Annotated in this window: 62 protein-coding genes and 1 pseudogene (2 of these 63 only partly in view); 12 read left to right on the plus strand and 51 right to left on the minus strand. The window is 36.6% G+C overall.

Translation table 11 applies throughout. The features are described from left to right. The 14 genes from Ami3637_RS04305 to Ami3637_RS04370 form a co-directional block, all read right to left on the minus strand. Positions 1 to 24: the beginning of a PocR ligand-binding domain-containing protein gene (locus Ami3637_RS04305; protein WP_162361478.1), read on the minus strand. 2103 nt of this gene lie to the left of the window's left edge; 24 of the gene's 2127 nt are visible here — the first part of the coding sequence; its start codon is at positions 22 to 24; its stop codon lies off the left edge, out of view. Between the two features lie 229 nt (positions 25 to 253). Further along, complete coding sequence (locus Ami3637_RS04310) at positions 254 to 1732, minus strand: Lsa family ABC-F type ribosomal protection protein (protein ID WP_162361479.1); 1479 nt, start codon at positions 1730 to 1732, stop codon at positions 254 to 256. Positions 1733 to 2182: 450 nt separating this feature from the next. After that, entirely contained in the window at positions 2183 to 2335 is a 153-nt protein-coding gene (locus tag Ami3637_RS19065; protein WP_162363661.1) for a DUF4345 family protein, read from the minus strand. A gap of 98 nt (positions 2336 to 2433) precedes the next feature. Further along, the gene (locus tag Ami3637_RS04320) at positions 2434 to 2997 is read right to left on the minus strand and encodes a flavodoxin family protein (protein WP_162361480.1); all 564 of its coding nucleotides are present in this window, start codon (positions 2995 to 2997) and stop codon (positions 2434 to 2436) included. Continuing rightward, on the minus strand, positions 2994 to 3524 hold the full coding sequence (locus tag Ami3637_RS04325; RefSeq protein WP_162361481.1) for a PadR family transcriptional regulator: 531 nt from the start codon (positions 3522 to 3524) through the stop codon (positions 2994 to 2996). The genes Ami3637_RS04320 and Ami3637_RS04325 overlap by 4 nt, the downstream gene beginning before the upstream one ends. Positions 3525 to 3611: 87 nt before the next feature. Next, on the minus strand, positions 3612 to 4823 hold the full coding sequence (locus Ami3637_RS04330; RefSeq protein WP_162361482.1) for an ABC transporter permease: 1212 nt from the start codon (positions 4821 to 4823) through the stop codon (positions 3612 to 3614). Further along, positions 4820 to 5698 carry an ABC transporter ATP-binding protein gene (locus tag Ami3637_RS04335; RefSeq protein WP_162361483.1) on the minus strand — a complete coding sequence of 293 codons (879 nt, stop codon included), beginning with the start codon at positions 5696 to 5698 and terminating at the stop codon, positions 4820 to 4822. Before Ami3637_RS04335 ends, Ami3637_RS04330 begins: the two co-directional genes overlap by 4 nt. Beyond that, positions 5679 to 6443, minus strand: a complete 765-nt coding sequence (locus Ami3637_RS04340; protein ID WP_162361484.1) for a hypothetical protein — start codon at positions 6441 to 6443, stop codon at positions 5679 to 5681. The genes Ami3637_RS04335 and Ami3637_RS04340 overlap by 20 nt, the downstream gene beginning before the upstream one ends. Further along, positions 6412 to 6972, minus strand: a complete 561-nt coding sequence (locus Ami3637_RS04345) for an RNA polymerase sigma factor (protein ID WP_162361485.1) — start codon at positions 6970 to 6972, stop codon at positions 6412 to 6414. Before Ami3637_RS04345 ends, Ami3637_RS04340 begins: the two co-directional genes overlap by 32 nt. A 53-nt stretch (positions 6973 to 7025) precedes the next feature. Next, positions 7026 to 7199 (minus strand): hypothetical protein, encoded by a 174-nt coding sequence (locus Ami3637_RS04350; protein WP_162361486.1) that lies wholly within the window; start codon positions 7197 to 7199, stop codon positions 7026 to 7028. Between the two features lie 69 nt (positions 7200 to 7268). After that, positions 7269 to 7865, minus strand: a complete 597-nt coding sequence (locus Ami3637_RS04355) for a hypothetical protein (RefSeq protein WP_162361487.1) — start codon at positions 7863 to 7865, stop codon at positions 7269 to 7271. Positions 7866 to 8002: 137 nt separating this feature from the next. Continuing rightward, a complete protein-coding gene (locus tag Ami3637_RS04360) occupies positions 8003 to 8857 on the minus strand; it encodes an arylamine N-acetyltransferase family protein (protein WP_162361488.1) in 855 nt (284 codons plus the stop codon). 88 nt (positions 8858 to 8945) lie between these two features. Continuing rightward, a complete protein-coding gene (locus Ami3637_RS04365; RefSeq protein ID WP_162361489.1) occupies positions 8946 to 10331 on the minus strand; it encodes a HAMP domain-containing sensor histidine kinase in 1386 nt (461 codons plus the stop codon). Beyond that, the gene (locus tag Ami3637_RS04370) at positions 10321 to 11034 is read right to left on the minus strand and encodes a response regulator transcription factor (protein WP_162361490.1); all 714 of its coding nucleotides are present in this window, start codon (positions 11032 to 11034) and stop codon (positions 10321 to 10323) included. The genes Ami3637_RS04365 and Ami3637_RS04370 overlap by 11 nt, the downstream gene beginning before the upstream one ends. Positions 11035 to 11202: 168 nt before the next feature. Between Ami3637_RS04370 and Ami3637_RS04375 the strand changes: the two genes are divergently transcribed. The 5 genes from Ami3637_RS04375 to Ami3637_RS04395 all read left to right on the plus strand — a co-directional run bounded on the left by Ami3637_RS04375 (position 11203) and on the right by Ami3637_RS04395 (position 19719). Beyond that, positions 11203 to 14535 carry a glycosyltransferase gene (locus tag Ami3637_RS04375; protein WP_162361491.1) on the plus strand — a complete coding sequence of 1111 codons (3333 nt, stop codon included), beginning with the start codon at positions 11203 to 11205 and terminating at the stop codon, positions 14533 to 14535. A gap of 171 nt (positions 14536 to 14706) precedes the next feature. Then, positions 14707 to 15393 (plus strand): response regulator transcription factor, encoded by a 687-nt coding sequence (locus Ami3637_RS04380; protein ID WP_162361492.1) that lies wholly within the window; start codon positions 14707 to 14709, stop codon positions 15391 to 15393. After that, on the plus strand, positions 15380 to 16369 hold the full coding sequence (locus tag Ami3637_RS04385) for a sensor histidine kinase (protein ID WP_162361493.1): 990 nt from the start codon (positions 15380 to 15382) through the stop codon (positions 16367 to 16369). Before Ami3637_RS04380 ends, Ami3637_RS04385 begins: the two co-directional genes overlap by 14 nt. A gap of 81 nt (positions 16370 to 16450) precedes the next feature. Beyond that, positions 16451 to 17134, plus strand: coding sequence for an ABC transporter ATP-binding protein (locus Ami3637_RS04390; protein ID WP_162361494.1), 684 nt, complete (start codon positions 16451 to 16453; stop codon positions 17132 to 17134). Next, positions 17131 to 19719 (plus strand): FtsX-like permease family protein, encoded by a 2589-nt coding sequence (locus tag Ami3637_RS04395; RefSeq protein ID WP_162361495.1) that lies wholly within the window; start codon positions 17131 to 17133, stop codon positions 19717 to 19719. The genes Ami3637_RS04390 and Ami3637_RS04395 overlap by 4 nt, the downstream gene beginning before the upstream one ends. Positions 19720 to 19870: 151 nt before the next feature. Here the strand turns inward: Ami3637_RS04395 and Ami3637_RS04400 are convergent, their stop codons facing one another. Further along, positions 19871 to 21250: an aminotransferase-like domain-containing protein gene (locus Ami3637_RS04400; RefSeq protein WP_162361496.1), complete on the minus strand. Its 1380-nt coding sequence runs from the start codon at positions 21248 to 21250 to the stop codon at positions 19871 to 19873. 188 nt (positions 21251 to 21438) lie between these two features. Between Ami3637_RS04400 and Ami3637_RS04405 the strand changes: the two genes are divergently transcribed. Then, entirely contained in the window at positions 21439 to 22125 is a 687-nt protein-coding gene (locus Ami3637_RS04405; protein WP_162361497.1) for a YczE/YyaS/YitT family protein, read from the plus strand. A 35-nt stretch (positions 22126 to 22160) separates the two neighbouring features. Here the strand turns inward: Ami3637_RS04405 and Ami3637_RS04410 are convergent, their stop codons facing one another. From Ami3637_RS04410 to Ami3637_RS04455, 10 genes and pseudogenes are all read right to left on the minus strand, one after another. Continuing rightward, positions 22161 to 22511: a DUF2200 domain-containing protein gene (locus tag Ami3637_RS04410; RefSeq protein ID WP_162361498.1), complete on the minus strand. Its 351-nt coding sequence runs from the start codon at positions 22509 to 22511 to the stop codon at positions 22161 to 22163. A gap of 5 nt (positions 22512 to 22516) precedes the next feature. Continuing rightward, the gene (locus tag Ami3637_RS04415) at positions 22517 to 22924 is read right to left on the minus strand and encodes an iron chaperone (protein WP_162361499.1); all 408 of its coding nucleotides are present in this window, start codon (positions 22922 to 22924) and stop codon (positions 22517 to 22519) included. A 27-nt stretch (positions 22925 to 22951) separates the two neighbouring features. Then, positions 22952 to 23704: an N-acetyltransferase gene (locus Ami3637_RS04420; protein WP_162361500.1), complete on the minus strand. Its 753-nt coding sequence runs from the start codon at positions 23702 to 23704 to the stop codon at positions 22952 to 22954. A 25-nt stretch (positions 23705 to 23729) separates the two neighbouring features. Then, positions 23730 to 24392 (minus strand): hypothetical protein, encoded by a 663-nt coding sequence (locus Ami3637_RS04425; protein ID WP_162361501.1) that lies wholly within the window; start codon positions 24390 to 24392, stop codon positions 23730 to 23732. Between the two features lie 39 nt (positions 24393 to 24431). Further along, the gene (locus Ami3637_RS04430; protein WP_162361502.1) at positions 24432 to 25076 is read right to left on the minus strand and encodes a GNAT family N-acetyltransferase; all 645 of its coding nucleotides are present in this window, start codon (positions 25074 to 25076) and stop codon (positions 24432 to 24434) included. Positions 25077 to 25164: 88 nt separating this feature from the next. After that, positions 25165 to 27882 carry an S-layer homology domain-containing protein gene (locus Ami3637_RS04435; protein ID WP_162361503.1) on the minus strand — a complete coding sequence of 906 codons (2718 nt, stop codon included), beginning with the start codon at positions 27880 to 27882 and terminating at the stop codon, positions 25165 to 25167. A 451-nt stretch (positions 27883 to 28333) separates the two neighbouring features. Next, positions 28334 to 28600 (minus strand): recombinase family protein, encoded by a 267-nt coding sequence (locus Ami3637_RS04440; protein WP_330586821.1) that lies wholly within the window; start codon positions 28598 to 28600, stop codon positions 28334 to 28336. Positions 28601 to 28718: 118 nt separating this feature from the next. Then, a pseudogene (locus Ami3637_RS19070) lies at positions 28719 to 29392 on the minus strand (CatB-related O-acetyltransferase). Between the two features lie 181 nt (positions 29393 to 29573). Further along, positions 29574 to 31064 carry a 23S rRNA (uracil(1939)-C(5))-methyltransferase RlmD gene (rlmD, locus tag Ami3637_RS04450; RefSeq protein WP_162361504.1) on the minus strand — a complete coding sequence of 497 codons (1491 nt, stop codon included), beginning with the start codon at positions 31062 to 31064 and terminating at the stop codon, positions 29574 to 29576. A gap of 158 nt (positions 31065 to 31222) precedes the next feature. After that, positions 31223 to 31636 carry an acyl-CoA thioesterase gene (locus Ami3637_RS04455; protein ID WP_162361505.1) on the minus strand — a complete coding sequence of 138 codons (414 nt, stop codon included), beginning with the start codon at positions 31634 to 31636 and terminating at the stop codon, positions 31223 to 31225. Positions 31637 to 31975: 339 nt separating this feature from the next. Here Ami3637_RS04455 and Ami3637_RS04460 point away from each other — a divergent pair, with 339 nt between their 5' ends. Next, positions 31976 to 33136 carry a hypothetical protein gene (locus Ami3637_RS04460; protein WP_162361506.1) on the plus strand — a complete coding sequence of 387 codons (1161 nt, stop codon included), beginning with the start codon at positions 31976 to 31978 and terminating at the stop codon, positions 33134 to 33136. Positions 33137 to 33356: 220 nt separating this feature from the next. Here Ami3637_RS04460 and Ami3637_RS04465 read toward each other — a convergent pair whose 3' ends face one another. The 15 genes from Ami3637_RS04465 to Ami3637_RS04535 all read right to left on the minus strand — a co-directional run bounded on the left by Ami3637_RS04465 (position 33357) and on the right by Ami3637_RS04535 (position 45750). Then, entirely contained in the window at positions 33357 to 33947 is a 591-nt protein-coding gene (locus Ami3637_RS04465; protein ID WP_162361507.1) for a GDSL-type esterase/lipase family protein, read from the minus strand. A 13-nt stretch (positions 33948 to 33960) separates the two neighbouring features. Next, on the minus strand, positions 33961 to 35571 hold the full coding sequence (locus Ami3637_RS04470) for a DUF4153 domain-containing protein (RefSeq protein ID WP_162361508.1): 1611 nt from the start codon (positions 35569 to 35571) through the stop codon (positions 33961 to 33963). 63 nt (positions 35572 to 35634) lie between these two features. Then, positions 35635 to 35841 (minus strand): helix-turn-helix domain-containing protein, encoded by a 207-nt coding sequence (locus Ami3637_RS04475; RefSeq protein WP_162361509.1) that lies wholly within the window; start codon positions 35839 to 35841, stop codon positions 35635 to 35637. Between the two features lie 12 nt (positions 35842 to 35853). Further along, positions 35854 to 36306: a DUF2975 domain-containing protein gene (locus tag Ami3637_RS04480; protein WP_162361510.1), complete on the minus strand. Its 453-nt coding sequence runs from the start codon at positions 36304 to 36306 to the stop codon at positions 35854 to 35856. Positions 36307 to 36572: 266 nt separating this feature from the next. Beyond that, positions 36573 to 37034, minus strand: coding sequence for a hypothetical protein (locus Ami3637_RS04485; protein WP_162361511.1), 462 nt, complete (start codon positions 37032 to 37034; stop codon positions 36573 to 36575). A gap of 91 nt (positions 37035 to 37125) precedes the next feature. Then, entirely contained in the window at positions 37126 to 37587 is a 462-nt protein-coding gene (locus tag Ami3637_RS04490; RefSeq protein WP_162361512.1) for a hypothetical protein, read from the minus strand. A 90-nt stretch (positions 37588 to 37677) separates the two neighbouring features. Continuing rightward, positions 37678 to 38139 (minus strand): hypothetical protein, encoded by a 462-nt coding sequence (locus Ami3637_RS04495; protein ID WP_162361513.1) that lies wholly within the window; start codon positions 38137 to 38139, stop codon positions 37678 to 37680. Positions 38140 to 38154: 15 nt separating this feature from the next. Then, entirely contained in the window at positions 38155 to 39348 is a 1194-nt protein-coding gene (locus Ami3637_RS04500; RefSeq protein WP_162361514.1) for a papain-like cysteine protease family protein, read from the minus strand. Between the two features lie 274 nt (positions 39349 to 39622). Then, on the minus strand, positions 39623 to 40036 hold the full coding sequence (locus tag Ami3637_RS04505) for a hypothetical protein (RefSeq protein ID WP_162361515.1): 414 nt from the start codon (positions 40034 to 40036) through the stop codon (positions 39623 to 39625). Between the two features lie 75 nt (positions 40037 to 40111). Beyond that, complete coding sequence (locus Ami3637_RS04510; RefSeq protein WP_162361516.1) at positions 40112 to 41173, minus strand: phospholipase D family protein; 1062 nt, start codon at positions 41171 to 41173, stop codon at positions 40112 to 40114. A gap of 209 nt (positions 41174 to 41382) precedes the next feature. Then, positions 41383 to 41721, minus strand: coding sequence for a helix-turn-helix domain-containing protein (locus Ami3637_RS04515; RefSeq protein WP_162361517.1), 339 nt, complete (start codon positions 41719 to 41721; stop codon positions 41383 to 41385). Positions 41722 to 42011: 290 nt separating this feature from the next. Next, positions 42012 to 43160 carry a 1-propanol dehydrogenase PduQ gene (locus Ami3637_RS04520; RefSeq protein ID WP_162361518.1) on the minus strand — a complete coding sequence of 383 codons (1149 nt, stop codon included), beginning with the start codon at positions 43158 to 43160 and terminating at the stop codon, positions 42012 to 42014. Positions 43161 to 43316: 156 nt separating this feature from the next. Further along, positions 43317 to 44072 carry an exodeoxyribonuclease III gene (locus Ami3637_RS04525; protein ID WP_162361519.1) on the minus strand — a complete coding sequence of 252 codons (756 nt, stop codon included), beginning with the start codon at positions 44070 to 44072 and terminating at the stop codon, positions 43317 to 43319. A gap of 15 nt (positions 44073 to 44087) precedes the next feature. After that, complete coding sequence (locus Ami3637_RS04530; protein ID WP_162361520.1) at positions 44088 to 44924, minus strand: putative ABC transporter permease; 837 nt, start codon at positions 44922 to 44924, stop codon at positions 44088 to 44090. A gap of 307 nt (positions 44925 to 45231) precedes the next feature. Beyond that, positions 45232 to 45750: a PadR family transcriptional regulator gene (locus Ami3637_RS04535; RefSeq protein WP_162361521.1), complete on the minus strand. Its 519-nt coding sequence runs from the start codon at positions 45748 to 45750 to the stop codon at positions 45232 to 45234. Between the two features lie 123 nt (positions 45751 to 45873). Here Ami3637_RS04535 and Ami3637_RS18330 point away from each other — a divergent pair, with 123 nt between their 5' ends. Together Ami3637_RS18330 and Ami3637_RS18335 are read left to right on the plus strand one after the other, a co-directional pair. Beyond that, positions 45874 to 46740 carry an MATE family efflux transporter gene (locus Ami3637_RS18330; protein WP_330586824.1) on the plus strand — a complete coding sequence of 289 codons (867 nt, stop codon included), beginning with the start codon at positions 45874 to 45876 and terminating at the stop codon, positions 46738 to 46740. Positions 46741 to 46772: 32 nt separating this feature from the next. After that, a complete protein-coding gene (locus Ami3637_RS18335; RefSeq protein ID WP_330586915.1) occupies positions 46773 to 47252 on the plus strand; it encodes an MATE family efflux transporter in 480 nt (159 codons plus the stop codon). 287 nt (positions 47253 to 47539) lie between these two features. On the opposite strand, the gene Ami3637_RS04545 is transcribed toward Ami3637_RS18335, so the two are convergent. The 5 genes from Ami3637_RS04545 to Ami3637_RS04570 form a co-directional block, all read right to left on the minus strand. After that, positions 47540 to 47848: a TIGR04104 family putative zinc finger protein gene (locus Ami3637_RS04545; RefSeq protein WP_162361522.1), complete on the minus strand. Its 309-nt coding sequence runs from the start codon at positions 47846 to 47848 to the stop codon at positions 47540 to 47542. Between the two features lie 71 nt (positions 47849 to 47919). Beyond that, positions 47920 to 48603, minus strand: coding sequence for a hypothetical protein (locus Ami3637_RS04550; RefSeq protein ID WP_162361523.1), 684 nt, complete (start codon positions 48601 to 48603; stop codon positions 47920 to 47922). Between the two features lie 122 nt (positions 48604 to 48725). Beyond that, the gene (locus Ami3637_RS04555; RefSeq protein ID WP_162361524.1) at positions 48726 to 49865 is read right to left on the minus strand and encodes a GGDEF domain-containing protein; all 1140 of its coding nucleotides are present in this window, start codon (positions 49863 to 49865) and stop codon (positions 48726 to 48728) included. Positions 49866 to 50016: 151 nt separating this feature from the next. After that, positions 50017 to 50421 (minus strand): hypothetical protein, encoded by a 405-nt coding sequence (locus tag Ami3637_RS04560; RefSeq protein ID WP_162361525.1) that lies wholly within the window; start codon positions 50419 to 50421, stop codon positions 50017 to 50019. A 376-nt stretch (positions 50422 to 50797) separates the two neighbouring features. Next, positions 50798 to 51694 carry a LysR family transcriptional regulator gene (locus Ami3637_RS04570; RefSeq protein ID WP_162361526.1) on the minus strand — a complete coding sequence of 299 codons (897 nt, stop codon included), beginning with the start codon at positions 51692 to 51694 and terminating at the stop codon, positions 50798 to 50800. A 251-nt stretch (positions 51695 to 51945) separates the two neighbouring features. Here Ami3637_RS04570 and Ami3637_RS04575 point away from each other — a divergent pair, with 251 nt between their 5' ends. Both Ami3637_RS04575 and Ami3637_RS04580 read left to right on the plus strand, forming a co-directional pair. After that, positions 51946 to 52848 (plus strand): DMT family transporter, encoded by a 903-nt coding sequence (locus tag Ami3637_RS04575; RefSeq protein WP_162361527.1) that lies wholly within the window; start codon positions 51946 to 51948, stop codon positions 52846 to 52848. Between the two features lie 125 nt (positions 52849 to 52973). After that, on the plus strand, positions 52974 to 53504 hold the full coding sequence (locus Ami3637_RS04580) for a hypothetical protein (RefSeq protein WP_162361528.1): 531 nt from the start codon (positions 52974 to 52976) through the stop codon (positions 53502 to 53504). Between the two features lie 5 nt (positions 53505 to 53509). Here Ami3637_RS04580 and Ami3637_RS04585 read toward each other — a convergent pair whose 3' ends face one another. After that, positions 53510 to 54148, minus strand: coding sequence for a hypothetical protein (locus Ami3637_RS04585; protein ID WP_162361529.1), 639 nt, complete (start codon positions 54146 to 54148; stop codon positions 53510 to 53512). Between the two features lie 266 nt (positions 54149 to 54414). On the opposite strand from Ami3637_RS04585, the gene Ami3637_RS04590 reads away from it, so the two are divergent. Further along, on the plus strand, positions 54415 to 54612 hold the full coding sequence (locus Ami3637_RS04590) for a hypothetical protein (protein WP_162361530.1): 198 nt from the start codon (positions 54415 to 54417) through the stop codon (positions 54610 to 54612). A 63-nt stretch (positions 54613 to 54675) separates the two neighbouring features. On the opposite strand, the gene Ami3637_RS04595 is transcribed toward Ami3637_RS04590, so the two are convergent. The 5 genes from Ami3637_RS04595 to Ami3637_RS04615 form a co-directional block, all read right to left on the minus strand. Then, positions 54676 to 55110, minus strand: coding sequence for a 4Fe-4S double cluster binding domain-containing protein (locus Ami3637_RS04595; RefSeq protein ID WP_162361531.1), 435 nt, complete (start codon positions 55108 to 55110; stop codon positions 54676 to 54678). A gap of 95 nt (positions 55111 to 55205) precedes the next feature. Next, on the minus strand, positions 55206 to 55553 hold the full coding sequence (locus tag Ami3637_RS04600; protein WP_162361532.1) for a hypothetical protein: 348 nt from the start codon (positions 55551 to 55553) through the stop codon (positions 55206 to 55208). Between the two features lie 290 nt (positions 55554 to 55843). Further along, complete coding sequence (locus tag Ami3637_RS04605; RefSeq protein WP_162361533.1) at positions 55844 to 56248, minus strand: DUF4760 domain-containing protein; 405 nt, start codon at positions 56246 to 56248, stop codon at positions 55844 to 55846. A gap of 530 nt (positions 56249 to 56778) precedes the next feature. Further along, the gene (locus Ami3637_RS04610; protein ID WP_162361534.1) at positions 56779 to 57015 is read right to left on the minus strand and encodes a hypothetical protein; all 237 of its coding nucleotides are present in this window, start codon (positions 57013 to 57015) and stop codon (positions 56779 to 56781) included. Between the two features lie 192 nt (positions 57016 to 57207). Next, positions 57208 to 57671 carry the 3' portion of a hypothetical protein gene (locus Ami3637_RS04615; RefSeq protein ID WP_162361535.1) on the minus strand. 127 nt of this gene lie beyond the right edge of the window, so 464 of the gene's 591 nt are visible here — the last part of the coding sequence; the start codon falls outside the window, past its right edge; its stop codon occupies positions 57208 to 57210.

Genomic DNA, 57671 nt, shown 5'->3' on the forward strand with positions numbered 1-57671 from the left:
TAAGTTATCAACTTGTTTATACATACTTTTATAACCCTATAACGCTATTTTATCTTTTCCACTACTAAAACTAATCCTATTTTACATTGTAAATCAAAACGAGGTTATTTTCCATAAATTCCTACAAAACTTTATAATAAATTTTTAACAACCGACTTAAATTTAGCTTAAAGGTTATCTTTACAAATATTTTTGGAAAAATAAAATGGAGTGCTACGATTTTTTGAAACACTCCATTAAAGATATTATTTTATTATAATTTTATTGTTTTAGTTGCAATATTCTCACAAAAAGTACTATCGTGTTCGACAAACAAAATTGTAGGCTCATATTCAATCAACAATTCCTCAATCTGCATACGAGAAATAACATCAATAAAATTTAATGGCTCATCCCAAATATACAAATGTGCCTGCTCACACAAACTTTTGGCGAGCAATACTTTTTTCTTCTGCCCCCCACTAAAATCCTCTATATTCCTTTGAAACTGTTCTCTTGAGAAATCCAGTTTTCTAAGTATGGATTTAAATAAACTCTCATCAATACAGTGTTTATCTGCATATTCAGACAAGTTACCATATAAATCAGAAGTATCTTGCGAAACATAGGAAATAATTAACTTACTATTCTTTCTTACCATTCCACTGTGGGGGATGTTTTCTCCATAAATTAATTTTAATATACTTGATTTTCCGCTGCCATTCTTTCCTTGAATAGCAATTTTTTCGCCTTGTTCTATAACAAAACTGACTCCTTCGCAGACAGTTCTGTCATTATATCCAATTGCAACATCTATAAGTTCTACAAGCTTTTTGTCCTGAAAAGTAAGGGGCGCTATTTTTAACCTTTCATTGGATTCAATATTTTTAAGAAGCTTTGATTTTTCCTCAATCATATTTTGTTGTCTGGCTTCTATATTTTTAGCGCGCTTCATCATTTTTGCAGCTTTATGTCCTACGTATCCTTTATCTAATTTACTCCCAGAGTTTCTAGTTCCATACTTGCTGCTCTCAACACTATCAGACCAGTTGGATGTACGTTTTGCCGAGCTGGAAAGCCTGCTAATATCTCTTTTCAACTTTTCGTTTTCTGCTAACTCAAACCCATCTTTTAACTCTTTATTTGTCCACCATGAAGAGAAATTTCCTTTTTGTATTTCAATATTCGTTTTATTAATAGACAAGATATGGTCAACACAGTTATCCAAAAAAGACCTGTCGTGTGAAATCAGTATAAACCCTTTCTTTTTATTCAAGTAATTACTTAGTTTTCTCCTGGCTTCAGCATCCAGATGATTGGTAGGCTCATCAATAAGCAGGAAGGAGTTCTCCTTCAAAAACATGGCGGCCAGCAATGCTTTGGTCTGTTCGCCTTTAGATAGTGTATAAAACTGTCTATATAAAGTATCATAGTCCATATCCAACAAAGATAATTCTTTTACTATTTCCCAATCCATAGAATTTGGACTAATCTCTCTGATTGTGTCTATAGTGAAATTGCATGGCTCCTGCACCTCATAAGGGAAATATTCAAAAGTTACATCAGATGAAATGGTTCCGCTATATTCATGTTTCCCCATCAAAAGATTTAGGAAGGTAGTCTTACCCCTTCCATTTCTTCCAGTAAAACCAAGTTTCCAATCAGTATCGATTTGAAAGTTAACATTTTCAAAAATATTTTCATAGCTGCCCTCATAAGCAAAGGTCAGATTAGTAACATTTATTAAAGACATATTTTTATCCTCCTCTGTATTTAAAATATAAATAACAAAATCGGAACAATAGGCGACCTTGTTATTACTCCATATAATTGTCGCCTGCAGCATCCGACTCTATATGGAGATTATCATGTGTCAGTAAAGTGTCTATCATCATACTCTTTATCCTCCTTACTTCAATTTTTATAAAAAAATAAGAGCTGCAAGAATTAATTATTCTTACAGCTCATAGATATAACGTAGTTAAGCTAATCAAAGCATAACACAAGTGTATATATTAAGAGAAAAAAAGAATAACTTTCTTGCATAAGTACAACAAAACCAACAGAAAATACCTGTCTATCTTTGTTTTAACTGTACTTTAATAATTAGCAAGAAAAATTAATCATTCTTTCACCTCAAATTTCAAATTTTTTATCATTATACTATTATACATGGAAAAAGTCAATAAAGATAAAACAGGTATTACCTTATGACACACTTTTGCCACAATAAAAGAGGCGGAAAACCCAATTCAAAGAGCACGAAAGCCAAATAGATATCGGAAGGTAATCCACACTTAAGTATAGAAATCAAACGACCAATTCCACCAAGGAAAAAGAAGATTAATATATCAATAAGCTATGTATCGTTTCGATACTAATTAGCTAAAAAAATGCACTTTCCTCGTCTCTAAATAAGAAATGTGCCCCAATTATACTCCATGATGTTTCTTGTTATAAGTCATTTAAAATGGATGTTGCTAAAGCATCTGCTGCTTTTAAGGCTCTATCACTAAAATCTGAAGCATCACTAAATGGAACAATAAATTCGCCAATAAGTTTAGTGTGGAATACCCCCTTATTCTCTCCATCAAAACCTCTGTGGAAAAATTCCTTTACCAGATCTGCATTACCTTCTTCCGGGCCAGCGCAGGTTATGAGTAATGCAACACGTTTTCCATCTAACAGAGCTGTGTTGGACAGGCAAAAAGATCGGTCAACAAGAGGCTTCATCTGTGCAGTAAGGCCGAAACTATACAGAGGGGATGCATAGACCACAGCATCTGCTGAAATAATACGCATAAGTACCTGTTCTGTATCGTCTTTTTGTACGCATCCAGTAGTATCTTGGTTCTGCATACATGCATAGCATCCTAAACAGCCGTTTATATGATACTCTGTTATATTAATTCGATCAATTTCATGACCTTGAGACAGTAATTGTTTTTCAAAAAATTCAAGTGCGGCTGCGGTTTTTCCATGTTTTTTGGGACTTCCCATGACAGTTGTTATTTTCATACTTTTTCTCCTTCGATTTGCTTTAATAAGTCATTGCACCAGTTAATTATAAATTGATAATAATTGACGCCATAAACCATTGTAGAATATAGGAAGGTGTATTGATTAACATTATAGCTTTCTTCAACATCAGATTTTTCTTTACTTAACTGATTTAATAGTGATTCTACTTCTATAATAAAAGTTTTTAAATTCAATATTGCCCTTTCTTTGGGTAAATACTGATAAAAGTAGAAATAAACTAAATGTTCCTGCTTTGTTTTAGAAAAAATAATGGGTTTTTCCAACCAGGTTAGAAAATGTGACTTACCCATATGAGTAATTGAATAAATTTTTTTGAATTTACTACTTTCCACCACTTCACTGGATTTAATGTAGCCTTTCTTTTCTAACCTCTTTAACGCTGGATAAATACTACCAAAGCTTGCATCAAAAAAGTAGGATGTACAATTTATCATCCATTGCTTTAAATCATACCCACTCATCTCTTCTCTCATAAGAAAGCCTAAAATAATGTATTCTAACATACACCCTCCATATCGTTTATTCATATATCGTTTTGATATATGAATAATTATATCAATCATATTAATTTTGTCAATAACCTTTTTCTATCATTTTACTTCTGCTCTTTTATATATACCATACAGTATTGGCTGAAGGACTATACAAGGTACCAGATATAAAGGAATAATGACAAATACTGTGCCCATTACTTTCCCACCAATTTCATACAATCCAGAGTCTTTAAGAATCACAAAGATTTCTAACAACTGATCAGGGAAAAGTGCACACATTTGAGGTAATGTTATAATTCTGCTTAAAAACGGAAACACACATAAAAGGATAAAGGGTATCATGATTGTTACCACTGTGGAATGTGTTTTAGCTGATACAACCATGGCGACTGTCATGGCAAATAAAGTTCCTATGTATGCTCCCAGGACAATAAGAAGATACGCCTGAAAATAAGTAACATTATAAAAACTTTTCCACATACTCCACTGTATTGGACACCCTGCCCCATCTGTTCCCAATAATAAAAGCACAATTGCAGAGTACAGGAATACACATATCACATATGTCAAAGTGGTAATTATAAATCCCGCTCCTATTTTGGAACGAACTGCTTTATTTCTTCCAAGTTTTGTTGAAAAGAAAATAGAATCTGCCTTTAATTGAAACTCGTCTGAAAAAATGCCCGCTACAAAGAATCCAATGATTAGTGCCAATATTAGAATAACCGTAGAAATATTTTGTAATAAAGCCTGCCAGCCATCGGTATATTCATAATAAAAAGGTGTTTCAAGGTCCTGATATTGTCCAATTAAAAAAGCTTTTTCTGCGTCAGAGAAATGTTCCTCACCTGTATCCAGCCAATCTTTTAAAGCAGAAACCCTTTTCTCATAAACCTTACCTACTTCTCCAGTTGTAACATGGTCAGCTCTATAATAATCATATTCTCCAAAGCCCACGAATGCATTACTAATCATTTCTACAATATCAGAAAACCCTTGTTTCTTTGCATATGCTTTATCTTTTTCCTGCACAACATCAGATAAAGCTTCTTTGGAATTATTAATTGCAGTATTTTCTTCAATTACTTTTGAAAGCACATCAGTCGTAACATAACCTGCCCACTGATTTTTTAAATCTCTTAAATGATTTGCTGCGTTAATTCCCGTTGTGGTATCTCCATTTTCATCCACGTATCTCACATTATTAATGGTGAGAATACTTACAACAATGAGTGTAACTATCAAAAACAATAGTGCTGCCTTGTTTATAGGCTTAGAAAATACCTTTTTTATTTCAAATCGAATCACTTTTCATCACCAACCTTTTCTCCAAAATAGTACAAAAATACATCTTCAAGGGATGGTTCTACACAAACGGCATCGGAAAAAGGCTTTTCAGATGAAATAACACGTAATTCAACACCTTGGGACTCTGACTTCATATTAGAAACCTTATATTTTTTCATTATTGAAGAAATCATGGAATGCTCTGCAATACAATTCCAGACTTTTTCAGGCATTGAATTTATGATTTCATCCGATGTTCCTTTGCGAACAAGTTTTCCATCCTTCATTAACCAGATTTCATTGGCAATGTACTCAATATCTGAAACAATATGTGTAGACAATAGTACCAGACGTTCCTCCGAAAGTTCACTTATCAAATTGCGAAAGCGTATTCTTTCATTGGGGTCAAGCCCTGCGGTTGGTTCATCAAGTATTAAAATCTTAGGGTTATTTAACATTGCCTGCGCAATTCCGGCTCGACGCTTCATACCACCCGATAATTTTTTCATTTTTTTATTTGCCGATTTAGTAAGCCCCACTTGTGAAATCAGCTCTATTACGGTTTTCTTTGCCACAGCAGGACGGATTCCTTTAATTGCAGCAATATAAAGAAGATAATCCTGCACTGTAAATTCTGGATAAAACCCGAAGTCCTGTGGCAAATATCCTAATAAATTTCTATATTCTCCATCCATTTTAAAAATATCTTTTCCATTGCAGGTTATGCATCCACTAGTAGGCCGAAGTAAAGTACAAAGCATTCTCATTAAAGTGGTTTTGCCTGCACCATTTACACCTAGCAAGCCGTATACCCCATTGGTCATAGTAATATTCATATGGTCTACAGCAATAAAATCACCAAAACTCTTTGTTAAATCAACCAATTCCAATTCCATTAAAATCCACCTCCCAATATTTATTACAACTATTTAAAGTACGATAAACTGTAATACATAAGCAAACAAGTGAAAAAGCCACTAAAGCCCGCCATATTGGCAATGTAATCATTGTATATGCCTTTTCATTTAAAGTGATAAAGGTCCATATCGCACTCCATATAATACATAGAGTAATTGCAACAGTTTCATTTAAAATATATTTGCTGCACAAAGTACCAAAGCAAATACATGCTGTTACAATCATTGGCAAAATAAACTGAATAACCAATTCAGTAAGTTTAAAATGCAATTCCATTGATACTGTTGCACAAAATACGGTAAGCAGCAAAATGTCTACTATACCAAACAATACCATTCGTGCTGCATAGATTTGTCGCAGGGAATAATAAGCAGCTTCCTCTATTTCCATACACCTGCATGCCCTGTTTTTCCAAAATTCCGGTATAATGAGAATTACAAACAAGGATGCCATAATCCCCATACCTCTCTGGATAAAAGTATCCTCATATGTAGATACCAACATAGTTCCTAATATGCACAAAAGTAGGAATTGGAAAATCCACCATCTTTTCTGTATCACTTTGAACTGGACCCATAAAAATTCCCGGTAAGACAACATATGCTCTCTTTCTATAGCATAAAATACTTCCTTTGATTTTTTTATTGTTTCCTGAATTTTTTCCTCTTCCGGCTCTGCCTTTGCTGTTTTCCTATAGCTCGCAAGTTTTGCTTCCAGATTCATATATTTCCTCCTCTCCCAACAGTCTTTCCAACTGTTTTCTTGCTTGTTTAAGCCTATATTTTACTAATGGCAGGCTTATTTTCAGTGCATCAGCTATTTCTTTCAGCTTAAGTTCCTGAAAATAATAAAGAATAAGAACTTCATGGAATTCATCTGGCAACTGCTTTAACGCCCACTCAAGAGTAAGCTTATTTACTACATCTGTCATCTGATGTTCCATTGGTTCTGTTTTTTCGGTTAATTCCATGGCTTCCACAGGAATCTCTTTTACCTTTTTATAAAAATCCCTACATAAATTTCCAGATATAGTATATAAATAATTTTTTGTCTTTCCTCTATAATGAAAATCAGACAATTTTGCGAAAAACCGCACAAAGGTTTCCTGTGTCAAATCTTCGGCATATTCTTTATTGGGGCAGTGATAATTGCAGTATGTTAAAATTTCTTTATAATACTTATGAACAAATAAATCAAAAGCCTTGTCTTCACCCTGCTTCATTTTCCTAATTAACAGAAAATCTGCGTCCACAAAATCCTCCTTTCTCATTTATTATCAATGTTCAAAATATTTTTCACATTCTACTATGTATAACGAATCAGAAATGCAAAAAGATAGCCCACATGAAAAATTTCAATTAAAAATAAAAGAATTATAACTTCCACTAAAATGTTGCAAATCATAAAAACAAGGAGCAACGAACTGTACTCATTGCTCCCCATTATTTTCAGTTTACCATAAGGTAAACCATTCTTCATTCTTTATCTTTAAGTATCATTTCTGCTTTATTTTAGCGTATTAAGCCTGTAGCGTATACAATAAATATACTAAACGGATATACTCATGGAGCACATTGTATCATCTGCATTTCCCCCATAATTTTTCCCCTGACTTGCTCTTGCGGCATTATTCCACGCCTCATTATATATACCCCAAAGTTCTGATTCACGAGAGTTTTCTGCCTTTGTTCCATAGGAAATCCATTTGCCATTGGAGTAACTTGCTACCATTTCACCATTACTGTCATAAAACTCAGCATAAGACAGGTCTGCTGCTTCTTTATGATACTTAACAGTGCCAAACAGGTAATCTATCAAGTTAAGAGTTTTAGATTGTGGTTTGCTATTTTTAAATATTGCTGTTAATCCTCTTGCAATAATGTTTTTTCGATCCGGAGAAACAGCGGAAACATAACTTTTTACCAAGTTTCTATATCCAGCAGAATCCGATTGAAATTTTCCAGCAGCCTGGTCTTTCTGTGCTTGCTCAATTATAGCCTCCCTGTATTCTTCCTCATTCATAGCAGGAGTTTTCTTGGTATTAAAATGAAAGTCGTCATAATTAGGCAGTGGCACATTGCCCATTTTTCCATTACCTGATAACGGCTGGCTTTGAACAAAGGTGTTACTATTTTCTATTCGCATGCAAATTCCCCTTTCGCTATACTATGACTCTTTATAGTGCCCCAAAACTTGGATGCATGGCACCCCTATAATATATATCGTCATTTTTTAAAGGAAAATTATAACAATTATCATACCTGCTTATCTATAGTAACAATCTATATATCATCATTAGTCAAATCTTCATTTGACATTATTATTTCTGCCTTTTTTATATCAATAGCAATTCCAAAATACTTTTTACATAGAAGGCAAAACTCCTCCCTTGAATGAATTGTGTTTTTTTCCACTATTATATTTTTTTTAGACATGACAATCTTTCTTCCTGCAATTGTTATATGCTCATTTGCAGGGCAGATGGACATATGAGGTTCATCTATAAAAGGAGATTGGGGATGAGTTTCACAAAAATAATTTGGTAAAAAGAAATCTGTTTCGGATTGTGGGCTTTCATCAAACCCGAAAATCATTTTCCAATCCTCTCCATCTAACTTTTGCCACATCACATATCCATAATAGTCATCCTTAGTAAACTTATATTCTGCTATACCATCCCATTGTACTTCATCACAGACAAATTTTAGTGGAAACCTTGGAGATTCATTGCGAAAGCTTACATCCGTAATATATGATGCGTGTTTGAAATCCACTTTCATGATTCGGTGTCTGCGTACCTGTACTCCCTGGTCTTCATAAATAAATCTGCAATTATACACAGTAACCTGGTATCCTAATGCCTTCAATAGATGTGTGAATAATCCATTTACCTCAAAACAATATCCCCCTCTATGTTCCACAATGATCTTATTATATAAATCATTTCCATTTAAGGATATAGGCTCCTTCATAAGGATTGATAAATTTTCATAAGGAATCTTTGCTATATGCACATTCTGCAAAATTCTCAGATTTTCCTCTGAAGGCTTCCATTTATCCTTATCGTATATCATTTCTAATCTGTCAAAGTAGTTTATAATCTGTTCTTCCGATAATACAAAATCTTCATCTATCATCCAAATTGCTCCTCTTATCTTTCTGGTAATAGATATAATCTTAACATGAAATTGGTTCTGCTTTAAGTTCCAATTTCATTCTTTTTATTCATACCAGTTTAGATAAGGTTCTCACTCTATTTTCAATGGGAATCGTAATACATACTTTAAAGCATTCCTGATTTTTTTCTATTTCCAAAGATCCATTTATCTGTTCCACAATTTTTCTGCAGGACTTCAATCCTATATTTGTACTTTCCACAACCTGGCTGCTATTTCGGACTTCATTGGCTATACTGATAAACAGGCCGTTGTCTTCAGCCTTTAAAATAATACTAACCGTTCCCCCAGGTCTGGCATACTTCTCAATATTAGAAAAAAGATTATCAAACATCCTCTTCAGATAATGAATATCCGCGTTTATCAAGAAAGACTGGTCTGTACAATCCATTTCCACATAAAACCCCATGTTTTTTAAATCAAAAATATGCTCATACAGCAGCTGCTGGAAAATGATAGTTCCATCCAAGATTTCCATCTGCATTTCAATTTTTTCTTTTCCAAATACAAGAAAATATTGAAACAGCTTGTCTGAAATATCCTTTAATTGTATGGATTTTTCCTTGCACCTTTTAATATATTTTCCCAGCTGTTCTTCTGAATGATAAGTTTCTGAATCCAGGATTTCCAGATAACCTATCAGTGCCGTTAGAGGAGTACGGATATCATGTGACATGGAAGTGATAAGCTCGCTGTTGGCTTCCCATGCTTCCTTTTCACTTTGAAGCCTTGTAATAATGGAATTTCTCATATTATCTGCGTTCATAGCCAGCAGGGATATTTCATCGTTACCCTTGTGGTAAATGGTTTTTTCCAGTTTTCCCTTTTCCACCTGTGAAATGTCATTAGACAGTTTCATGATATGGCTGATGATCTGATTATTGTACATAATTAATACCACAAATAAAAACAATATGGATAAACCCCAGGAAATGTAGTTCACCATGTGGTACCATTTTATTTCAGAGAACTCAATAATAGCCGCTGAGTAAGTACCTTCTTTGAATTTGATATCCCGCAGAGACAAGTCTAATTCCGTTTTATCCACGTCAGTTTTACTATCCAGCAGAAATGAGGTACTCTTATTATTTCCAGGAAGTTTATCTGAATATTTTTTTATATCCCAGAATCCAGCCTCATATATTATTTTATCTCCGTTATAGATAATCAGATAAACATCGTTTTTACTTTTAAGCCATTTTGAAATATCCCTGACATTCCTAATAGAAATGTGATTTTCATCTACATATTTTTCAAAAGATTCCTGATAATCCGTTAATCTTTGTGATACCGCTTTAGAGTTCAGGTAATATTTATCTATGAGAAAGCGCCCCGCTTCGTGGATCAGGAAATTCATACCAAAACTGACAGCTACACCTAGCAAAAGTATTAAAAGGCTTTTATACCTCAATGAGAATATACGTCTATTCTTCATCTATCTGGTACCCCTTTCCCCAGACTGTATGGATAATACTATGGGGATTAAAATCCAGTTCAAGCTTTTTTCTCAGGTTCAGGATATGCACCATAACAGCATTTGCTGAAGATGGCAGAAACTTTCCTCCCCACACCCCTTCATAAATTGCCTTGGAATCCTGCGCAGCACCTCTGTTTCTTTCAAGGTACATCAATATCTGGAACTCCGTATCCGTAAGCTCAATCCTCTGCTTTCCACGAAAAACAGTCCGGTCTGCAGTGTTTATGATAAGGTCTTTTAAATGTATTTCTGTTTTATCCGTTTTAGTTTCGGCTTTTCCCTTGTATATATAATATCTTCGAAGGAGTGATTGAACTTTCATTAACAGCTCTGCCTGGGAAAAGGGTTTGACAAGGTAATCATCCCCACCATTTTCATAAGCTATGGCTTTATCCGTTTCCTTGGATTTTGCTGTCAGGAATAAAATTGGTGCAGCCGACAATTTACGGATTTCCATACAGGCATCAATTCCTGAAAGTATAGGCATCATTATATCCAGAATAATCAAATCAATATCCCTGTGATCTGTTACAACCCCAATTGCTTTTCTGCCATTCTCTGCCTCCAGTACACAATAACCTTTGTTTTCCAGTTGTATATGCAAAACCTCTCGTATATCCGCATCATCATCAACCACCAGGATTTTTTGTGTTTTATCCATTTTTATCCATCTCCATTAATAATATCTTTCAAATTTTACAAAAATAATTATACCATTTACAATTACCAAAAACCTCTCTTTAAAGGAAATTAAGAATTATTAAGATTTGCAGACTAGCTGAGTTGATATAATATCTGAAAACAAATTTAGATTTTGGAGTTGATTAATATGATTTTTGAATCCGAAAACAAGAAACGCTGGAAAACAGCCATTATCATTTTTATCATGCTGGTATTGTCCGGGCTGGTACTGACATTCTGCACGGCTTACAGCATATTTGAAAGTGTCAGAATTCCGGGTATTTCCAAGCTGACCCTTCCCAAAGGAATATATATAACCAGAACAATAAAATCCATTCAGAAAAGTACCAGAGAAACGGCCTCAAGTGTTTCTAAGGCAACACATAGACCAGTAAACTATATTTGGAAACACAAGGAAAAATATAATTTCTCTGCATCGGCATTTCCAATATCTGAATCAAAGGGCAGATTACTGACATCCGCTTTTGTTGTTTCAGATGATGACAGAAGCGTAAATGACCTAAAGCACAATTTAAAAAATCTGGATATTGTATTGCCTGACTATTTTTCCTTTGTCAAAGGCAAAGTTGAAATTAACGAAAATGTCAGAATGGACATACAGTCCATGTTAAAGCAAAACCATGTGATGATTATTCCCCGAATATCCAATACCGATGAAACGGGCAACTGGTTCGGCAAGGAATTTATTGACCTCATTGGCAACGATGACAACAGAGCCTCCCTTGAAGAGCTAATTATTAACACCCTGAAAAAATATGGTCTAAGGGCCATTAATATTGATGTGGAAAATATTTCAGATCAGAACAATGACCCCTATCTTGACTTTCTTGATGAACTATCATATAAGATGCAGAAAAACAATATGTATCTTACGGTTGATGTACCAGTTAATGATCCAGGTATGGATTATGAAGAAATCGGCAAAATTGCAAATATGGTTTACGTTATGGCCTATGACGAAAACTACGAAGGAGGCACCCCAGGCCCTATCGCTGAAAAAGCCTGGTTTGAAGATGCAATTGAAACACTAAAAGCCAGAATTCCCGTAGATAAAACGGTGGTAATAACCGGCCAATATGCCTATGATTGGAATACAGGTACTGGAAAACCAGCTAAATCCCTGAGCTTCGATGAAGCAATGATGATTGCAAGGGATGTGGGCGCAGAGGTTGAGACAGATAATTCAGCAGTCAACAGTACCTTTGAGTATGAGGACGACAATAAGCAAAAACACCAGGTTTGGATTCTAGACGGGATTTCATTGTGGAACCAGCAAATGGAGACAGAGAAAGTGGGGGCAAAGGGAATTGCCCTTTGGCGACTTGGTCTGGAAGACCCCTCAGTTTGGAGGTTTTTTGGTTCAAGCTTAAAGAACATAAGCCCTAAAATACTTTCAGAGGCAGACTTTCTCGAAACTGTAAATTTTGAGGGCAGAGGGGAAATTTTAAAGGTAATCGCTTCTCCCCATAAGGGAAGCCGACTGCTGACAACCGATAATGGTTATATTGATTATGCCAATTACAATAAAACACCTTCTGGTTATGAAGTACAGCAGTTCGGCCATTGCAGCAGCAATAAAATAGCCCTTACTTTTGATGACGGACCAGATCCGGTTTATACCCCACAAATTCTTGACGTATTAAAGAAAAACGGAGTTACAGCCACCTTCTTTGTTGTGGGACAACAGGCGCTAAATAATCCCAACCTACTTAAGTTGGAAGTGAAAAAGGGAAACCTGATAGGAAACCATACCTATTACCATCCCAACCTTACAAAGATACCTCCATCAAGAATTGCTCTGGAGTTAAACGCCACCCAACGTCTGATACAGGCAATCACAGGGAAAGATACAACTCTTTTCCGACCGCCATATGATACGGATTCCACTCCGCAATTTCCCAATGAACTTTCAGCTCTGAGAATCGCTGAGGCCAAAGGCTATGCTATTGTATGCGCCGATATTGATTCCGAGGATTACTTAAAGCCGGGAGTTAATAAAATTGTCAATAATGTAGTAACTCAGCTGAAGCAAAGTGGATCAAATATCATTGTAATGCATGACGCCGGAGGGAACCGAACACAAACCGTTAAAGCACTAAAAAAGCTTATACCCCTGCTAAAATCAGAAGGATACCAGTTTGTAAACCTTGATGGGCTTCTTGGCGTTCCCAAAACAGCTCTCATGCCAAAGATTAGTTTCAAAGATACAATCATGGTAGTATCCGACAGAATAGCAACCTGGCTTCTGATATACGGTTGGGATTTTATAATGATCTTATTTTTCCTGACAACCGTCATATCTGTTTTCAGAATTATTTTTCTGGGATTTTTCGTTCTGCGCTCACATAAAAAAAATCTCAAATATATTAAATATGCTGATTTTCAGCCTTTTGTTTCTATCCTCATTCCAGCTTACAATGAGGGAGACGTAATTGGAAAAACCATCAGTACTGTACTGAAAAGTAATTATGAAAATTTTGAAGTCATCGTCATTAATGACGGAAGCACTGATAATACCAGTGAAATAGTTGACAAGTTTGTACATAGCAATCCTAAAATAGTACGCCAAATTATAAAAACAAATGGAGGCAAGTATTCTGCACTAAATTTGGGATTGCAGGAAGCCAGATCAGAATATGTAGTAACAATAGATGCGGATACAATCATATTGCCCGACACCCTGAGCTATCTAATGCTGCCTTTTAGGGATGAAGACATTGATGCAGTATGTGGAAATGTGCAGGTGGGCAATGTGAAAAACATACTTACCGGCTTTCAGACCGTTGAGTATATTACAACCCAGAATTATGACAGGAGAGCCTTTGATTCCCTGAACTGCATTGGTGTAGTTCCTGGTGCAACTGGCGCATGGAAGAAATCCAAAGTAATTGAAGTGGGTGGTTACTCAGGAGAGACGTTGACGGAGGATGCGGATTTGACCCTTACCATGCTTGAGCATGGAGCAAGAATAGTATATATGCCTTACGCAAAATCCATAACAGAAGCACCTGAAACAGTAAAGGCACTTTCCAGGCAGCGTTTCAGATGGAGCTACGGTACACTTCAGACATTATTCAAACACCGAAAGTCCTTTTTCAAGGGATCCTTGGGCCTTGTAGCACTGCCGAACATATTCATATTTCAGCTTGTATTTCCTGTGCTTTCTCCCATAGGAGATCTGGTATTCATACTTTCCCTTTTCAGGGGAGATTTTAAGGCTATTTTTGCAGGCTATGTCTTATTCCTGTTAATGGATCTTGCCGGCTCTATTATGGCTTTCACTATTGAAAAGGCACCTTTAAAGTACTTAATGCTTGTTTTAATCCAGCGTTTCTTTTACAGACAATTTATGTATGTTATAACATTCAAATCCATCATTGCCGCTATGAAAGGAAGACGGCACGGCTGGAATAAACTGAACAGGACAAGCTCCGTTGCTATACCACCACTAGTAAAATAATGCTCTGTTTCTCATTTTCCACCTTTAAACTCAGCTTGTATATTTCTGTCAAAAGAAATACAATAAAGCAATGGAGATGTTTTTTGTGGATTATATAACAACAAAAGAAGCAGTGCAAAAAACATCTGACAAACGATTCAGGAGCATTAAAGTAAAGGATGGTGAAAATAAATGAAACGGATATTTTTGGTTGAAGACGATAAGACAATCGCTAAAAACCTAGTACTTCTGCTCCGCTCGGAGGGGTTTACAGTTACTCATGCACCTACCCGGTGTGATGCCCTTGCCGCCCTTGAGGGAAATAAATTTGACTTGGCCCTTGTGGACATTTCTTTACCTGATGGGAATGGCTTTGCAGTTTGTACGGAAATCAAAGAAGTGCAAAATATTCCCGTTATTTTCCTGACAGCTTCCGGTGATGAGGCCAGTGTTGTTACCGGCCTGAACATGGGCGCCGATGACTATATCACCAAGCCTTTTCGTCCCCGTGAATTGATTGCGCGAATTGGTACCGCCCTGCGAAAAAGCGGGCGTTCGCCATCGGATTTTGAAATTGGTGGGCTTCATGTGGATACGGCAAGCGGCATTGTGAAAAAAAACGGCAATGAAGTTTTTCTTTCTGCCTTAGAATATCGCTTATTGCTGGTGTTTATTAGCAACCCAAAAAGTATTATCACCAGAGGCAGCCTGCTTGATGAATTGTGGGACGCAGCAGGAGAGTTTGTCAATGACAATACACTGACCGTGTACATCAAACGCTTGCGGGAAAAGATAGAGGACGACCCAGCAATCCCACAAATCATTCTGACTGTTCGAGGAACAGGGTATAGATTGGGAGGCAATTATGCTTCGGAATAGAGAGGTTCGTCAGTTTATCCTTTTGTTCTTCCTCATGGCTGCTGTTGCTGTCATGCTGGGATTTGCTATCAGCAGGTTGGCAGGAATACTTGCTATTAGTTCTGCCACCGCTTTTGGCTCAGCATTTTTCATGTTTACTAAAGCCCGATACAAAAGTATTGCCCGGCTTTCAGATCAGATAGACCTTGTGCTCCATAATGCTAACCGCATGGAAATAGACGAATTAGATGAGGGGGAACTCTCCATTCTGCACAGTGAGATAACAAAAATGATACTTCGAATCCGGGAGCAAAATGACGCCCTGAAAAAAGAAAAAGAAAACCTTGCGGATTCCCTGGCTGACATAGCCCATCAGCTCCGGACTCCTCTCACATCCGCCAACCTCATTCTGTCATTGTTAGCAAATAACCCTGATGAAAGCCAGAGGAAAGCCTTTGTCCGGGAAACAGAAGAATTGCTTGTGCAGATGGATTGGCTGATTACTTCTCTGCTAAAATTGTCCCGCTTGGATGCGGGTATTGTGGTATTTCAAAAGGAGCAAATAGATGTAAACAGTTTAATATGCACCGCTCTTCGCCCCTTTTTAATCCCAATGGATTTACACAATATTGATTTGCAAATAGATGTACCAAAAGGAATCTTTATTCAGGGGGATTCAGGCTGGCTTTCAGAAGCAATCCAGAACATCCTGAAAAATTGCATAGAAAGTACCGGAGAAAATGGAAAAATTGAGATTGCCTGCATAGACACCCCACTGTTTACGGATATTACCATCCACGACAGCGGTGGAGGCTTTGAAAAAGAAGATCTATCCAGCCTGTTTAACAGGTTTTATCGTGGGAAAAATCCAAACACTACAGGTTATGGGATTGGATTAGCTCTCTGCAAAATGATTATAACCCGGCAGGGAGGAACCATAACCGCAAAAAATCATCCACTGGGAGGCGCCATGTTTTCCGTTCGTTTTCCAAAGTGACGAATCTCTCACCTGAAAGTCACAAAGATGTAAGTTGAAGAGTCTATTATAAGGGTAAACAGGAGAAAGGAGACTCACTTAATGGAGTTTTTAAAAATTGAAAATTTATGTAAGTCCTACGGCAAGGGTGAAAATCAAGTCACCGCCCTTGACCAAGTATCACTTACAATCAATAAGGGAGATTTTACTGCAATCATCGGATCCTCTGGTTCCGGCAAATCCACATTGCTTCACATCATTGGCGGCGTTGACGTGCCTACAAGTGGGAAGGTCTATTTGGACGGTCAGGATGTATATGCACAAAGTAATGAAAAACTAGCCATCTTCCGCAGGCGGCAGGTGGGACTGATTTATCAGTTTCACAACCTCATTCCAACATTGAATGTGGTGGAAAACATCACCTTGCCTATCCTGATGGATAAGCGTAAAGTCAACAAGGACCGGCTGGATGACTTGCTGGAACTGCTTGGTTTGAAAGACCGGAAAAACCATTTACCCAATCAGCTTTCCGGGGGCCAGCAACAGCGTGTTTCCATAGGACGTGCTTTGATGAATGCGCCAGCGGTCATGCTTGCCGATGAGCCCACGGGCAGTTTAGACAGTCGGAATGGACATGAAATTGTTAATCTGCTGAAATTAAGCAATAAACAATATCAACAGACCCTTATCCTTGTCACCCATGACGAAAATATCGCCCTACAAGCAGACCGTATTATCGGCATATCAGACGGCAAAGTTGTGCGAGACGAGAGGGTGAAGTCATGAACATTTTAAACAAAGCAACCCTGCAAAGCATGAAAAAGAGTCGCACAAGAACCATTGTAACGGTTATGGGGGTTATTCTGTCTGCCGCCATGATTACAGCAGTGGCAACCTTCGGAGTTTCCCTGCAGAATTTTCTGATAGAGGGCTCCATAGCCAAATACGGTGATTGGCACATTGAGTATTTTAATGTTGATTCTTCTTTTGTTCAGAATCGAACCCATGACAAAGAAGTTTCAAATGCCGCCGAATTTGAAAATATTGGCTACTCAAAACTTGAGGGTGGAAAAAGTCCTGAAAAACCCTATCTGTTTATTGCCGGATTCAGCCAGAAAACTTTTGATACCTTGCCCATAAATCTGATTTCTGGCAGACTTCCTGAAAATAGCAGGGAGATTCTAGTCCCGTCCCATGTGGCAGCAAAGGGTGGCGTTCGCTTTAAGGTAGGCGACACTCTTTCTCTGGCTGTTGGAAGCCGAATGGAAGCCAACAAGAATCTGGATCAACACGATCCTTATGTTCCCGGCGTGAGTCTGGGAGAAGGCAAAGAAGTACTTGTTCCAAAAATACAAAAAAACTATACAGTTGTGGGTATCTGCGAAAGACCCGGTTTTGAGGAACATTCCGCGCCGGGATATACCCTGATAACAAAAGCAGATGTCCAAAATAAAGGGGATAGCCTCAGCCTGCTTGTCACCCTGAAAAACCCCCACCAGATAAGAGCTTACGCAAGCAGTACAGCCGGAACCCATCACTATGTCTTTAATGATAATGTGCTGCGCTTCATGGGTCTTTCAGGAGATAATATCTTCAACGCCCTTCTGTACTCTGTTGGTAGTATTTTGATTGCTATAATAATGACAGGCTCTATCTTTCTGATTTATAACTCCTTCAATATCTCGTTGAACGAACGCACACGCCAGTTCGGGATTCTCTCGTCAGTAGGGGCCACTGCAAGACAGCTGCGAAATTCGGTGCTATTTGAGGGACTTTGTGTCGGTGCAATCGGTATACCCATTGGTGTTCTGGTGGGCATAGGCAGTATCGGGCTTGTAATTCCCATTGTTGCAGAAAATTTCGGAAACATTCTCTATAGCAACGTGCCTTTAACCTTGTCGGTATCATTCCCGGCTATTGTGGCGGCTGCAGCAATCAGTCTGGTTACCATTTTGATTTCAGCCTATATCCCTGCCAGAAAAGCCGCTAACACTCCCGTAATGGAGAGTATTCGCCAGACAAATGAGATCAAAACTGAATCCAAAGCCATGAAAACATCAAAATTCACCCAACGTATTTTGGGTTTGGAGGGTACTCTTGCCCTTAGAAATTTTAAGAGAAACAAAAAACGTTATCGCAGCATTGTGCTATCCCTTGTTTTAAGTGTGGTGCTGTTTATATCTGGAAGTGCCTTTGGAACAACTCTGGAACGGCTCTCAGAACGGTTGATTATGAGCATAGACTATGATATCTTTTTTTCTGCTCAGAACATGAATGTCAGTGAAATGTTACCCCTTTACCGCAAACTGAACACCGCAGGCGGGATTTATAAAAGCACGTACCAATCGGTTTTGGCATATTCATGTGCTGTTAAAGCCAACGATTTTTCAGATCGTTACAGGAAATACGAGGGTTATGCTTCGCCAGGAAATACGGTTCATCTGCCAATGTATATCCAGTTTATTGAAGACAGCCAATATCTGCACTTCATCAAAGAATTGGGCTTATCTAAAGAAGAATATACCGGGGAGCATGGGAAGATGATTGCCGTTGCCAAACAGCGGGTTGACAAGACAGACGGGTCCAACCAGTTATTTAATATATTCGCCAGTGGTTCTGGGACTTTTAATGTGACTCCAGAAACAAATGACAAACCAATGATGGAAAAGGAACAAAGCATAAACATTACCTTTGTGGATACATACCCGATAGATCCTCCTCCACTTGAACCTTCCAGGCAGAATCCAAGGGTCTTTATGGTGGTAGCCCCCTATTCCCTCATAGACAAGTTTGCGTCCCCGGATACTCCTGCAACTATAGGCCTGTCCTTTCAGTCAAAGAATCCTTCCCAATCAGGGGCTGAAATGGAAGGGATGCTTCAGGATGCTGGAATTACATCTTTATATAACCTGTACAATGTAAATGAAATGCTTGAACAATACCGAAGTTTAACATTTGTTGTTAATGTATTCACATATGTTTTTGTCATCATGATTTCGCTGATTGCGGTTGCCAATGTGTTTAATACCATTTCCACCAATATCAGGCTTCGCAGGCGTGAGCTTGCCATGCTCCGCTCAATAGGGATGTCTGACCGTGATTTTAATAAAATGATGAATTTCGAGTGTGCGTTTTATGGCATAAGGGCGCTGATATTCGGTCTTCCCCTGTCAGGACTTATCTCATGGTTTATTTACAAAGGATTCATGGTCACAGAAAAGATAGACAATTTCAATTTTGTGCTCCCATGGTCCAGTATGGCAATCAGCGCATTCAGCGTGCTCTTTATTGTGTTCATTACCATGCTGTATGCCATTAGCAAGTTAAAAAAAGAAAATATTATTGATGCTCTTCGGGATGATATGACTTAATCCTTAAACTACAACGTAATGCTACTCTGTGGTAAAAAAATATCCCACTACGGCAAATTATGTTTTGCATCCCAATATGGACTTCGGCGGTTTTGAAAGAACAATCAAAACCGCCGTTTTCTTTCTCACCAATTACTTACTTATTATTGTCCTACATTACAGGTGAAGTAAGAAGCGGATACTGCTTCAAAATACGTACTAAGACATTCAATCCCTTTACCAGCTGCTCATCATTCTTTACCGCACCCAGTGAAATTCTTACTGCATTTGGCGGCAGTTGGTTTCCAACATAAAACTTATACGCGGATATAACTCTTACTTTATTCATTAAAGCAATGTTCTCAAAATCCGTACAGGACCATCCTTCTGGAAGGTCAAGCCACAAGAACATACTGCTTTCAGTAGTTTGAAATGAAAAGTCCTTCAGTATGGCCTTCGCCAGTTGTAGTCTACGAGCAAGCACTTTCCTTTTTTTATTAATTATTTCTACAGCAGTGCCATTCTCAATGAAACGTGTCACCAGCTCTGCGCTTATGGGTGGTGCCATCCATACAGTGCTTGTAACAGCATGAATAAATTTGTGCAAAAATTGTTCAGGCACAACAACGAAAGCTATCCTAAGTCCTGGTAATAATGCTTTTGAGATGCCGCTGATAAAAATCCCTTTATCAGGCACAAGAGCACTTAATGCTGTCCGTTCTGTGTTATTTGTAAAATTATATATATCATCTTCAATGAGGATTAGTCCATACCTAAGAATTATATCTGCAATAGCCTGCTTTCTCTCAGTTGACATCACAGTTGCTGTAGGATTTTGCATATTAGGCATAAGATAAATCCCTTTTATTTGATACTTCTTACACATGTTTTCAAGGCTTTCAGGAATCATACCCTCTGAATCCATTGCTATCGGTTCAAGTTTAATGTGACTGAGTTGGGCTATATTCTTAATTCCGGTAAATGTAAGCGAATCCACAGCAATTCTGTCTCCTGGTTCGAAAATACCTATAAGGCAGCAGCTAATCGCATGCATGGCTCCTGCACATACTACAATGCGGTCACAACCTACGTTAAGGCCATACTGTCTTATCCATTTTGAAGCAACCTCTCTGTGTCTTCCAACTCCCTGGCTTGGTACATAGTCAAGCAGTGAATCAAATGCGTTGTCTTCTGCAATAGCTTTTAGCAGATTTGATAAGTCATAGCCTTCCACTTTCATGGAACCCACTAGACCAAGTTCAATAATTTCATCATGACCACTGAGAATCTCCGGTAAAGTAATATCTTTTTTTTCATTTTGTAATACATAAGTTCCGCTTCCAATGGTGCCTGAAATAAGTCCTCTTTTTTCGGCTTCCTTATATGCTCTGGAAATCGTAGTAAGGTTTACCCCTATTATCTTTGCCAGTGCTCGTTGAGGTGGCATTTTTTCATTTGGCTTAAGGATTCCAAGAGTAACATCCCTTTCTATTGCATCTGCGATGGCAATATAGAGGATTTTATCTGTATCAATAATTTTAGGATTCCACATAAATCATCTCTCCAATACAAATTGTATGACAAACAATATCCTATTGACTTCCCTGCAAACGCCGCTATAATAAGGTTAAATGCAAGGTTATAACCAATAATATTATAATAATTGTTTTTTGCACTAAGGTCATACAATTATTATATAACATTTTTACAAGTCATACAATCTTCAAAGGAGGTTTTATAATGAAAATATTTTATACCCGTTTATTGCGATTAATCTGGGGACTTTTTCTATATTCACTTGGAATCGTAGTTACACTAAACGCCCATATAGGATACGCTCCATGGGAAGTTTTCCATGTGGGGCTTGCTAAAACCACAGGAATAAGCATCGGAACTGCTTCTATTATGACTGGAGTAGTTATTGGACTAATAGCAGTATTGCTTGGAGAAAAAATCGGACTTGGGACGATCTTAAATATGGTGCTCATTGGTGTATTTCTTGATATGATCATTGGATTTCAAATAATACCAGTGTTGAACAATTTTCCACTTGGAATTATGATGTTGATTATCGGATTGTTTATAATTACTTTGGCTTCATATTTTTACATTGGATCAGCGTTTGGAGCAGGTCCGAGGGACAGTTTGATGGTTGCCCTTACTCGCATAACGGGCCTGCCAATAGGTGTCTGCCGTGGAATAATTGAACTCTTAGCAGTATTTATAGGTTGGAGACTTGGTGGTATGCTTGGTATCGGAACAATTTTATCCGCATTTCTAATAGGATTTTGTGTTCAGGTAACCTTTAAATTGCTTAAGTTTGATGCCACAGAAGTTGAACACGAAACATTGGACCGAACATACAAAATGCTCTTTCGTAATAAAAAGGAACAGCCTGATGATGAAGAGATGCCTGGAAATTATTAATAGTCCACAAAAGCTTCATAATAATGCCATGAGTTTCAGCTCCTTAAAACCTTCTCCATGGGCTTGCCTTTTGCCAATTCATCAATCAATTTGTCAAGCCAGCGGATTTTCTGCATAAGTGGTTCTTGGATTTCCTCAACTCGATGCCCACAAATCACCCCTGAAATTTGGGTGGCGTTGGGGTTTATCTGTGGGGCTTCGTTAAAGAAGGTCTCATAATCGACATTCTTTACAATCTGTGCTTGCAAACCAAAATCGTCATATCCCGTCAGCCAGCAAATCACCATGTCAACCTCAGATTTACTGCGTCCTTTGCGCTCCGCCTTTTGGACTAGCAACGGATAGACTTTCGAAAATGTCATTTTATATACCCGTTCGTTTTTCATAGGTATCACCTTTTCACTTTCCGTTTTATTCTCCACCGCACGATGTCGGTGATGAGTTCATGGTCAATGGGCTTGTCAAGGGGCAACTGAATGGCTCCCTTGGAAGTCTTATATCCTACAAGCCGTTCCGCAAATTCGGCCGTAGCTTCCCCACCGGGGTAAATCCCGATGTGTTTTTTGAATGCCGCAAAGTGGATGAGATTCTCGTCCTGCCAGAATGTGGGCATCCTCCACGAAATTTTTTCTACGGCTTCCGGTGCGGCTGCACGGATAGTCTCACGGATACCTTGCAACAGAGGCCGCACAGCTTCTGCCTGTTCAGCAATATATTCGTCAATACTGTTCTTTTTTACGCAAAAATGATTTTGTTCTACGCTTTTAAACTCCTGGCCACACTTTGGGCATTTCCACATTTAACCCACACTCCTTCTTATTGTGTCTTATACTTTTTTGAGTATTCTCTTTAAGTAGGCTACATCTAACAAATTCACCGTTTCAAAATTTCCTTTATAAAAAACACCCCAATTATTAAAAACGCAAGGCAATTCCTTTGCTTTTTCCAGCGTATCCACTTGAATTAAAGATACAGGGACGTGATTCATCTCGCAATACTGTTTTATCATCTCAATGTTTTGACAGACATAGGGGCATTGCATATCATAATAAATTGTTAACTCTTTGCTTTCAATCTTCTGTTTTTTAACATTTCGTTCAAACTTTGGCGTTGTACCGTCAAAAGAAAGCGCAAGCAATTCATATCCATTATCAGTAGTATCCACAACTTCAAAGCCATATGTTTTCGCAAATGACTGGTCTGTAAGCCATGATTTTTGTTTTTTTGCTCCCAGCATACAAATGCCGGATTTACCCTTTTCTTTGGCATCAGCTAAACAATACTCCATCAGGGATTTTCCATACCCTTTCCCTTTGTAACTACCTGAGACCCATAAACAATATACATAATAATAGTTGTCACCTGCTATGGGAACCCAAGCTGTTTCAAGAGGAGCATATTCAATAAAAACTGTAGCCTTTTCATTTAACTTTCTAAAGACGTGACCTTCGTTTAGACGTTCTGAAAGCCATTGTCGCTTAGCGTCAATCCCTTGATGAGGCTTTTTGCTTCGGATAATGCAGCATAAGTGCTCACTGGCAAGGTTTTCTGTTGTTATGTTTACAAAATCAGTATTCATGTATACCCTCCTTTGAAGTACTCGTTCAGGAATTTGCTTTTAATTCATTCCATATGATTAAGTCAGATGAATTCGTAAGATATTTACTAGTCAGTGAATTCCATTCATCTTCTGAAACTTCTTTATCTTCAAACATAAATACATCATAATCGGTACTTTCTGTCTGATTACTTTCATTGACGCTGTGATATTTTGCGAAATATACTTTTGAGATTTCATTTCCATGGGAGTCCAAAACCAAATAATAATAATTAATATGAGTTGGTGCTGCCCCATTGCGTTCATATAAGATTGCACCGTTGTTTAGGGGAGATTCATAATCAGGACCATCATGCCATAAAACTACTTGACCATCAAGATACGTAAAAATAGCATAGCTCCCGCCCACAACAGGACGAAGATGAAGTTCCGGTATTCCATCCCCGTTCATATCAAATATAGCATAATATGTTTTTAAATCTGGCTCCAAAGAAATATCTTTAATTGTGACAACTCCATCACTTATCTCATGTTTTGAGTCTTGTGCCTTTATACTTCCTGCTAAGAAATTATCATATGCTACAAGAGCAGCATCTTTGTTTGTTTTTTGAGTGTTGGCACTGTTCTCCTCACAGGCGCTTAGGGCAAATAGAAATATGAGAGCTAGTATAAGATAAAGATTCCTCTTGGTAAAGGGGTTGCGTTTCATGATGACCTCCTAAGGCTTTTTATCTTTGTCTAAAGGACCTTACTGTATAACAGAATGACTGAGGATATAAAATTCTTCTTGGCTCGGTTGGAATTTCATCTCCATTTTTTCCAGGCCCTCATCAAAGCACGCTACTTCTTGTTGGTCTATCTTCATCACAGGGCTGTCATAATAGACCCATTTTCTTCCGTCCAAAGTCTCCGGCTTGAGTTCTTTTACCATCATAGCTGCTGGGAAAGCTCCATTCTCAAGACAGATGTTAAACTTTTTGCAACTCTTAAAATCAAGGCTCACATAATTGCTTGGAACCCCAAATATGACAATGACATCATACCCAAGGGCAACTGCCAACCCAAAAGAATGCTCCATAAGCATTTTCCCATACCCCATTCTTTGATATTCTGGTAGGATACAAACCGGACCAAAGGTAAGGATTTCTTTTTCAATCCCAGCCTCATCAACCAGCTTGGCCTTCGTGTACATAATATTGCCGATGATCTGACCATCCACTTCTATCACGAGGTCAAGCTCTGACAGAAAATCCTCATGGGGTCGCATAACATGAACCAAATAGTGTTCTTGGCACCCCGGCATATATAAATTCCAAAAAGATTTCCTTGTAATTTCTTCTACCCTTTTATAATCTGTTTCTTTTTCATTTCTAATCTTTACAATTTTATTCATTTTTTACCCCTGATATCTATTTAAATAATCTTTCACAATTATGGAATTATTCTATCACTGACAGAGATAGAATTCAATGGTGCGAAAATCAAGTTTTACTTCGTACATCTATCAGTTCCGCTTTTTGCAGGAGTCGTAGAATGACCGTTGCAGTTTCTGCTCTGTTGATGTCATCGCCGGAGCGAAGTTTACCGTTGCTACCGACGATAAGTCCAGAACCTACGTTAAATTCAGCTGCACTCTTGGCCCATGTGCTTACCTTATCGCTGTCAGTGAAGGAGGAGAGCTTGCCAGTGGTTCCAGTAAATTCGGCAATCTTCGCCGCTCTTTGAATCATCGCCATAGCTTCCTGACGGGTGATGTTTGCATTGGGTGCAAAACTGCCGTTGCTGTAACCGTTTACTAAGCCATACTCTACGGCAGTGCCCACCGCGCCGGAATACCAGTCATCAGCCTTCACGTCAGTAAAACTGCATGTGCCATCGGTAGGCAACCCAAGCCCACGAACCAGTATCGCCGCAAACTCAGCTCTTGTAATACTGGCATTTCCATCGAAACTGGTTTCGGACTTGCCATTTATGATCTTCCTGCTGGCCATCTCGGAAACAATGTTTTCGTACCATTTGCCCTGTGCATCGGCAAAAGCTGTTTCATTGTGTATAAGCGCATAGGTGGAGTTGGTGCGGGAGTTAATTCTTGCAAACCATCTTCCATCCTTCTGATATACATAAGTCGGAACATGGCGTAAAGTCCCATCCTGGTTCTTTACAACGGCGGTGGTTATCTGTGCCGCCTGCTCCTTGCTTATCTCGATACTGCGCTGTACGTATTGGCTAAATCCTTTGATTTCAACCGTCTTTCCGCCGTAGGTGGCGGTCACTGTGAATTCAACAGGTGGGACGATGAGCTTGCCATTTTCCACTGTCACGGTACTTTCGTCAAGTTTCTTGATGGTGACGCTTACTGGAACCTTGCTGGCATCCGACGCTCCAAGACTTTTCATTACTAAAGTAGTATCCATTGCAGTTGTTGGCAGCTCATAGCTTACGTTACCAGACTTGACCTCAAGAGTCATATCTTTTTTCGCCATATCCTCAACGTTCTTGACTACGATTTCCGCCGTTGCTGCTGACCTGCTGTCAGATACCGGTATCTGAACATTGCTTCCTTTTTCGGCGGTTCCTATTTTTTCAGTAAGCTTGTTGCTGTCCACAGTAACCTTGGTTTCATTTGTGGTAGCTTCAGACTTTCCGATGCTCTCAGTCTTACCACTCACTATTACAGGTGCAGCGGGAGTTGTTGACGCGGAACTGCCGCCACTGCCACCACTGCTGCCACCGCTGTTTGTAGGCGTGTTGGTTTTAAAGGTAACATTGACTGTAACGGCATAAGCAGGCATGGTAAAGGTGTTGCTATTTAGCGCCACGGGGGTATTTGTATCGCTGGTCTTGAAGACAGTAACCTTGTCCAGCTCATAGCCGCTGCTTGGAGTAGGCGTGATTGTTACAGTATCACCTGCATTTGCAGAAGTAACCTCACTGCTCCCTACCTTGACGGTGTAGCTGCCGTTAGTAGCAGTAGTGGCAGTGATGGCATAACCGATACCGAACACCGGATATCCCCCATTCACTCCTGTTTTCACAGTCCAGGTCTGGTAATCAGCAGGCGTGGTTTGTGCCTGAACCCAGCCGTTGAGGGCAGCCAAAAGGTTACTGCCGTTCCCGAGAGTCTGGTCTGAACCGCCAAATTGATCTGCTGTACCCGCTGCCAGTGTTCCACTGCTATCAAAGGTACCGCAATTTGTAGCGCTGCTGCTATCAATCAAGCTGATGCCTTTCTCCGCAACAGTACTTAAATAGTAGCAGTTCGTGAGGATACTGTCCATGTTTATACGACCCACAATGCCGCCGATGGAATTCGTAGTACCCGTTGCGCTTATGCTACCGGTGTTGTAGCAGTTCGTGACAGTACTATGGAAAATTGCGTCCACAATACCGCCGATGTAATTCGTATCGCTGGTAACACTTATGTCACCAGTGTTGTAGCAATTGGTGACGGTACTTTCAATTGCTTGGACTATAATGCCGCCAACTAGGCTTCCTAGATTACTATTGCCGGTTATGTTCCCGGTGTTATAGCAATTGGTGACGGTACTATTAGTTGTTAGTCCTACAATACCGCTGGCTATGACATTACCATTTTCTCCCGTATTAACAGCGTTTATGCTGCCTGTGTTATAGCAGTTGGTGATGGTGCAACTGTCTACTCTTGCTGCAATTCCGCCAGCCCAAGCTTGATTAGGTGAAGTGGCGGTCACAGACGAGTCAATTAGTCCGACATTTTGAATGGATACAGGCGTACCGCTTGTACCTGAGATGATGTCGAACAATCCGGCATAGGCTGTCCCACTGCTCATATTCACATCTACCGTCAGCCCCGTGATGGTATGATTCTGACCGTCAAAATTACCTTTGAAGGCGCTAGAAGTGCCCACCGGCGTCCACAGGAAAGCTGACACATTGATGTCATTTGCAAGCTTAACGGTATAGGTAAGACACTTTTCCCCATCCTCGTCGCTTAACCCTTTTGCGCTGTTTGCACTCCACCACGCTGCGCCTTTAGCGTTGTAGAGGGTGAGGGTTTTATCTGCGTCGTTTATCTCATAATCGGTACTCGCTACCGCAGCAGGTTCAGCTGCTGCATACTCTTCCGCTGTAGTTGCCGACGTATCCGCCCACGCTATGGCGGGCATCAAAGTCAGCACCATGCACAGTGATAACAAAATGCTTAAAAGTCTTTTTTTCATAGTACATTCTCTCTTTCTTTAACTTAGAATTTTTTTGGCCAGTAGCAAACGCCCACATCAAGCGAGCGGGGTTTGTCCAAATGAAAGTCGGCACAACGGCAATACCAGCACTACCTAAGTCCATCTGGAGTATCAGCTCTCGGCTCAAAAGCAGGGCAAACCTGCTTTGGCCACACATTGCCCTCAGCATTAGGGGCAGACAGGAGTACGTCCTCATGCCTGCGGTTAATACACTCCTTTGCGTAGAAATCTATTCAGATTTTAAATTTACTTCTAACTAAACAATATCACATAAAAAGAGGAAATCAGCCTTTACACTTAAAAGACTCATTTTTACACTTAAAAAACTCATTTTTTACTTTAATTTGGTATTGACAAATAAAAAAACGGTCAGAATGCCACATTAACACTCCAACCGGTTTAACTACTTGTGCCAGTGAGCTTAAGATAGTCAGCATCTGTTCGCTCTTCTATGATAAAGTATTAATGTGTTTCTTGTAAATCTGGTAACGGACTTTGTAATAATCATATCCACCTTACCTGCCTCACTGTCTTTTATCCTCCTCAAAAATTCATCCCGCTTTTGTAGCTTTGTACCACTCCATGCTTCGTCTTCGCAGATTCCAGCATATTCCCAGTCATCTTTTTTGCTAATTAGTTCGGTATAATATTTAATCTGTGCAGAAAAATAGGCTATGTTTTCAGCGACGAAGAACATAACCTAACAACAGATTTATTAAATTGTATTTTAGGTTTATATGAAAATAGAGGCATCAAGACTTTTCATCTCAACACCTCTGAATTTTCTGTGTTATTTTTTGATTATAGGGGTATGCTCATTCTATGTGAAGTATATCTCTTATTTGTGTCTTTACCAACTCCAAATCAGAACTACACAAAAGTGGAAGTATGTCCACCAATTGATATGATTCAAAATCCCACCACTTTAATTTTAGGAGCAACTCAATCATTTCATCATCAAAACGTTTTTTAATGATTTTTGCAGGATTACCGGCGACCACCGTATACGCCGGAATATCTTTCGTAACCACAGACCTTGTTGCAATCATTGCTCCATCACCGATTTTTACTCCGGGCATAATCACGCACTCCCGTCCAATCCAAACATCATTTCCAATAACAGTATCGCCTTTAAACGGCAGTTGAGAAAGATGTGGAGGGGTTTTCTCCTCCCATGCGCCGCCAAATACATTAAATGGATAAGTGGTTACACTGCTAGTACGGTGATTCGCAGGCCCCATAATAAACTGTGTACCACTTGCAATGGTACAAAATTTCCCGATAATCAGCTTATCTCCAAAATCAGGCCAATTATAAAGAACGTTGTTTTTTTCAAAGCCTGTGGGTCATTGGCATCATCATAATAGGTATAATCTCCCACAAAGATATTGGGAGCGGTAATTACATTTTTTATAAAGCAGGATGTTTTATATCCATTTGGAAAGATCTCATTTGAATCAACAATTTGTATTTTATCTGTATTTTTCATCAGTTATTACTCCTTTATTTTTATATTCATATCACCTCCAAATTTATTTGTTAATGCCGTAGCTATCGCCCTTTTTCTTCGAATTTCTTTCATAAATTGACCGTCTCCTTTTTGCTAAGCCAAACCAATAAACTATAGATTTCTTCGTTCCAAAACCATAACATCTTGTCTCCGAAGTAGCTTATTTATCGTTTTTACCACAACGTGTCATCAGAATCACAGTTTCAACGTGCCTCGTCCATGGGAACATGTCCACTGGGGTTCCTTCTACAAACTGATACCCCAATTCGCCCAGTATTTTTACATCTCTGGCCAGGGTTGCCGGGTCACAGGATACGTAAATGATTTTATCCGGACCTGCTGCTGCCACTGCTTCTAACAGTTCTGATGCACATCCGGATCTTGGAGGATCAAGAATAATCACATCAGGATTAAATGCTTGTACTTCAAAACCTTCCTTATCCGTATATCCTTCTAGTACTTTTGGAAGTTCTTCTTCTGCTCTTCCATAAAGGAACTGCGTATTTACCAGTCCATTTATGACTGCATTTCTGTTTGCATCCATGACTGCACCTTTTACTGACTCAATGCCAAGTACTTTTCCTGTATTTGATGATTTTTTTCTCATCTCATTGGCACAGTAAAGTCCAATTGTTCCTACACCGCAATATAAGTCCAAAATATTTTCAGTGCCCTTCAGCTGTGCATATTCCAGTACTTTGTCATAAAGTACTTTCATCTGCACCGGATTAACCTGATAGAAAGCTAACGGCGACACCTCAAACTCTAAATCTCCTACTCGTTCCAAAATAGTTGGTTTGCCTGCTATAGGAATGCATTCTTTCCCCATTATTTCAGAAGTTTTCCCCTTATTTATATTAATCACAACACTTTCCAGATTATACTCTACCCCATCTTCTCTGGCAGGCAGTGCATAAATGGCCTCATCCATCATTTCAACCAATTTAGAACTGTTAGGTATACCTTTTCCATTTATAACCAGTATGGCCATTACTTCCCCAGTGCCCATGGCAGTCTTCACCACCAGGTGTCTCATGAGACCTTTTTCCCATTTTGGATCATAAGCGGTAATGTTGTCACTCTTCATAAATTCTCTCAGGGCCTGGGCAACCGCTGCTGCAGGAGGAGTTTGCAACAAACACTTGTCACAGTTAACCACATCGTGGCTCTTGGCTTTATAAAAGCCAATTGTACATTTTCCTAGATTCTCAATGATTCCGCCCTTTCTTGTGATGATTCCACCAGTACTGATTGGCATCTGACCCTTATTTCGGTATGCATAGGGTTCATCCATGCCCACTATAGAATTCAATTCAGGGCTTTCCAAACCTCCAAGTCTTATAAGTTTTTCTCGTACCTGTTTCTCTTTTACTGCAAGCTGGCCCTGATAACTCATCCCTGCATAAGTACATCCCCCGCACTCCTCTGCGTATGGGCACTCTTTGTCTATCCTGTAAGGGGACGGTTCCACAATCTCCTTTGTCACAGCAAAAGCATAATTCTTTTTTATCTTCGTGATTTCAGCAAGAACGGTGTCTCCTGGAATGGCTCCTTTTACAAATACAGCCATGCCGTCAATTCGACCAATTCCCTGTCCTTCATTACTCATATCGTCAATCTGCAATTGACATTTTTGTCCTTTTTCCATCATTATTCCTCATCATTTCTAATGTTATATTTGTATTTTACAGCTTTAAATCTAAATCCTGCAACCATTGGTTTTATTTATTCATCGTAAATTAACATTACACAATTAAATTCGACATCACTTAACTTTTTATGCACTAATCGTCCAGTTTCACCTCAGTCCTACAAATCCTCCGATAATCGTTCAAATAGTGCCGGATTCACTTTCTTCAATCTGACAGGTTTTAATTCCGGCGAAGTGATTGCATGCTTGGTTGTTCCTGTTACCAGTAATTCACCTGTCTCTTTTCTAAAAATCTCATAAGCCATGACCACTGTTGCTGCCCCTAATTCTTTAACCCAGGATTTAATTAATAATACATCATCATACTTTCCCGGAGATTTGTATATACAGTTTACTGCTGCAACAGGTAACCAGATGCCCTCTTTCTCCATTCTGGAATAAGGGTATCCAATCTGTCTTAGGAATTCATTTCTTCCAGCTTCAAACCATTTTATATAATTTGTATGATAAACAATGCCCATAGCATCTGTGTCTGCATATATTACTCTTATCTCAGTTTCATATTTTTTCATTTTTTTCCTCCCAAATATCAGTTAATTATACCATAGAAATGGTTTCCCGCCCATTAAATATATTTCAGACTTCTTTGTGAATATAAGTTTATAATCCTTTTCGCCAGTAGCATTCCTCCATGGATGTTCAAAAACCGTAGGTTTACATATATTCACATAATATAATCTATGTAAACAACATTATAGTAACATAATTTCCTGTTATTTCACTTCATTATTTTATTATCATGACTTTCTTAAAATAGTATGTACATTATTTTCCTGTTATCTGTTATATTTCCCACATTTCTACCGACGTAATAAATATGTGTGTAATTTATTACGTAAGGGGGAAAGGAAATGAAAATTGAATCCAGTATGATTACTATGAATTCGACACGGGAATATGAAGCCGTGGAATTTACCCAGATTAAATCAGAGGAGCGGAAGTGGGTTCCTGAAAAGCCAGCCGCTAGCCAGGATAAAGTCAGTGCTGAAGACAGTTTATCCCGATTTTTAAACGAAACAAAACGACTTTTGGCGGATGATAACGCACCACTTCAGATTAAACCAACCTCTGCCAGCCAAAATCCAGCTGCATCTGTAAAATCAAAACCTGACTTGTCAGTTGGGTCCACTCAGGACAGCTCATTTCCCATGACAGATTTGGAAGATTACAGATTGACTATACTGAAAAAAATGCTGGAATTGCTATCCAATGTTAAACATAATGATGATTTTTATTATAGTGGCCTGACTGAAAGTTCAAGAAGGACACTGGATAGTCTGTCTACAGGGTATAGTGCCCCACCAGTTCTGGGTGAAATCCGAACGGCAACTTCTGCGGGAACCTGGGTAAGAAATGTAAATGCCACTCATTTTCTGTCAGAAAAGGAAAGTACGGTTTTTTCATCTGTCGGAATCGCCAAGACTCAGGATGGACGTGAACTAAGTTTCGGCATTGACATGGAAATGTCCAGAAGCTTCATGAAGTATACCGATATAAAATGGTCCGAACAGGTTATTATGACGGATCCCCTTGTCATCAATCTGGGCAACAATCCGGCCAGCCTGAGCAACCAGAAATTTAGCTTTGATATAGACAGTGATGGAAAAAAAGACAATATTTCTTATCTGAGTAAAGGCAGTGGTTATCTTGCCTTAGATAAAAATGGAGATGGGAAGATAAACAACGGAAGTGAATTGTTTGGAACCCAGACTGGAAATGGATTTGAAGAGCTGTCTTCCTATGATACAGACAAAAATGGCTGGATAGATGAAAACGATGACATATATAACAAGTTGAAAGTCTGGATAAAAGAAGAAGACGGTACGGATAAACTGATTAACCTGAAATCAGCTGATATAGGAGCCATTTACCTTGGCAGCAGTCAAACAGATTTTACTCTCAAGTCAGCAGAATCGGGCCAGACAAATGGTAAAATCCGTCGTACCGGAATGTACCTAAAAGAAAGCACTGGAAAAGCCCAAACAGCACAGCAGATAGATGTATCCATTTAAACATTACATAGCTCCTTAAATTATATGCTACCGAAAATTATAAAAATATTAAAATTTCGGTAGCTCTTTTTCTGATTTTTGTAAGGTAATGGCTTATTTTTTACTTTTTTCTGGAAAACCCTACCATAAATTTACCATTTCAAAAAAATATGGTAGCTTTCACCAAAAAAGCTACCGTAAATATTTTATTTTCTCAATTTTGAGAGCATTAATCCTTAATTTATAGGAAATTGCCAACTATCTCTGCTAAAAATCTATGTCCTTCTCTGGTTGGATGAATGCCATCATAATAGGCGGTCTGTTCACCCACCATAGACACAAATTCTGAAAAAGCGTAATATGCGTCTATCACTCTGATATGGTTTTCTCTGCCATAGGTATTTATCTGTTTTTTCAACTGGATTATCTGCTGCTGAACTTCCTCATAGTCCACATCATCGCAAACCATCCATCGGGACTTAGCCATTGTGGGTTCAAGAGGTATAGGGGTCATCAATACTGGTTCAATCCCCTGATTTTGTGCAAGCTCAATTAAATTAATTATATCTTTCATGCATTGCTCAGGCGAAGCTTCCTTATAGATAAACTCGTTGGTGCCTACAAGAATAATTACGATATCTGGTTTTTCTGCCAGCACATCCTGTGAGAATCTTCCCATGACCCCACGGACTGTATCTCCATTGACTCCTTTATTAATCACATCATTTCCTGAGGCATCCCTGTAAAGACTTACAAATTCCTGGTTTCTGTCATAAGGGAAACCATTGATGATACTGTTTCCTATAAACACTATTTTTAGCTTACCTGCCATTTGATACTCCTTGTTACTTAAGTGAAAACCCTTTACTCTGTAAAGTACCACTTATGCTGTCTGCCCTGCTGGATTGAAAATTAAAATCTTTAAAGCTGCGCTCAGCAGGTACGGACTCACCATCTACATTACCATAAACTATATAATTATATAACACCTGCCTGGTATTTGCATCATCTGTTTTCCCATATAAGTCGTATAAATATGGAACAGCACCATCTGACAAACTAAATAGTGCCTTAAGATCAACTTTCTCCAGGCTGCCATTCTGGTAATTGTCAATGTTATATTTTGCTATATTTCCGTCTATATTGCCATAAGAAAGCAACAGAAAACCTGCAATTCCCCCAATAATAATTATTCTGGAAGCATTAAATTCTTTCAGCTGCCTGATTACGATCACAGCGAAAGCAAACAACAGCATTACCATAAACCATGAAGTGTAAACCCTTAATTGTGTTAAGCCATAAGACTGGATATACATATACATTTTTCTTAATGCCGTAACAATCAGTCCCATAGTCATGATGGACATAAACGCTGTCTGTAATCTAAGCATTACAGGCTGCTTTAAGGTTTCTTTGTCTTTTTCCTTTTTTACAATAAAGATATTTGCCAGTGCAATCAGTACTACATTTACAGCAGATACTTTGCATAGTTCAAAGAACCCTCTTCTGGCATATTCTGCATAAGTAAAGGTATCCGGCAAAATTCCTTTAAAAGCGGCAAACAGATATGCCCCCTGAGATATGAAGAACATGATATAAATTAAATTGAATATTATCATGGCAGTATAAACAGTCAGTTTAGGTGCAAAGCTGATGTCATCAGAAATTCTTTGGATTTTCTCTTTGTTCATACTTTCTGCATTTCTTCCGGCAACATTACCATAAATAAGCCCAAATAAATAAAATGCCACTGGTATACCCATGATAAACTGCAATGCATAAGTAATAATACTGCTCATTGAAATAGCCTGAAGGATTCTGTCAAGAAGACCTTCAAAGGCAGCATCTGCTAATGAAAGCTGGCCTGTAACAAATATCATCAGCGGTAGAAACACCACCGCTCCTGCTGCTACGTACATGGCATTTCTGCTATGCCTGTTTTTAGAAATTCCCTGTTTTAACCCAAAATATCCGCATGTAATATTGGCAAAAGGCACCATGAAAGTCTGGTTGAACATATCCCATAAGGTGTACAGGGACAATCTTATATCCATATACCTTCCGGTGCTGACTGTAATCCAGTAAATAAAACACAAGGATGTGAAAATCAGATTCAGGCCTTTAAAAGTATATCCGTCAAAGATCATAAACTGTACAGAACCCACTGATGTTAATATCAGCCAAACTAAACTCTTTCTGTTCTGAGCTACTCCTCTGGCTTTAAAATAAAGCAATGCAATGCTGCATAAAATCACTGCAAATATGGTTACACCAATTCCCATTTTCGAAGCTAATATAAAATTCCAGTACAAGAAACCACAGACTAAAAGGGCCGCTGCAAACCAGAAGTCTGCAGACACAAACTTCATGGGTGCAATTCCAATCCCCTTTATATCATAGTTTTTTTGTTCTCCGCTCACATTTAATCCCCCTGATTCAGAAAAATAATATTTCATTTCTACTCTCCCCATTCTCTAACCCTTCAACTTTTATCCTGCATATATTTTATCTAAACACGCCTAATCTTCTACAAATTCCAGTATATCTCCCGGTTGACAGTCCAGTGCTTTGCAGATTTCTTCCAATGTAGAAAAGCGTATCGCCTTTGCCTTGTTATTTTTTAGTATGGAAAGGTTGGCCGGTGTAATGCCAATTTTTTCCGAAAGCTCCCCTGCTGACATCTTTCTCTTTGCCATTATCACATCTAAATTCACTACTATTGCCATGTTGCACCCCTCCTATATAGTAAAGTCATTTTCAGTCTTTATGATAACAGCCTGTTCAATGACATTTTTAACTACCCGGACAATTAAACCTATAAAGGCTGCAACGATTGCAACAAAATAGAAAAGGAAATAATAGTAACCTGCCATGGCTACAAGTACTGCAACACCAAAACAACACCAGGAAATTGCTCTTAGATATGCTACATTTTTATCTGTAAAAATGTCTTCTCTTTTTATATTAGCCAAAAGCCTATCTAAGCTGTACAAAGCAGCAAGAGCCGGAACACAACAGGCATATAAGATTATCATAAATGGTTTTATATCCATTTCACTTAGATAATGAGGTCCAATAGACAGATATAAATCAACTAAATAAGGCAATGCTGCTGCACATACTAGAACTAAAGCCATGACTAATCTGGTACATATGCAGGATAATTTCAATGATTTGTTTGAATTCCACATTTCTTAAGAATCTCCCTTTTCTTTCTAATAAAGCTTTATTTTAACACCATTATATTTAGATTATATTTGTTTGTCAATATATTTTTATCGTTTATCGATAAATTATTGCTGTTTTCCAATTAAATTAACATTAGAGGGGTGAATTATAAATCTAGATTCGTTAGCACACTATTGCTGTAGCTATTATTCAATAGCTAGGTTTTGTAGAAATAAAATGGCAGATATTTGACCATTAAAAAAATGGTTAAATATCTGCCTCCAAGAAATTAATTCGGGGTTATCCCAAGTATTTTATAAATGTTTCTTCGTTGCATTTTACCAGTAGTATAAATTTTTTGACTTAGTATGTTTTTATCCTTGTCATACTCTTTTACCCCAATATCTGTATCAAATGAAAATACTATATTGCTTCCGTCCTGTTTACTAACTTTAAGCTGTACAGGAACTCCATATAATTTTTCGGTTGGAGTAGTTAAAGGTTCTTTATATTCAAGACTCGCAAGAAAATTCATTATCTTTCTTTTCTCTTTTGGGGTAAATTCTGTTTTTTCTGCTCCTACAACTCCATTTACGTTGTACAAATGAGTCAAACAAAATCTGTCACTTTCCTCTATGCCAAACTTATTTTTAGGGTAGTCAAATTGATTTTGCATTATTAAAGCAGTAAGGATTACAGTAGTGGTAACTACTATAACCAAAACAAATAAACTCTTCTTACTAAACCGCATTTTTTATACCTCATATTAAAAATCTGACATTTCCAGATAGCATAGAATTGAGTGCCTTTCTATATATCAGATTACTTTGTCCGTCAATCAGCTAATCTTGAGCTATACCAAGTATTCTATAAATGTTGCTTTGTTGTTTTTCTGTGGTAGTATAAATGTTTTGTTTTAATATATCTCCCTTTTTGTCGTACTCTATTTCCTCAATATTAGCAAAAAATGAAAAAACTATTTTGCTTCCATCCTGTTTACTAACTTTAATCTGTACAGGAACTCCATATATAGTTTCGGTTCGAGTTGGTAAAGGCTCTTTATATTCAAGACTTGCAAGAAAATCCATTATCTTTCTTTTTTCTTTTGGGGTAAATTCTGTTTTTTCTGCTCCCACAACTCCATTTACATTGTACAAATGAGTCAGACAAAATCTGTCACTTTCCTCTATGCCAAACTTATTTTTAGGGTAGTCAAATTGATTTTGCATTATTAAAGCAGTAAGGATTACAGTAGTGGTAACTACTATAACCAAAACAAATAAACTCTTCTTACTAAACCGCATTTTCTTTACCTCATATAAAAATCTGATATTTCCAGATAGCATAGAATTGAGTGCCTTTCTATATATCAGATTACTTTGTCCGTCAATCGGCTAATCTTGAGTTATACCTAGTATGTTATAAATGTTACTTCGTTGTTTTTCTGTGGTAGTATAAATGTTTTGTTTTAATATATCTCCATCTTTGTCATACTCGATTACTTCAATGTTGGAAAAAAGAAAAAATACTAATTTCCTCCCATCTTGTTTACTAACTTTAATCTGTACAGGAACCCCATATATCGTTTCGGTTCGAGTTGGTAAAGGCTCTTTATATTGAAGACTTGTAAGGAAATTCATTATCTTTCTTTTTTCTTTTGGGGTAAATTCTGTTTTTTCTGCTCCCACAACTCCATTTACATTGAGCAAGTGAGTCAAACAAAACGAGTCACTTTCCACTATGCCAAACTGATTCTCTGGGTAGTAAAAGTGATCTCTCATTGCTAAAGCCGTAAAGATTACCATAGTCGTGACTAATATAATCAAAACAAATAAACTTTTCTTGCTAAACCGCATTTTCTTTACCTCATATTAAAAATCTGATATTTCCAGATAGCATTCACAGGTATAAGTGATTGGTCCATAGGCAAATTGATAAATCCCATCTTTACGAACCGACATTACCTGGTAATTACTCTCATTTGGATCCATGTAAGAAAGTGCTGCTCCTTGTGAACTTGAAGAATATCCTCTTAGAACCACTGCATGTCCCAAAGACCCATCATTTGCACCAAAACCTGCCCAAATAGGATTTCCTGATTGTATCTGATTCATGATTGTTGTTGTAAAAGCCGGTGCAGAACTGGCTCTGTTGGTAGTAATGCTATATACATTTTTCAACGCTCTTTTAGCATCCTTAATGCCTCCCCCATCATTGTATCCAATATCCATTTTCTTTGCGATATTTTTAGCAGTATAACTTTTGCCAGTCATGTAATTACCTACAGATGCAGCTGAAGCTGCCCAGCAAAGAAAATAATCCCCTTGTAATACAATAGGCACATTTAAGTACTTACTATCTTTATTTGCTCTGGATAATAAAGTGTTATTACTATCACTGTTGTAGTTGTATATGTCCTGGCATTCTTCTTTTTGCTTTAAATCTAGCTTTATTTCTGATTTTATTTGTGTGAATTCAATATCTTTACTATTAATACTCTCAAATAAGCTCACTGGTTCTGCTTGTAACTCATTAGTATATGTTGTGATATCATCTCCAGTATCCTTTATAAAAGTGTCTATACAATCATAATTTTTTTCAATATCACTGGCATACAGGACTTGTCCTGTTTCATCAAAAACCAACGCAACTAAATTTGAATCTGCTCTTTTTTCAGTAAAAGCCTGCAATTCACTTGCAAAGCGCCTTCCAATCTGTACCATGGGCGTTCCTGCCTCGTCATATATTACAGAAGCAATTGCAACAACCTTATCATTTTCCAGAATGGGATAGTAAGCAACACTTATTTCCTTGAGCTCATTGTTTTGTTCCTGATATGCAGAAATTTTTTCTCCTAGATAAAGATTATCAAAACTTATATCTTCAAGCCCATACATATCTCTTTCTGAATAGATATTCTCAAGAAGATTCGTCACAATGGATTTTATTTGTTGGGATTCCTCGGTTTCCACCTTATCACCTGCAAATGCAAAGTCGATGCTCCCACATATTAAAACACAGGAAAGAAATAATCCTAAAATTCTTTTTATACTTTCACGTACCATTTTTTTACAATACCTCCTTTGTATTTTATGGATTTTACTTTTTAACAAAATAAATTTCGTATCAAATCCTCAAATACAATCATACGCCTCGCCCCAATCAAAATTATTCTTTGTGTACACAAGGCCAACATATCATAAAGTATTGTTGCAAAATGTCGAATTTGCTGAAAATTTCAGATAAATATAAAATTGTCGTCAATTCGCGCATTTCTTTGCTGGTATAGGATTTTAGAGTTTTTTGCGAGCAGCAGACCCTTAATTCAGCGTACTCTTTCTACTTCCTGAGTTCCAAACATTTTTTCCTTAAATCTTCTACATACGTTTCCTGCATCTTTTTTAAATTCATAAATATATAGGAAAGCATGGACAGAATAGGATTTTTTATATGAATTTCTTCAATAAAATCTATCTTTGTTCCCCCATTTTCTGTCTCAGAAAAAAGTCCTGTCCAGTGCCCTGTCATATTTTTATTCTTCATATCAAATTCATATCGTCTGTACTCTTCTTTTACCTGAATAGTAAAGTCTGTAGCATAGCCGTTTTTGGTGTATTCTGTAAAATGCTTATCATCAGTTATCTCTATATTTGATAAGTCACTTCTCCATTTATAATCTTTATTATTGGTAACGATGCTCCATACATTTTGAATATCTGTGTCAAAGGTTGCCACAATTCTTGATTTCCTCATATCCGTTCTCCTTTATCTGTTTCTTCTGTTTGGTTTCTGTTACAGTATAGTGCATCCTAAAGTAGATAAAAAGGATTATTTTTTAAGATATTGTAAAATAGCAAGTGAATTTATCTTTTCTTTCAGTTCTCCTGCATTTGTCCGATATGCTATCAACCCTTCAGCATTTCTTTGTTGGTTTCTTAATTGCTTTTGTAATTGCCGGTACCCTCTTTCTTCAGGTTGAATTAAAGTATAAAGGAAAGTCCTTGCACAGATTCTGGCAAATATAACAAAGGCATTCCCCTTTGCCTCAGTCTGGTAGAATGGTAATTCAACCTGATATATTTTATCTGATGTAAAATGAATATTCATTGATTCTATGTTATCGATGAGTCCTTGGGAACTAACTCTTCTTATAATAATTTTTCTATCTGGACAATATTCCGTGCCAAAAAAAGTGTTTCCTGTGAGAATGTCGATTTTCATTTTATATGGATTTGTGTTTTCATAACTCTGTGATTCCATCTCCCAAATAAATATTTCACTGTCTGGGTCCAGTCGCCACACAGCCTGCTCATCTGTCCAGATTCCCGTCTTCGTATCCTGCGCAATTTCTTTCATGTTTTCACCAGCCTTTAATATTACTTCTGGATCTTGTAAGGCTTTAATACATCCTTTTGAACAATTTATCCAGTCATACCACTTCTTCTCAACAGAAAGAATTTCCTCTTCATTCAGTTTTTGTACTACAAAAGCTTCCGTGTTTCTCCTGAGCCCCTTTGCCGTCAGATTACCAGACCCCAGCACCAGCGCCCCTCCTTTTTCATACTTAAACCAGCTGTATTTGGGATGAAAAGTGGAACCTGTGGTGTGGTGTATAAATGCATCAGCCCTTAGATTGGGAAACTGACCGCAATATCGTTGTAAAGCAGCCAGTGTCCTTATATTGGTTATGTCATCCATACCAATAATCAGATGGTATAATCCTCTTTTCATAAAATTTTCGAAAGTATGATTATTCATTAGCAGATCGATACCATCTGCAGAAACAAAAGCATATGTGCCAGCTCCATATAAAGCATTCTCGCAAGCTTCTAATAAAGCCTCGTTTAATAACTGTCCATTTTCACATCTGGGGTCTTGTATGTAGAACATCTTATTCCCTCCCGATTATATAAACTCTTAATTTGTTCGTTCTTGTTCTTGCTCTGTTAACATTTTATTGTGTTCTTTTACTATATATTCACGCTGGTAACAATCTATCCTGAATCCGCTACTAAAATCAGCATAGCAGCACTAAATATTTGCTGCAAATAAAAAAGATGCAGTTTTTTTCTACATCTTTATCACTCTTTAATATATTCTTAATCCCAAGTATCCATCAAAGCCTTTAAGGTTTTGTTTAACTTACGATACTGATTTTCGTCACAGTCCTTAATCATTAAATTGTACTCCAGCTGATATGCATTTCCTGAATTGCGCAGGCTGTCACACATCAAATCGTTTAAAGAAACATCCAGATAGTTGGCTATATCTGTGAGTGTGCCAAGACTGACTTTCGTATGAGCTCTCTCAATATTGGAAATGTGCTGCACAGTCTTTTCTATAGCTGCTGCCAGTTCCTCCTGAGTCACCCCTTTGTCTTTTCTCCATTTTCTTATTCTGTTTCCTAATGCTTTATAATCAATTTCCTTTTTTTCCATTCGTTCTCCCCCAGGATGTGTTGGGTTTATTATATCTGTTATTTTAAGTAGTGGTAACAGCCTGCATGTATAATATATTTATATAGTTTAATTAATTTGCAGTTTTTTTATTTATGTAGTTTAATATTATTCTTTCATTTTTAAAACCTGCTTATTTGATCCTGGGTATTCTCCTATATTGTCCTCTGAATCATATCTATAAAATCGAAATTTTTTCAAAAAAAAAGAAATGCTTTAAAAACTTAAAACATTTCTTTATACTTACTTTCCTTATATCTTTAATATCTGAATTATTTTGTGCCTATAAGTTTGTCTAAAATCTTCGATAAATCTTTAGTTGTGGTTTCTCTTGGATTTGTGGTTGTGCATATATCATTCATAGCTGCTTCCAGCATTTCGTCCCTGGTGTCTCTTACTACATCCAGATTTGCTCCCAATTCTTTAAGAGTTGTAGGGATTTTCAGCATTTTCTGAAGTTCAACAATTTTTCTGATGAAATTATTTACGCCAACGTATACTGTATTGGCAGGCAAATCCAACAATTTAGCCAGCCTCTGATATTTCTTGGCAGCTAAGCCATATTCTTTATCATATCCGTTGTTTTCCAAATTAGCGTTGTATTCTACTACACATGGTAAAATCATGGCATTACTTCTGCCATGGGAAATATGGAGTTTTCCTCCAACGGCATGAGCAAGACTGTGTGTAATTCCAAGTCCAGCTGAATTAAATGCCATGCCTGCAAGACAAGATGCATTGTGCATTTTTTCTCTGGCCAGCAGGTCATTTCCATTCTTAAAAGCTTCTGGTAAGAATCTGAATACTAATGTAACGGCCTTCTCTGCAAGGGCATCAGAAAAATCTGTAGCGTCCTTTGAAACATATGCTTCTATGGCATGAGTCAATACGTCCATACCGGTATCTGCAGTAATGAAATCCGGTACTGAAGTAACCAGCTCAGGATCAAGAATGGCAACCATAGGAATAAGAGACTTATTCGCCATAGGATATTTCAAACCTTCCTGCGCATTGGTTATAACTGAGAACTGAGTCACCTCTGAGCCTGTACCACTGGTAGTCGGAATTGCATAGCATTCTTCTACTTCAACACAAACTCCAGGCAGTCTTCTGGCAAAGTCTCTGATTGCCTTAGCTGCATCTATAGATGAGCCTCCTCCAAGAGCAATCATTACTTCTGCACCACAATTTTTAAGTGCCATCATTCCTGCTGCAATAGTTTCCACTGGTGGATCTGGTACTACATCACTGAAAATTGTTACTTCACAGTTTTGCAGCCTTTCCTTTATTTTGTCAACCATTCCGGACTTGACCATAAAACTGTCGCATACAATCATTACCTTTTTATTTACAATCTGGTTTAGCCTGTCCAAAGATCCTTCCCCAAAAAATACGTTCGTACTAATACTAAATTCCTTCATCTTTTCTTTTTCTCCCTGCTTGTTTTTTTCCTCTTATAAGCGTTAGTTTAACTATCATCTTTAATTATTATTCTCCATTATAACATAATTATAGACGATTGCAAGTTTTTGAAACGAGGTTTGATATATTATTAACAATCAAAATATTGCTTTATTCTATATATCCATAGTTAAAGTAACCGGGCAGTGATCACTTCCAAAAACATCATTTCTTAGCTCTACATCTTGTATTTTAGACCTGATTCTGTCAGATACAAGGAAGTAGTCGATTCTCCAGCCTGCGTTATTTGCCCTGGCATTAAATCTATAGGACCACCAGGTGTATGTGCCCGTTGTATCTGGGTATAAATATCTATATGTATCCGTAAGACCCAATCCTAACAGTTCCCCAAAAGCACTTCTTTCCTCATCGGAGAATCCCGCATTACCACGGTTTGTCTTTGGATTTTTCAAATCAATTTCCTGATGGGCCACGTTTAAGTCACCGCACATGATGACAGGCTTTTTGCTGTCCAGTTCTTTTATATATGCGCGCCTGGCTCTTTCCCATTCCAGCCTGTAATCGATTCGTGCCAGTTTGTCCTGTGCATTGGGTGTATATTCCGTCATTAAGTAAAAATCTTCGTATTCCAGAGTGATTGCACGCCCCTCTGTATCATGCCCCTCCGCATTTATATGATAATTAACAGATATAGGCTCCTTTTTTGCGAAAATTGCTGTACCTGAATAACCTTTTTTCTCTGCACTATTCCAGAACTGGTGATATCCTTCAAGAGGTACTTCAGCCTGACCCTGTTGCATCTTGGTTTCCTGCAGACACATAAAATCTGGACTTTCCCTTTTTACGAAATCCAGAAAACCTTTTTCCATACAGGCTCTAAGGCCATTTACATTCCACGTTATTAATTTCATAAAGACTCTCCTTTCCTATAATTGCTTTAACCTTTCCTTTAACTTTGTTAAATGCTCTCCGTTTTTAATGGACCTCAAATCTGGGAAAGCTTTTATAATTCTTTTCTGACCAAAGAACCCTCTTCCGATTTCTTCCTCATAAGCGTTCTTTAGTTCCCGCTTAAATTCTTCTGCTTTTTTCTCCAGTTTTTCTGCCTTCTTTTCTATCTCTTCTTTAAGTTCTCCTGACCGTTCCTTTATAATCTCCGATTTTTCTTTTATAGCAGATACGCTCTCATAAATGTTTTCTCCCAGTTCGTCAGAAACCATTCTCAGTTTCTGGCTGATATCATCAAGACGGGCCAATTGCTTATTCAGGTTATTGACAGTTACTACCGTAGTAATGGCATCAGTTAACATAACCGTAAAAATCACAGATAATAAAACCCTGCCTGCTGTAGCAGGAAAATGGTTCACCATGATGCCTATGGCTGGGTGAATTATATCCATGATGATGATACAGGCCAATCCCCACATAATAGAAAACTTCAGACATATGTAACCATTCAGATTAAATGGTACCTTTGAGTAATCCCACCACTTTCCATGAAAGATCTTTTCCAGTGCAAATCCTGTAATCCATTCCAAAGTAGAAGTTAATAATACTGCACCTAAAAAAAGAAACCATTTATTGTCCATAAGGGGTGTTAAACAAAAGATAACAATTATCATTCCAAATCCATATATAGGACATACCGGTCCATTCAAAAAACCCCGGTTTACAAACCTGCCTGAATTTATTGCAGCATAGGCAACTTCTGTGCACCAGCCTAAAAAACTATAAATCGCGAAATAGCATAAATACTCATACATCCGTTGTCTTCCTCCATATCAGATTTTCTGTTCCATTTCATGCCCATTAGTTTTATATGCACAAAACCGCAGATATATATCTGCGGCCTTCTCTGCTACTTAAAATTATATACACCCTAAAAGTGATTGTCAAACATTCTAAATTCCTTTTTAAGTCCATGATTTTATGTGAATAAATAATACTTATCGGTCAAATTCAGGATTTATAGTGTAGAAGTTTCTGCTGTGTAAATTATCCTGAACCACCCTTAAAGCTTCACCAAACCGCACAACGTATAACACTGCTTAAGACCTGAAAAACAAGTTTTTATCCTTTTAAAGAGTTAATCCATGCTTCAATTGCCTGCGCCAGTATAAATTGCTGTTGCAGAACAGCCTTTCCTGTTTCTGGAATCTCAGGTCTATTTCCTTTAGAGCGCATATTCTCTTCCAGATACGACTTTAATATCCTAATGTTATTTTCGATATTTAGTAAACATGATTTCCGATTTTCTGGTGTAAGACTATCTAAGTTTACAATTACTGCATTGAAATCGAGAAAAATATTGATGGGTTGTGACGCAATTTCTGCCATTAAATATTCAAACCGCTTTTCTCCTTCATCTGTTAAAGAATACACTGCTTTCTCCGCCATTTTCCCCTCTTTTACCATAGTGCTTCTGATATATCCTTTTTGCTCCAGTTGAATTACTTTTTTATAAATTGAAGGGGTACTAATTTTAACCCACTGGGATATATTACGATACTCTACTAATTTTTGAATGTCATAAGCACTTAAGGACTCTTTTTTTACTATTCCTAATACAATCAAATCAATTGTTGCCATAAAAATTCTCCTTTTCACTTTAATTCTTGACATGTACTATAAATTATAGTATTATTCTCTCTGCTACTATAATTTATAGTATTATATTTTACAGTTTGTGTCAATAAAAAAGGAGTGATAAATATGAATGAAAGTAATAAAAAAATTATACTATTGGGAACTGCTCCAATACCTAAAGCTCTCTTAATAATGGGACTGCCAACCATGATTGGCATGATGGTGAACGCATTCTACAATCTTGTCGATGCTTATTTTGTTGGTGGACTTGGGACAAGTCAGATGGGTGCTATATCCATAGCCTTTCCCCTGGGGCAGGTGGTTGTTGGTTTAGGGTTATTATTTGGAAATGGTGCGGCTTCCTATATTTCCAGATTATTAGGACATAATGATAAAGAAAAGGCTGGAAAAGTAACCAGTACCGCTCTTTATAGCAGCGTTTTAGTCGGTGCAGCAGTAATAATTGTTGTTATAATCTTTTTAAACCCTGTACTTAGACTTTTAGGTGCAACAGAAAGCATCATGCCATACGCAACAACTTATGCAAGTATTTATGTAATTTCATCTATTTTTAATGTATTTAATGTTACAATGAATAATATTGTTACAAGCGAGGGTGCTGCAAAGAATACTATGTGTGCAATGCTTGCAGGAGCAGCACTAAACATAGTTTTAGACCCTGTTTTTATTTATACCCTGGATATGGGAGTAGCTGGGGCTGCTTTTGCAACAGCTATTTCTCAAATGTTTTCTACACTAATTTATATTCACTATATTTTAAGCAAAAAAAGTATTTTCAGTTTTAGTATAAAGGAGTGCTGCTTTTCAAAGGAAATCATGTCTGAAATACTAAAGATAGGTATACCAACTTTAATATTTCAGCTATTAACAAGTCTCGCCATTACTCTTACAAACATGGAAGCTGGAAAATATGGTGATTCTGTAATTGCGTCAATGGGCTCCGTAACACGAATTGTTTCTTTAGGGGGCTAATAGTATTTGGATTTATTAAGGGTTTTCAACCAATCGCTGGGTATAATTTTGGAGCAAAAAATTATGACAGGTTACATGAAGCAATAAGAACCACTGTATTATGGTCAACCATGTTCTGTGTAATGCTTGGACTGATATTGGTTTTATTCCCAACCAATATTATTTCTCAATTTACTAACGGTGATACTTTGTTCATTGAAATCGGTGAAAAATCACTTAGCGCCAACGGTCTATCATTTATGCTATTTGGTTTCTGTACTGTTTATTCATCGCTTTTCCTTGCTTTAGGAAAAGCAAGAGAAGGATTTTTATTGGGTATATGCAGACAAGGAATCTGTTTTATACCTTTCATTCTTATTATCCCAATGATTTGGGGATTAAATGGCATTATCTATGCACAACCAATTGCAGATGTAATCACAGCTATTATTGCAGCATTTATGTCTATGCGACTTTATAAAGAAATAGCTATTGCAAAATCATATTCAAGTTCACCTATAAATGAACATTGATTATACAAAGAGACCGCAGCTATATATCTGCGGTTTCTTTGCTGATCCAAAAATATAGACTGCATAAAATTCCCTCCTTTTTTATGCGTAAATCATTTTTGTAAATTTAATACATTAACTGCTTAACCTAACTTTCATAATTTCGTATTTGTATTTTGGCCATAAAAAAGCCCAACCGTTTTGTTGGTATGGCTCTGATTTTTATGAATTTGGGGCTGTTTTTCTATTTACCTATGCCCCTTCGAATAAGGTTGTTAGCGCATCCAAGACCGTCTCATGGGAACAAATTATTCCTTATTTTCATTCTTAGCGTCTTTAATGTAGTACCTTACAAAATATGGAGATATACATAAAATAATAGCACCCCAGATTAAATATATCAAAATATAGTACCACCTAAAATATCTGTAACCATACGTTTGAAGCATTACAGGAAATGCAATGCTTATTGCAACTAGCAGTCTTGAAATAAAATAAATGTAATGCTTACTTTTGCAATATTCACATTCAACAGGTTTATATCCCATCCATAAGGCTTTAAGAATCGTTTGCCATTTAAAATCTTTAGAGCATTTTTTACATTTCTGTATTAACAAATTACTTGCCCCCTTTTGCATGTATCCTGCCTCGTATAAGTTAAGATATGATTATAAGAGGGATTAATATCTTATTCTCCCCTTTGAACGATTGCTAACTCTTGATCGCCCTTAGATAAAATAACCTTATAATCATCGTAAAAATAATGTGAATCAAATAAGTCTTCTGCAGAAAAGCCTTTCTTGTAGTTGAATGGGATAGATTCTTCGATGCGAAGAATGCCTTGTTTCTTATCTATTGTATATTTTTGTGGTAATAAAATCGGATCTTTATCAATAATTTTTTCCAAACTCTTTGGGAAATCAATAGAAACATTAAAATCTTTTACTTCTTTCCCATAATTTTTTAAAATTATGTTAACTTCTATCGTATTCCCGTTTGGTTCATTGCTAAAAGAATAGTCACTCTCTACTACATCAATTGATTTTAGCCCCCCACTTAACAAATAGTATGGTACCTTAATTACATTCATTGCATTGAATGTGAACGGTACTAGAATGAAGAACATGATAATAAATATTAAAAATTTACTGCATTGAAAATATTTGCTTTTCACAATCTCTTTATAACTCCATAACAGCAGTGCTAATGGTAATATCCCATTTAAATATAGCCTTGTCCCTGGACCCAATTTTATGGTTGGCATAATTAAATGAAATATTGCTTTATCCTGATGCGGTAGTTTCATAGCACAAAAGGCAGTAATCATTATAATTACAACAGCTCTCATATATCTTTTAACGTCTTTCTCCATTTTTCCTCCTACGTGGTCTTGGCTAGTTCAACTTTTCTATGAATCTTTCCAATAATCTATGCCTATTCATATTATAAAAGAGAGATAACTGAATTTAGATAATATATAGATTACTTGTTCTTTTATGACATACTTATCTTTACATTTTTTATATCGGTTTTATTGATGTACATATTCCTATCTGCTGTTACAAAAAGCTTATCAACGGAAACAGGTGCTCTTTGAAATGCGTATCCAAATGCAATATCCAAATCTATGTTATAAGGAGTTTTGTAATTATATTCTTTCAACAGGTAAATCATTTCCTTATGCTGGCTTTTAATTTCGTTTTCTGATACATTTATTGACACAGATACAAACTCATCACCGCCAATTCGAAATACAGCACTTTTTCTAAATGCTTTACAAATTATCCGGCTTGCATCAGAAATAAACTTATCACCAACTTCATGACCAAATGAATCGTTAATAGCTTTCAAATTATTTATATCATAAATGCCGATACATACACTTTCACAGTTTTCTTTTAGATTACATGATATGAAATTCTCATATCCATTTCGATTTTGAACTCCTGTAAGCTTATCTGTATAAGCCAAATCTTTATAATGTTGTTTTTCCTGATTTAATAAACAATTGGCAATAGATTTTTGCTGTAAGTAAAAGATTATAATATAAATTAAAGAACTCATAATAATCAATAATAACATTGGTACAAATTTATCGTCCAGCATTTTTTGTATATCATCAGCTGAAACAATATAGTACATAAAATTCAAGAATATTGATATTACAAGAAGAAAATACATTTTCCAATTTTCCATAACCTGTTGATAAAATGGGGAGACAAACTTTAAAAATAGCCCTATTATCACTATGTAAAGCAACAAACGAATGATAGTATTACTATAATAGGGATACGGGAAGAATTGCGCTAAATGATAACTGACAAAAACAATAATAAAAAAGATATTTATTGCCGTAAAACTATTAAATATCCATTGAAATATACCTTCCATTACAAAAGGCTTAAGATAAATTGAAAATCCTACAAATAGGAATATGTCAAATTTTGCAAGCATAGTCAAATCATTAATCGTGTAAAAATAAATGCTTGTCAGTATATTTACTAAAAATACACTCATCATAACACCTAATGTAACCTTTTTTGAATATTTGGGTTTGGCAAGAACAAAAATCAGCACTATATTCATAATGCTTGAAACAGTTCCTCTTAGTAAATCAGCGCCAAAATCTTGCATAAAGGCTCACCCCCTTTACTAACCATTATTTCTTCTATATTTTAAAACATTAGCCTTTGCTTAAGTATTATACCTTTTTGGTTTATATTTGTCTTGCCATAAAAAAATCCTCCCAGATTAACGTTAACATGGAAGGATTCTTTCTTTTGCACTATTTAACAGCTTCTTCAACGGTTTCAGCATCCTCTTGAGCAGTTTTGGCAGCTTCATTTGATTGTCTGATAGCTTTTAATTTTGCAAAACCCACAAAGCTCAATACAATCTGAACGATTTCAAATAAAGCATATATTAACATGAGTACAGCGGATACAGAATATAAAATCCCACCAGTAAGAGCTGCCCATCTTAAATTCTTAGCCCATCCAATCCAGTTAAATATAACGGCTAGAGCAAGGGTCAGCATATGAGGTAAAACTATGGCGGTAGCTATACCTGCACCAAGTGCTTCATAACTATCTCCAGATGAAGATATATTTGACATAAAGTAGTACACAAGATAAAGCAAATACAGAGTACCAAAAATTGCACTTATTAATAAACATTTACTTTTTTTCATATTATTTTCTCCCTTTAAAACTTATCATAATTCCTATTATAAATTTTTTATTCCAACTCTCAATTTAAGGCTTTTCCCTTTGGAAAACTTTCTAACCACCTCTGAATGACTCCCCCCTTCTCACTATCACACACCTTAACTTGAATTTGTTTCCATATTTAAATATACAACTTATATTTGTCGAATTTTGTAGTTTTATGTCATTAGCTTCTACAAATTTATGTAATTTTTAGTAATAATTTTTTACTTTGTACGGTTTGCTTCACCGAATCTCTGGAAATGTCCTACTTCACGTTCTCTTAAGAATTTAATAGGTTCAATAACATCAGTAGCAACAAAAAAGCCACCTTAAAAGGCAGCTTTAACTTTTAAATTTTTAAATGTCCATTTCTTTCTCGTAAAAATCATACACCCATTTTTTAACACAATTCAGGAAATTAAGGGTTGCCAAGGAGGCCGTTTTATAGGACCGTACAGCTATGACTACTTCCCGGTATACAGGTGACTCCAGCTCTTTTGTGATTAAAGGAAAAGAAGGGCTAAGCAGACTTAGTTCCGGAAATATACTGAAACCAAAACCTTTGCTCACTAACGCCATTACTGTATAATCATTTTCTGCAGTAATAAAAACATTTGGTTTCACCCCATGGCGTGTAAACACCTGATCTGTTTCAGAATAAAAATCTTCTTTCAACCCGATATAGGGATATTCTGCTAACGCAGAAATGGGGAAATACGGTGCATCTGCCAGAGGATGGTCTTCTGGCAGCACAGCCAGCATTGGTTCTCTCTTCAAGGGTATTGTAATTAAATCCTTGGGTGCAGGAAGAATTAAAAATCCACAGTCAACATCCCCCTGATAAATTAACCTTTCTAATTCATTAGAATCATCTGACCAACGCAGATCAAATTCAACCTTTGGGTGATCCTGCAAAAATGAGTGAATGATACCTGGAAGCCAGTGAATGGAAATACTAGTAAAAGCAGCAACTCGGATTATCCCTGATTCCAGACTTTTCAGTTCATTTAATTTGGTATTCATCCTGCGCTCACTATTACACACATCTCGAATCCATGGAAGTATCTGTCCACCTTCAGAGGTAAGACGAGCACCACCGTAATCTCGGACAAACAAAGAAACACCCAATTCATCTTCCAGAGTATTCAGCATATAGCTGATACCTGCCTGGGTATATCCGAGGGCCTCAGCCGCTTTCTTAAAGCTGCCTAACTCTGCTGTTTTAATAAAAGCTTCATACTTTTGATTACTCATTTTATTGTCCTTATTATCACCATATAAGACTTTCTTTAATTTGATAATGGAAAGTCTTGTTTTACTTATACGTTATTATGTATTATAGTATAAATTAGTTCTTGATGCAACGCCGAAGCATCAGGAATTTCCTTACCTTGAAGAAAAGCAGTGTTGAATATGTATTGTTACACTGCGTTTCTTCAAACTTTTTAATAACAAATTTACAAAAAGTATCTTTGATTGTATCACTATAGGTAAATGGAGAATGTATGGAAAAGAAAAAAACACTCTTATTTGAATCGATGCTATTAATAGAATGTTTTCTCTGGGGTGTTGGAAACCCCATCATGAAAATTGGTCTTAGTGTCATCCCACCTCTATTTTGCCTGTCTGTTCGATATATCCTTGCTTTTCTTATCTTTCTTTTGTTTTTTGCAAAAAAAGTTTTTGTTAATATAACAGTAAAAAAGCTTATTGCTTATGTGATTATATCCGCTTTCACTGCGGCTTCTTTTATTACTTCTGCTTTTTCATTGATGTACACCACTGCTACCAATGCAGGTTTTTTAATGTCCACTGCAGTTATTTTCACACCATTTTTATCTTATTTTATACTGAAAGCAAAGATAGATAAAAGACATATTGTTTGCATTGTAATCGTTACAATAGGACTGTTTCTATTATGCAGTGGTAATGCTGGTTTATCCTTTGGCATAGGAGAATTCTTTGCATTATTATGTGCCCTTGCATCAGCTTGCATGCTGGTTTTCAGTTCCAAATATCTTCAGGATATGGATCCCCTTGTTACTTCAGTTATGCAAACAGGTTTTACGGGATTATTCTGCTTAGTTTTTGCCTTAGTTTTTGAAGATATACCAAAACTGTCAAGTATACCAATGTTGGGCTGGGGAGTAATCATTTATTTAGCTATAGGCTGTACCTGTATAGCCTATCTTTTCCAGAATATAGCGTTGCGTCACGTTCCTGCTACTTATGTAGCTCTGTCCTTTTGTTCTGAGCCAATTTTTACCGCTATTGCTTCTTATATTCTACTTGGGGAAGTGCTTTCTTTAAAAGGTTTTTTGGGAGCAGCTTTAATTATGTTAAGTATTATTATGGTTTCATTATTACCTGAGGAACTGCCAGAGGATGTATCCAGCGAAGTTTCTTAGTTATTTTATGGATATAGTAGCAAAAAAATATCTCCAATAATATATTGAATTATAACAATATTAATGGAGGTTGAAGAATGGTTTCTGTTAAAATCTTTGAGGGTACCTGTATTCCATCGACCCAAATGAATCTGATATTTGAATCTAGAATAATCTGGAGAGATTTTGCCAATTGGATCAGGGCTTATTTAATAAGTGTCTATGCAGGTTTTGATAATCAACCAGCAGTAGAGGAAAAAATAAATGCGGTTATATTAAAAAACAGCAATATTTTAAGTTCAGTTTTCGGGGAACAAATTGCAGGGCAATACGTTGAGCTTACATCCAACTTTTTTAGCATTGTAAAGTCTCTGGTTGATGCACAAAGAAAGGGTGATGCTGAGGCAGTAGATGAATATACAAAGCAGTTATATGAAAATGCAGATCAGAGGGCTGCTTTTTTATCAGAAATAAATCCATTCTGGTTGGAAAGCGAATGGAAAAACTTTTTATACCAGTTTATTCAGATGACCATTGATCAATCCACCACACTATTAAATAAAGATTATGAAAAAAACATAGAAGTATATGACAAAATTTTAAATTTAACTTCAAAAATGGGAGATTATTATGCTCAAGGAATACTTGATTATTTAACTTACTCTGGAAAATATTAAATATTTTACATATTATTTTGTTGTATAAAAACAGCTTTCAGCTCTTCTGTTTTATCTAGCAATGTATTTGCATTTTTTATAGTAGACTGATAATCTTTACTTTGTATTGACTCTCCCAGACTGTTAATAATAAGATTAAAATCATTTTGATACTGGGAATTTAGCAAAAGCTTCAGTTTATCCCATGTCTTTTTTAGAATTAAGTACATATTATTCGCTTCACTCCAATCATTATTCTCAGCATCTATAATAATCTGCCTTGCCAAATATCCAAATCTATTTAAATCTGTTGGAAAATCAGTCTTAAAATAATCAAGGAGTTGTGTAGTGTATATAGTAATTCGATTAGCCTGTTCAATTGCCTGTTGGGTTTCTTTCTGCGTTACATACTGGTCTAAATAACTTATCTCAAGATTCATTCTTGCAATTAGCCCTACAAGAACGGAGGCATCGTTAAGCAAGGGAATTACTTCATTCATATTTGATTTAATCAACTCTAAATGCTCTTCTGATTTTTGCCAATCGCCAGCATAAAGATCATTCATCAATTCAACGGCATTTGCTTCCATAGCATATAACTGACTTGGAGCTGGTAACAATTCTGAAATTTTAATAATTTGCCCTCTATAAGAATTTAATACCATTTTACACACCTCCAAATTTTATTACCCTTCTATATTATGCTGGATAATCAAAAAATATCTTCCGTAAAAATATTTTATACTCCCGTCTATTCTTTTGCACTATTTATGTCTTCAAATTCATGTAATAATTTAACATTTTTCTATTATATCCCTTTTTATTATGTGATATAAATTCCTGATTTCTTATCTTATGCTAGAATAAGGTTCATTTAATTTTAAATATTTATTAAGTTACTGCACATAATAATAAAGCGGAGGTGATTAAGATGGACAATTTAAAAAACACAAAAAACGCTGAAAACAGAACACAAGATTCAAGAAATTGCACTCAGAATACTACTGGTTCTAAAAACAGCACAAATTCAAGAAATTCAAAGGATTCCAATAATTGCACTCAGAATTACAAAGGTACTGGATTTAGGAATGATAAAAACAGCACTCAGGATTCCAAAAACCGAATATAATTTTTAAATAATAAAAAGCTAATTAAAAATTAGCTTTTTATTATTTTATTTTTAAAAAAATCACTATAGGAGCATATTTATATTTCGTTTAAATGTTTTATATGGCAGCTTATAACCAATCATAAAAGGTACAATTTCTTTTTCGTATGCCTCTTCACTCATATTTTTTAAATGATTCAGTTCAAAAACATGATTTATATTAGTACTGTCAAAATTTTCACCATAAGATGTATTTAATGGATATTTAACATGTTTTTGGTTCCAAGGGCAAATGTTCTGGCAAATATCACACTCAAAGAAATAGCCATCCAACTTTTTTCCTTTAGCTATATCGGTTTTCGGCATATCATCTTCCAAAAAATCAGATAGACAATTTGGTCTGTCTAAAATCTGAGGCATTTTAATTGCATTTGAAGGACAAGTGTCTACACATTTCGAACATTTTCCGCACATATTTTCCATTAAAGCATAGTTTTCACTTAAATCTGCATCTGTCAAAATTGCTCCAAGAGCCTGAAAAGAACCATATTTATTATTGATGAGCAGAGAATTCTTACCAATCCAACCTAACCCTGCTTTTACAGCAATCCCTTTTAGGGGATAGAAACTTCATCACTTTCTCCATCTACAATATGAGCCTTATAACCTTCCGAAATCAAGAATTCCTGTATGGGAATCAATGGCTTAACGATATTTGCATAATATCCCGATAAAACCAGTCTGCTGGTACGTCCATACCTAGCTGAAAAGTCTGTGACAAATTTGCCTATGTATGTTGAGAAAACAATAACTGTCTTTGCCTCTGGCATAATTTCTTTTGGTTGCCTTCCAGCAAACTTTCCCAAGTCTCCAATATATTCTTCTGTCAGGTCATCTGTGTTAATAAATCTAATCTCGTCTACTTTTCCCTGTTTTGATAATTCAATAATTTTATTTTTCATGATTTCACCTGCTATTACCTACTTTTCTATATCTGTTGAAATAAAATATCAAGTTTCTATAAAAGAATATTAGTATAACTGCTCATGAAAATAAAGTAAAATATTATGTATTTTTAGTAAATTATATAGTTTGTTGTTCTTCTAAATACGCGCATCTGCTGCCATATCCTCCATTAAATCAGTGATAGCATCTCACTTGGATGCAAAACATGTTCATCCAAGGGAACTCCTGCCGCTAAAACCGTATAAAGCCCAGTGTATAATCTACAAAATAGTCCTGAAAACCTGACTTACAGTCCTGATATCTTTTGCAACTCTTTTATTGTTGTTTCATATTGACAATATAAGCTATCAGCTTCTGTATCTTTTTTCATTTTACTTTCTTCTATTATCACTTTCCCATATTTTTTATATTGTTCAATCAATCTATGTCCTGATATTTTAGACAAAGTATTAATATCATACAATCCAAGTTGTATGCCCGTACAAAACCTTTCCATCTCCTGTAAGTAGGCTTTCCTTTTATCTTCTGGTATGATATCATTATCAGATGGATTTGAATATTTATTTCTAATATTAGAATATTCTTTTATAGTTTCCAATATTAGAGTCCTTCTTGTCATTCGATAATATATTATTACTGAAATTATTACGCCTATGGCAACCCAAAAAACTTCCTTACTCATAATCTTCATAATAAAATTTAACAAATATAATACCCCTCCATTTTTCATAATCCTTCTTTCTATTATACATTATTTTACATATCAGTAAATATGTAAAATAATCATATGGGCCCTTCATTTTGATACATTTGCATAATTTGTAAATATAAGTTATTATATAAATAATCTAATATCAGAAAGGAAAACCTATTATGTCTATTATTTCAGTTCTTTTTCCCTTTTTATTCATGATTGTTCTTTACGGTTTGGCCGTTTATGCTTTAATCCTTGGTATTCAGCTGCTTAAACTACTTATTAAAAAGACTAAGGATTCTATGTAGCAGTTAGAGATAAGTACCTTAAAGTAGCTCCCAATTCACCATCGGGTCCTCCTGACTGCGTTTTTAGTATAATAGCCAGCGGGATTATCCCATACTTACGATTACTGCTTATTTATCTTCCATTTTATTTCCATATTAAAAGAGCAACCCTTTTGAGCTGCCCTTTTAAAAATATTATTTCATTGTAAAAAACTAATATTATAAATATTAGTAAATATCTTAATTGATTAGACTGCATTCATTATTATATTCATCTTCTCCGGTCTGAATCTTACATAATAGTGATACTATTTCTTCTCTTAGTTTCTTTGCATATAGAGATAAAGAACCATCTGTTTTAGCCCCATTAAGTTCACTTACTCTCTCTTTTTCTAACTGCTCTAATATGTAATCAATATCTAACAATTCTTTTTCATATTTATCACTTATTAGGTAATCTAGTTTTTTATTTGCCATAATATCACCTTCCCTTACTTGGATATTTCATGTAACTAAAAAACTAACAATTTTTTAATTTTTATCTTTCCTCCTTTTTCTTTATCATATATCAAAATATATCAATTATCAACAAACTTAATTCGACAATGTTTTAAACTCTTGTCCCCGTTTTTAGGATTAAGAAATCAGGAACATATTAAATTCTGGAAATTATGCCCAAGCCATAGCTCTTCCAGCATACATTAAGTAATCAAGTATTCCTTGAGAGTAATAGTCCCCTATTTTAGAGGATAAACTTAAGAGCTTGTCAAATACATATATGTCCTCTTTGTCATCTTTGTTTAAAAGGGCTGTTGACTGGTCAATGGACATTTGATTATACTGAGAGAATAATTCTATCCACTGGTTTTCCTCCCAATAAGGGTTGATATGTGATAAGAATGCAGCTGCTTGTGCTGAAAGTATCTGTAATCTATTTTTATAGTCATCGACTGTATCCGTTTCCCCGCTGATTTGTGCTTCAATCAACATACCTAAATAATTAATAAAAGGGGTAGATATAGTCACGTATTCATCCGCATATTTTTCGCCGAAAACTATGCTAAAGATATTGATTGATTTTATCAACAATTCTTCCAACTTCGCTTTGGTGGCTTCCTCATCTCCTAGCCCTC

Source organism: Aminipila terrae (assembly GCF_010120715.1).
Classification (GTDB): domain Bacteria; phylum Bacillota; class Clostridia; order Peptostreptococcales; family Anaerovoracaceae; genus Aminipila; species Aminipila terrae.

Bases quoted from the DNA above. Each gene is read 5' to 3' on its own strand.
- Ami3637_RS04310 (WP_162361479.1), bottom strand. From the start codon at position 1,732: ATGTCTTTAATAAATGTTACTAATCTGACCTTTGCTTATGAGGGCAGC.
- Ami3637_RS04320 (WP_162361480.1), bottom strand. From the start codon at position 2,997: ATGAAAATAACAACTGTCATGGGAAGTCCCAAAAAACATGGAAAAACC.
- Ami3637_RS04325 (WP_162361481.1), bottom strand. From the start codon at position 3,524: ATGTTAGAATACATTATTTTAGGCTTTCTTATGAGAGAAGAGATGAGT.
- Ami3637_RS04335 (WP_162361483.1), bottom strand. From the start codon at position 5,698: ATGGAATTGGAATTGGTTGATTTAACAAAGAGTTTTGGTGATTTTATT.
- Ami3637_RS04340 (WP_162361484.1), bottom strand. From the start codon at position 6,443: ATGAATCTGGAAGCAAAACTTGCGAGCTATAGGAAAACAGCAAAGGCA.
- Ami3637_RS04350 (WP_162361486.1), bottom strand. From the start codon at position 7,199: ATGAAGAATGGTTTACCTTATGGTAAACTGAAAATAATGGGGAGCAAT.
- Ami3637_RS04355 (WP_162361487.1), bottom strand. From the start codon at position 7,865: ATGCGAATAGAAAATAGTAACACCTTTGTTCAAAGCCAGCCGTTATCA.
- Ami3637_RS04360 (WP_162361488.1), bottom strand. From the start codon at position 8,857: ATGATAGATGAAGATTTTGTATTATCGGAAGAACAGATTATAAACTAC.
- Ami3637_RS04365 (WP_162361489.1), bottom strand. From the start codon at position 10,331: ATGAAGAATAGACGTATATTCTCATTGAGGTATAAAAGCCTTTTAATA.
- Ami3637_RS04370 (WP_162361490.1), bottom strand. From the start codon at position 11,034: ATGGATAAAACACAAAAAATCCTGGTGGTTGATGATGATGCGGATATA.
- Ami3637_RS04375 (WP_162361491.1), top strand. From the start codon at position 11,203: ATGATTTTTGAATCCGAAAACAAGAAACGCTGGAAAACAGCCATTATC.
- Ami3637_RS04380 (WP_162361492.1), top strand. From the start codon at position 14,707: ATGAAACGGATATTTTTGGTTGAAGACGATAAGACAATCGCTAAAAAC.
- Ami3637_RS04385 (WP_162361493.1), top strand. From the start codon at position 15,380: ATGCTTCGGAATAGAGAGGTTCGTCAGTTTATCCTTTTGTTCTTCCTC.
- Ami3637_RS04390 (WP_162361494.1), top strand. From the start codon at position 16,451: ATGGAGTTTTTAAAAATTGAAAATTTATGTAAGTCCTACGGCAAGGGT.
- Ami3637_RS04395 (WP_162361495.1), top strand. From the start codon at position 17,131: ATGAACATTTTAAACAAAGCAACCCTGCAAAGCATGAAAAAGAGTCGC.
- Ami3637_RS04400 (WP_162361496.1), bottom strand. From the start codon at position 21,250: ATGTGGAATCCTAAAATTATTGATACAGATAAAATCCTCTATATTGCC.
- Ami3637_RS04405 (WP_162361497.1), top strand. From the start codon at position 21,439: ATGAAAATATTTTATACCCGTTTATTGCGATTAATCTGGGGACTTTTT.
- Ami3637_RS04410 (WP_162361498.1), bottom strand. From the start codon at position 22,511: ATGAAAAACGAACGGGTATATAAAATGACATTTTCGAAAGTCTATCCG.
- Ami3637_RS04415 (WP_162361499.1), bottom strand. From the start codon at position 22,924: ATGTGGAAATGCCCAAAGTGTGGCCAGGAGTTTAAAAGCGTAGAACAA.
- Ami3637_RS04420 (WP_162361500.1), bottom strand. From the start codon at position 23,704: ATGAATACTGATTTTGTAAACATAACAACAGAAAACCTTGCCAGTGAG.
- Ami3637_RS04425 (WP_162361501.1), bottom strand. From the start codon at position 24,392: ATGAAACGCAACCCCTTTACCAAGAGGAATCTTTATCTTATACTAGCT.
- Ami3637_RS04430 (WP_162361502.1), bottom strand. From the start codon at position 25,076: ATGAATAAAATTGTAAAGATTAGAAATGAAAAAGAAACAGATTATAAA.
- Ami3637_RS04435 (WP_162361503.1), bottom strand. From the start codon at position 27,882: ATGAAAAAAAGACTTTTAAGCATTTTGTTATCACTGTGCATGGTGCTG.
- Ami3637_RS04440 (WP_330586821.1), bottom strand. From the start codon at position 28,600: ATGTTCTTCGTCGCTGAAAACATAGCCTATTTTTCTGCACAGATTAAA.
- rlmD (WP_162361504.1), bottom strand. From the start codon at position 31,064: ATGATGGAAAAAGGACAAAAATGTCAATTGCAGATTGACGATATGAGT.
- Ami3637_RS04455 (WP_162361505.1), bottom strand. From the start codon at position 31,636: ATGAAAAAATATGAAACTGAGATAAGAGTAATATATGCAGACACAGAT.
- Ami3637_RS04460 (WP_162361506.1), top strand. From the start codon at position 31,976: ATGAAAATTGAATCCAGTATGATTACTATGAATTCGACACGGGAATAT.
- Ami3637_RS04465 (WP_162361507.1), bottom strand. From the start codon at position 33,947: ATGGCAGGTAAGCTAAAAATAGTGTTTATAGGAAACAGTATCATCAAT.
- Ami3637_RS04470 (WP_162361508.1), bottom strand. From the start codon at position 35,571: ATGAAATATTATTTTTCTGAATCAGGGGGATTAAATGTGAGCGGAGAA.
- Ami3637_RS04475 (WP_162361509.1), bottom strand. From the start codon at position 35,841: ATGGCAATAGTAGTGAATTTAGATGTGATAATGGCAAAGAGAAAGATG.
- Ami3637_RS04480 (WP_162361510.1), bottom strand. From the start codon at position 36,306: ATGTGGAATTCAAACAAATCATTGAAATTATCCTGCATATGTACCAGA.
- Ami3637_RS04485 (WP_162361511.1), bottom strand. From the start codon at position 37,034: ATGCGGTTTAGTAAGAAGAGTTTATTTGTTTTGGTTATAGTAGTTACC.
- Ami3637_RS04490 (WP_162361512.1), bottom strand. From the start codon at position 37,587: ATGCGGTTTAGTAAGAAGAGTTTATTTGTTTTGGTTATAGTAGTTACC.
- Ami3637_RS04495 (WP_162361513.1), bottom strand. From the start codon at position 38,139: ATGCGGTTTAGCAAGAAAAGTTTATTTGTTTTGATTATATTAGTCACG.
- Ami3637_RS04500 (WP_162361514.1), bottom strand. From the start codon at position 39,348: ATGGTACGTGAAAGTATAAAAAGAATTTTAGGATTATTTCTTTCCTGT.
- Ami3637_RS04505 (WP_162361515.1), bottom strand. From the start codon at position 40,036: ATGAGGAAATCAAGAATTGTGGCAACCTTTGACACAGATATTCAAAAT.
- Ami3637_RS04510 (WP_162361516.1), bottom strand. From the start codon at position 41,173: ATGTTCTACATACAAGACCCCAGATGTGAAAATGGACAGTTATTAAAC.
- Ami3637_RS04515 (WP_162361517.1), bottom strand. From the start codon at position 41,721: ATGGAAAAAAAGGAAATTGATTATAAAGCATTAGGAAACAGAATAAGA.
- Ami3637_RS04520 (WP_162361518.1), bottom strand. From the start codon at position 43,160: ATGAAGGAATTTAGTATTAGTACGAACGTATTTTTTGGGGAAGGATCT.
- Ami3637_RS04525 (WP_162361519.1), bottom strand. From the start codon at position 44,072: ATGAAATTAATAACGTGGAATGTAAATGGCCTTAGAGCCTGTATGGAA.
- Ami3637_RS04530 (WP_162361520.1), bottom strand. From the start codon at position 44,924: ATGTATGAGTATTTATGCTATTTCGCGATTTATAGTTTTTTAGGCTGG.
- Ami3637_RS04535 (WP_162361521.1), bottom strand. From the start codon at position 45,750: ATGGCAACAATTGATTTGATTGTATTAGGAATAGTAAAAAAAGAGTCC.
- Ami3637_RS18330 (WP_330586824.1), top strand. From the start codon at position 45,874: ATGAATGAAAGTAATAAAAAAATTATACTATTGGGAACTGCTCCAATA.
- Ami3637_RS04550 (WP_162361523.1), bottom strand. From the start codon at position 48,603: ATGGAGAAAGACGTTAAAAGATATATGAGAGCTGTTGTAATTATAATG.
- Ami3637_RS04555 (WP_162361524.1), bottom strand. From the start codon at position 49,865: ATGCAAGATTTTGGCGCTGATTTACTAAGAGGAACTGTTTCAAGCATT.
- Ami3637_RS04560 (WP_162361525.1), bottom strand. From the start codon at position 50,421: ATGAAAAAAAGTAAATGTTTATTAATAAGTGCAATTTTTGGTACTCTG.
- Ami3637_RS04570 (WP_162361526.1), bottom strand. From the start codon at position 51,694: ATGAGTAATCAAAAGTATGAAGCTTTTATTAAAACAGCAGAGTTAGGC.
- Ami3637_RS04575 (WP_162361527.1), top strand. From the start codon at position 51,946: ATGGAAAAGAAAAAAACACTCTTATTTGAATCGATGCTATTAATAGAA.
- Ami3637_RS04580 (WP_162361528.1), top strand. From the start codon at position 52,974: ATGAATCTGATATTTGAATCTAGAATAATCTGGAGAGATTTTGCCAAT.
- Ami3637_RS04585 (WP_162361529.1), bottom strand. From the start codon at position 54,148: ATGGTATTAAATTCTTATAGAGGGCAAATTATTAAAATTTCAGAATTG.
- Ami3637_RS04590 (WP_162361530.1), top strand. From the start codon at position 54,415: ATGGACAATTTAAAAAACACAAAAAACGCTGAAAACAGAACACAAGAT.
- Ami3637_RS04600 (WP_162361532.1), bottom strand. From the start codon at position 55,553: ATGAAAAATAAAATTATTGAATTATCAAAACAGGGAAAAGTAGACGAG.
- Ami3637_RS04605 (WP_162361533.1), bottom strand. From the start codon at position 56,248: ATGAAGATTATGAGTAAGGAAGTTTTTTGGGTTGCCATAGGCGTAATA.
- Ami3637_RS04610 (WP_162361534.1), bottom strand. From the start codon at position 57,015: ATGGCAAATAAAAAACTAGATTACCTAATAAGTGATAAATATGAAAAA.